The 55,820-nt window shown below is 61.8% G+C and carries 54 protein-coding genes and 1 pseudogene; 32 read left to right on the top strand and 23 right to left on the bottom strand.

The genetic code is table 11. The features are described 5' to 3' along the window. Nucleotides 1-276: 276 nt before the first annotated feature. On the top strand, nt 277-1,233 hold the full coding sequence (gene trxB, locus ACIOVD_RS23955) for a thioredoxin-disulfide reductase (protein ID WP_095169376.1): 957 nt from the start codon (nt 277-279) through the stop codon (nt 1,231-1,233). A gap of 234 nt (nt 1,234-1,467) precedes the next feature. Here trxB and ACIOVD_RS23950 read toward each other — a convergent pair whose 3' ends face one another. The 6 genes from ACIOVD_RS23950 to ACIOVD_RS23925 all read right to left on the bottom strand — a co-directional run bounded on the left by ACIOVD_RS23950 (nt 1,468) and on the right by ACIOVD_RS23925 (nt 4,490). Next, entirely contained in the window at nt 1,468-1,806 is a 339-nt protein-coding gene (locus tag ACIOVD_RS23950) for a HopJ type III effector protein (protein ID WP_401130585.1), read from the bottom strand. Continuing rightward, entirely contained in the window at nt 1,799-2,095 is a 297-nt protein-coding gene (locus ACIOVD_RS23945) for a DUF1244 domain-containing protein (protein WP_095169378.1), read from the bottom strand. The genes ACIOVD_RS23950 and ACIOVD_RS23945 overlap by 8 nt, the downstream gene beginning before the upstream one ends. Before the next feature lie 96 nt (nt 2,096-2,191). Continuing rightward, nucleotides 2,192-2,563, bottom strand: coding sequence for a dihydroneopterin triphosphate 2'-epimerase (gene folX / locus ACIOVD_RS23940; RefSeq protein ID WP_027618555.1), 372 nt, complete (start codon nt 2,561-2,563; stop codon nt 2,192-2,194). A 2-nt stretch (nt 2,564-2,565) separates the two neighbouring features. Next, nucleotides 2,566-3,126: a GTP cyclohydrolase I FolE gene (gene folE / locus ACIOVD_RS23935; RefSeq protein ID WP_159993800.1), complete on the bottom strand. Its 561-nt coding sequence runs from the start codon at nt 3,124-3,126 to the stop codon at nt 2,566-2,568. Between the two features lie 22 nt (nt 3,127-3,148). Next, complete coding sequence (gene folM, locus ACIOVD_RS23930) at nt 3,149-3,859, bottom strand: dihydromonapterin reductase (protein WP_401130582.1); 711 nt, start codon at nt 3,857-3,859, stop codon at nt 3,149-3,151. A gap of 61 nt (nt 3,860-3,920) precedes the next feature. After that, on the bottom strand, nt 3,921-4,490 hold the full coding sequence (locus ACIOVD_RS23925) for an antibiotic biosynthesis monooxygenase (RefSeq protein ID WP_401130580.1): 570 nt from the start codon (nt 4,488-4,490) through the stop codon (nt 3,921-3,923). A gap of 206 nt (nt 4,491-4,696) precedes the next feature. On the opposite strand from ACIOVD_RS23925, the gene ACIOVD_RS23920 reads away from it, so the two are divergent. Next, complete coding sequence (locus tag ACIOVD_RS23920) at nt 4,697-5,656, top strand: MerR family transcriptional regulator (protein ID WP_095169427.1); 960 nt, start codon at nt 4,697-4,699, stop codon at nt 5,654-5,656. A 3-nt stretch (nt 5,657-5,659) separates the two neighbouring features. On the opposite strand, the gene ACIOVD_RS23915 is transcribed toward ACIOVD_RS23920, so the two are convergent. After that, nucleotides 5,660-6,265, bottom strand: a complete 606-nt coding sequence (locus ACIOVD_RS23915; RefSeq protein WP_401130578.1) for a hypothetical protein — start codon at nt 6,263-6,265, stop codon at nt 5,660-5,662. 63 nt (nt 6,266-6,328) lie between these two features. Continuing rightward, nucleotides 6,329-6,793 (bottom strand): PAS domain-containing protein, encoded by a 465-nt coding sequence (locus ACIOVD_RS23910; protein ID WP_320333669.1) that lies wholly within the window; start codon nt 6,791-6,793, stop codon nt 6,329-6,331. Nucleotides 6,794-6,946: 153 nt separating this feature from the next. Between ACIOVD_RS23910 and ACIOVD_RS23905 the strand changes: the two genes are divergently transcribed. Then, complete coding sequence (locus ACIOVD_RS23905; protein ID WP_095169384.1) at nt 6,947-7,402, top strand: flavodoxin; 456 nt, start codon at nt 6,947-6,949, stop codon at nt 7,400-7,402. On the opposite strand, the gene ACIOVD_RS23900 is transcribed toward ACIOVD_RS23905, so the two are convergent. Then, a complete protein-coding gene (locus ACIOVD_RS23900) occupies nt 7,383-8,279 on the bottom strand; it encodes a LysR family transcriptional regulator (protein WP_095169385.1) in 897 nt (298 codons plus the stop codon). The two genes, ACIOVD_RS23905 and ACIOVD_RS23900, sit on opposite strands and share 20 nt — an antisense overlap. Before the next feature lie 95 nt (nt 8,280-8,374). Here ACIOVD_RS23900 and ACIOVD_RS23895 point away from each other — a divergent pair, with 95 nt between their 5' ends. From ACIOVD_RS23895 to ACIOVD_RS23875, 5 genes are all read left to right on the top strand, one after another. Beyond that, complete coding sequence (locus ACIOVD_RS23895) at nt 8,375-8,761, top strand: CidA/LrgA family protein (protein WP_401130576.1); 387 nt, start codon at nt 8,375-8,377, stop codon at nt 8,759-8,761. Continuing rightward, complete coding sequence (locus tag ACIOVD_RS23890; RefSeq protein ID WP_095169387.1) at nt 8,751-9,437, top strand: LrgB family protein; 687 nt, start codon at nt 8,751-8,753, stop codon at nt 9,435-9,437. The genes ACIOVD_RS23895 and ACIOVD_RS23890 overlap by 11 nt, the downstream gene beginning before the upstream one ends. 141 nt (nt 9,438-9,578) lie before the next feature. Further along, on the top strand, nt 9,579-10,361 hold the full coding sequence (locus tag ACIOVD_RS23885; RefSeq protein ID WP_095169388.1) for a class II aldolase/adducin family protein: 783 nt from the start codon (nt 9,579-9,581) through the stop codon (nt 10,359-10,361). Continuing rightward, complete coding sequence (locus ACIOVD_RS23880) at nt 10,361-11,263, top strand: alpha/beta fold hydrolase (protein ID WP_401130573.1); 903 nt, start codon at nt 10,361-10,363, stop codon at nt 11,261-11,263. Before ACIOVD_RS23885 ends, ACIOVD_RS23880 begins: the two co-directional genes overlap by 1 nt. A gap of 162 nt (nt 11,264-11,425) precedes the next feature. Further along, the gene (locus ACIOVD_RS23875) at nt 11,426-12,337 is read left to right on the top strand and encodes an SDR family oxidoreductase (protein WP_095169390.1); all 912 of its coding nucleotides are present in this window, start codon (nt 11,426-11,428) and stop codon (nt 12,335-12,337) included. A 63-nt stretch (nt 12,338-12,400) separates the two neighbouring features. Here the strand turns inward: ACIOVD_RS23875 and ACIOVD_RS23870 are convergent, their stop codons facing one another. Continuing rightward, entirely contained in the window at nt 12,401-13,162 is a 762-nt protein-coding gene (locus tag ACIOVD_RS23870; protein WP_401130571.1) for an N-acetylmuramoyl-L-alanine amidase, read from the bottom strand. 323 nt (nt 13,163-13,485) lie between these two features. Beyond that, on the bottom strand, nt 13,486-13,659 hold the full coding sequence (locus ACIOVD_RS23865) for a hypothetical protein (protein ID WP_401130569.1): 174 nt from the start codon (nt 13,657-13,659) through the stop codon (nt 13,486-13,488). Nucleotides 13,660-13,739: 80 nt separating this feature from the next. Here ACIOVD_RS23865 and ACIOVD_RS23860 point away from each other — a divergent pair, with 80 nt between their 5' ends. The 3 genes from ACIOVD_RS23860 to ACIOVD_RS23850 all read left to right on the top strand — a co-directional run bounded on the left by ACIOVD_RS23860 (nt 13,740) and on the right by ACIOVD_RS23850 (nt 19,681). Further along, on the top strand, nt 13,740-15,533 hold the full coding sequence (locus tag ACIOVD_RS23860; RefSeq protein WP_401130567.1) for a DUF1302 domain-containing protein: 1,794 nt from the start codon (nt 13,740-13,742) through the stop codon (nt 15,531-15,533). Between the two features lie 22 nt (nt 15,534-15,555). Further along, nucleotides 15,556-16,923: a DUF1329 domain-containing protein gene (locus ACIOVD_RS23855; RefSeq protein WP_095169393.1), complete on the top strand. Its 1,368-nt coding sequence runs from the start codon at nt 15,556-15,558 to the stop codon at nt 16,921-16,923. 202 nt (nt 16,924-17,125) lie between these two features. Then, entirely contained in the window at nt 17,126-19,681 is a 2,556-nt protein-coding gene (locus ACIOVD_RS23850) for a LuxR C-terminal-related transcriptional regulator (RefSeq protein WP_401130565.1), read from the top strand. A 2-nt stretch (nt 19,682-19,683) separates the two neighbouring features. Here ACIOVD_RS23850 and ACIOVD_RS23845 read toward each other — a convergent pair whose 3' ends face one another. Then, on the bottom strand, nt 19,684-20,490 hold the full coding sequence (locus ACIOVD_RS23845; protein WP_095169395.1) for an IclR family transcriptional regulator: 807 nt from the start codon (nt 20,488-20,490) through the stop codon (nt 19,684-19,686). Nucleotides 20,491-20,652: 162 nt separating this feature from the next. Here ACIOVD_RS23845 and hmgA point away from each other — a divergent pair, with 162 nt between their 5' ends. From hmgA to maiA, 3 genes are read left to right on the top strand one after another with little or no spacing between them, the layout of a single operon-like run. Then, a complete protein-coding gene (gene hmgA / locus ACIOVD_RS23840; RefSeq protein WP_159993826.1) occupies nt 20,653-21,957 on the top strand; it encodes a homogentisate 1,2-dioxygenase in 1,305 nt (434 codons plus the stop codon). A 3-nt stretch (nt 21,958-21,960) separates the two neighbouring features. Next, nucleotides 21,961-23,265, top strand: coding sequence for a fumarylacetoacetase (fahA, locus tag ACIOVD_RS23835; protein ID WP_401130563.1), 1,305 nt, complete (start codon nt 21,961-21,963; stop codon nt 23,263-23,265). Nucleotides 23,266-23,277: 12 nt separating this feature from the next. Continuing rightward, nucleotides 23,278-23,913 carry a maleylacetoacetate isomerase gene (maiA, locus tag ACIOVD_RS23830; RefSeq protein WP_401130561.1) on the top strand — a complete coding sequence of 212 codons (636 nt, stop codon included), beginning with the start codon at nt 23,278-23,280 and terminating at the stop codon, nt 23,911-23,913. 16 nt (nt 23,914-23,929) lie between these two features. Here maiA and ACIOVD_RS23825 read toward each other — a convergent pair whose 3' ends face one another. Next, complete coding sequence (locus ACIOVD_RS23825) at nt 23,930-24,760, bottom strand: class I SAM-dependent methyltransferase (protein WP_401130559.1); 831 nt, start codon at nt 24,758-24,760, stop codon at nt 23,930-23,932. A gap of 58 nt (nt 24,761-24,818) precedes the next feature. Further along, on the bottom strand, nt 24,819-25,622 hold the full coding sequence (locus ACIOVD_RS23820) for a SirB1 family protein (protein ID WP_095169399.1): 804 nt from the start codon (nt 25,620-25,622) through the stop codon (nt 24,819-24,821). Between the two features lie 184 nt (nt 25,623-25,806). On the opposite strand from ACIOVD_RS23820, the gene ACIOVD_RS23815 reads away from it, so the two are divergent. Together ACIOVD_RS23815 and ACIOVD_RS23810 are read left to right on the top strand one after the other, a co-directional pair. After that, a complete protein-coding gene (locus tag ACIOVD_RS23815; RefSeq protein WP_095169400.1) occupies nt 25,807-26,826 on the top strand; it encodes a Glu/Leu/Phe/Val dehydrogenase dimerization domain-containing protein in 1,020 nt (339 codons plus the stop codon). Between the two features lie 172 nt (nt 26,827-26,998). Beyond that, entirely contained in the window at nt 26,999-28,789 is a 1,791-nt protein-coding gene (locus ACIOVD_RS23810; protein WP_401130556.1) for an acyl-CoA dehydrogenase C-terminal domain-containing protein, read from the top strand. A 159-nt stretch (nt 28,790-28,948) separates the two neighbouring features. Here the strand turns inward: ACIOVD_RS23810 and ACIOVD_RS23805 are convergent. Beyond that, nucleotides 28,949-29,212: pseudogene (locus ACIOVD_RS23805) on the bottom strand (YebG family protein); the annotation flags it as partial. A gap of 292 nt (nt 29,213-29,504) precedes the next feature. Between ACIOVD_RS23805 and ACIOVD_RS23800 the strand changes: the two are divergent. Further along, the gene (locus tag ACIOVD_RS23800; protein ID WP_095169403.1) at nt 29,505-30,005 is read left to right on the top strand and encodes a phosphate-starvation-inducible protein PsiE; all 501 of its coding nucleotides are present in this window, start codon (nt 29,505-29,507) and stop codon (nt 30,003-30,005) included. Here the strand turns inward: ACIOVD_RS23800 and ACIOVD_RS23795 are convergent. From ACIOVD_RS23795 to ACIOVD_RS23785, 3 genes are all read right to left on the bottom strand, one after another. Next, nucleotides 30,002-30,319 (bottom strand): DUF3509 domain-containing protein, encoded by a 318-nt coding sequence (locus ACIOVD_RS23795; protein WP_401130554.1) that lies wholly within the window; start codon nt 30,317-30,319, stop codon nt 30,002-30,004. The two genes, ACIOVD_RS23800 and ACIOVD_RS23795, sit on opposite strands and share 4 nt — an antisense overlap. Nucleotides 30,320-30,645: 326 nt before the next feature. Next, nucleotides 30,646-31,947: a serine/threonine transporter gene (locus ACIOVD_RS23790; protein ID WP_095169429.1), complete on the bottom strand. Its 1,302-nt coding sequence runs from the start codon at nt 31,945-31,947 to the stop codon at nt 30,646-30,648. A gap of 62 nt (nt 31,948-32,009) precedes the next feature. Next, nucleotides 32,010-33,386, bottom strand: coding sequence for an L-serine ammonia-lyase (locus tag ACIOVD_RS23785; RefSeq protein WP_401130552.1), 1,377 nt, complete (start codon nt 33,384-33,386; stop codon nt 32,010-32,012). A 135-nt stretch (nt 33,387-33,521) separates the two neighbouring features. On the opposite strand from ACIOVD_RS23785, the gene ACIOVD_RS23780 reads away from it, so the two are divergent. Both ACIOVD_RS23780 and ACIOVD_RS23775 read left to right on the top strand, forming a co-directional pair. Beyond that, nucleotides 33,522-34,469 (top strand): LysR substrate-binding domain-containing protein, encoded by a 948-nt coding sequence (locus tag ACIOVD_RS23780; RefSeq protein WP_095169407.1) that lies wholly within the window; start codon nt 33,522-33,524, stop codon nt 34,467-34,469. A gap of 211 nt (nt 34,470-34,680) precedes the next feature. Next, nucleotides 34,681-35,091 carry an HPF/RaiA family ribosome-associated protein gene (locus ACIOVD_RS23775; RefSeq protein ID WP_027618585.1) on the top strand — a complete coding sequence of 137 codons (411 nt, stop codon included), beginning with the start codon at nt 34,681-34,683 and terminating at the stop codon, nt 35,089-35,091. Nucleotides 35,092-35,142: 51 nt separating this feature from the next. Here the strand turns inward: ACIOVD_RS23775 and ACIOVD_RS23770 are convergent, their stop codons facing one another. Continuing rightward, nucleotides 35,143-36,639, bottom strand: a complete 1,497-nt coding sequence (locus ACIOVD_RS23770) for an MFS transporter (RefSeq protein ID WP_401130549.1) — start codon at nt 36,637-36,639, stop codon at nt 35,143-35,145. A 106-nt stretch (nt 36,640-36,745) separates the two neighbouring features. Between ACIOVD_RS23770 and ACIOVD_RS23765 the strand changes: the two genes are divergently transcribed. From ACIOVD_RS23765 to dacB, 8 genes are all read left to right on the top strand, one after another. Further along, on the top strand, nt 36,746-37,618 hold the full coding sequence (locus ACIOVD_RS23765) for a LysR family transcriptional regulator (RefSeq protein WP_159993855.1): 873 nt from the start codon (nt 36,746-36,748) through the stop codon (nt 37,616-37,618). 144 nt (nt 37,619-37,762) lie between these two features. Beyond that, nucleotides 37,763-38,056 carry a DUF3649 domain-containing protein gene (locus tag ACIOVD_RS23760; RefSeq protein WP_095169412.1) on the top strand — a complete coding sequence of 98 codons (294 nt, stop codon included), beginning with the start codon at nt 37,763-37,765 and terminating at the stop codon, nt 38,054-38,056. After that, nucleotides 38,053-39,639 (top strand): PepSY domain-containing protein, encoded by a 1,587-nt coding sequence (locus tag ACIOVD_RS23755; RefSeq protein WP_401130546.1) that lies wholly within the window; start codon nt 38,053-38,055, stop codon nt 39,637-39,639. Before ACIOVD_RS23760 ends, ACIOVD_RS23755 begins: the two co-directional genes overlap by 4 nt. After that, nucleotides 39,640-39,966, top strand: coding sequence for a DUF3325 domain-containing protein (locus ACIOVD_RS23750; protein ID WP_095169414.1), 327 nt, complete (start codon nt 39,640-39,642; stop codon nt 39,964-39,966). 14 nt (nt 39,967-39,980) lie between these two features. Next, entirely contained in the window at nt 39,981-40,553 is a 573-nt protein-coding gene (locus tag ACIOVD_RS23745; protein ID WP_095169415.1) for an RNA polymerase sigma factor, read from the top strand. Beyond that, entirely contained in the window at nt 40,550-41,536 is a 987-nt protein-coding gene (locus tag ACIOVD_RS23740) for a FecR family protein (RefSeq protein ID WP_401130544.1), read from the top strand. Before ACIOVD_RS23745 ends, ACIOVD_RS23740 begins: the two co-directional genes overlap by 4 nt. Nucleotides 41,537-41,685: 149 nt before the next feature. Then, on the top strand, nt 41,686-44,115 hold the full coding sequence (locus ACIOVD_RS23735) for a TonB-dependent siderophore receptor (protein ID WP_401130542.1): 2,430 nt from the start codon (nt 41,686-41,688) through the stop codon (nt 44,113-44,115). A 160-nt stretch (nt 44,116-44,275) separates the two neighbouring features. Further along, the gene (gene dacB, locus ACIOVD_RS23730; protein ID WP_401130540.1) at nt 44,276-45,730 is read left to right on the top strand and encodes a D-alanyl-D-alanine carboxypeptidase/D-alanyl-D-alanine-endopeptidase; all 1,455 of its coding nucleotides are present in this window, start codon (nt 44,276-44,278) and stop codon (nt 45,728-45,730) included. Between the two features lie 2 nt (nt 45,731-45,732). Here dacB and ACIOVD_RS23725 read toward each other — a convergent pair whose 3' ends face one another. Further along, a complete protein-coding gene (locus ACIOVD_RS23725; RefSeq protein WP_095169419.1) occupies nt 45,733-46,611 on the bottom strand; it encodes an AraC family transcriptional regulator in 879 nt (292 codons plus the stop codon). Between the two features lie 137 nt (nt 46,612-46,748). Between ACIOVD_RS23725 and ACIOVD_RS23720 the strand changes: the two genes are divergently transcribed. After that, nucleotides 46,749-47,651: a DMT family transporter gene (locus ACIOVD_RS23720; protein WP_401130537.1), complete on the top strand. Its 903-nt coding sequence runs from the start codon at nt 46,749-46,751 to the stop codon at nt 47,649-47,651. Nucleotides 47,652-47,664: 13 nt separating this feature from the next. Here the strand turns inward: ACIOVD_RS23720 and ACIOVD_RS23715 are convergent, their stop codons facing one another. From ACIOVD_RS23715 to ACIOVD_RS23705, 3 genes are all read right to left on the bottom strand, one after another. Further along, nucleotides 47,665-48,174 (bottom strand): DUF2165 family protein, encoded by a 510-nt coding sequence (locus ACIOVD_RS23715; protein WP_401130535.1) that lies wholly within the window; start codon nt 48,172-48,174, stop codon nt 47,665-47,667. Between the two features lie 216 nt (nt 48,175-48,390). Further along, the gene (locus ACIOVD_RS23710; RefSeq protein WP_401130533.1) at nt 48,391-49,365 is read right to left on the bottom strand and encodes a 2-hydroxyacid dehydrogenase; all 975 of its coding nucleotides are present in this window, start codon (nt 49,363-49,365) and stop codon (nt 48,391-48,393) included. A gap of 277 nt (nt 49,366-49,642) precedes the next feature. Beyond that, nucleotides 49,643-50,611, bottom strand: coding sequence for a LysR family transcriptional regulator (locus tag ACIOVD_RS23705; RefSeq protein WP_095169423.1), 969 nt, complete (start codon nt 50,609-50,611; stop codon nt 49,643-49,645). A 180-nt stretch (nt 50,612-50,791) separates the two neighbouring features. Here ACIOVD_RS23705 and ACIOVD_RS23700 point away from each other — a divergent pair, with 180 nt between their 5' ends. From ACIOVD_RS23700 to ACIOVD_RS23685, 4 genes are read left to right on the top strand one after another with little or no spacing between them, the layout of a single operon-like run. Continuing rightward, nucleotides 50,792-52,303: an efflux transporter outer membrane subunit gene (locus ACIOVD_RS23700; RefSeq protein ID WP_401130531.1), complete on the top strand. Its 1,512-nt coding sequence runs from the start codon at nt 50,792-50,794 to the stop codon at nt 52,301-52,303. Between the two features lie 9 nt (nt 52,304-52,312). Beyond that, nucleotides 52,313-54,490 (top strand): FUSC family protein, encoded by a 2,178-nt coding sequence (locus tag ACIOVD_RS23695; protein WP_401130529.1) that lies wholly within the window; start codon nt 52,313-52,315, stop codon nt 54,488-54,490. Next, entirely contained in the window at nt 54,480-54,680 is a 201-nt protein-coding gene (locus tag ACIOVD_RS23690) for a DUF1656 domain-containing protein (protein WP_095077709.1), read from the top strand. The genes ACIOVD_RS23695 and ACIOVD_RS23690 overlap by 11 nt, the downstream gene beginning before the upstream one ends. Before the next feature lie 10 nt (nt 54,681-54,690). Beyond that, nucleotides 54,691-55,548, top strand: a complete 858-nt coding sequence (locus tag ACIOVD_RS23685; RefSeq protein WP_159993875.1) for an HlyD family secretion protein — start codon at nt 54,691-54,693, stop codon at nt 55,546-55,548. Nucleotides 55,549-55,820: the final 272 nt, after the last annotated feature.

The raw sequence follows: 55,820 nt of genomic DNA, 5'->3' as shown, positions 1-55,820 counted from the left end.
ACCGGCTTTGCCCCACAGGCGAAAGCATGGCAAGCGGATCGACATTAACTGTAACAAAGGCGCCGTTAAATCGGCCGCTTGGAGATAGAGACCGCCTATGAGCTGGATTGTTAAACGGTATTTCCTTAATCTTCGCCTCCTCGATACGCTGCACCCATTATTTTTCAGGACTGTCGCGCGATGCACTTCCCCAAGTGCTGTCACGGTCCTTTTTTATTCCAGCCGGCAATCCGGCACCCGCGCCAGGTAATACCGGCCGGTCGATAGGAGTGAGTCATGTCTGATGTACGTCATTCGCGAGTGATTATTCTCGGTTCCGGCCCTGCCGGTTACAGCGCCGCGGTCTATGCCGCCCGTGCGAACCTCAAGCCGCTGCTGATCACTGGCATGCAGGCTGGCGGTCAACTGACCACCACCACCGAAGTCGACAACTGGCCTGGCGACGTCCATGGCCTGACCGGCCCGGCGCTGATGGAGCGGATGAAAGAGCACGCCGAGCGCTTCGAGACCGAAATCGTGTTCGACCACATCAATGCCGTCGACTTCGCAGCCAAGCCTTACACCCTGACTGGCGACAGCGGCACTTACACCTGTGACGCGCTGATCATCGCCACCGGCGCCAGCGCACGTTACCTGGGCCTGCCGTCGGAAGAAGCGTTCATGGGCAAGGGCGTTTCGGCCTGCGCTACCTGCGATGGTTTCTTCTATCGCAACAAGCCGGTCGCTGTGGTTGGTGGCGGTAACACCGCCGTGGAAGAAGCCCTGTACCTGGCCAACATCGCCAGCACCGTGACCCTGGTGCACCGCCGCGAGACCTTCCGCGCCGAGAAGATCCTGATCGACAAGCTGAACGCCCGTGTGGCCGAAGGCAAGATCATCCTCAAGCTCAACTCCAACCTGGACGAAGTGCTGGGTGACAACATGGGCGTGACCGGTGCGCGCCTGAAGAACAACGACGGCAGCTTCGACGAGTTGAAAGTCGACGGCGTGTTCATCGCCATCGGCCACACCCCGAACACCTCGCTGTTCGAAGGCCAGTTGACCCTCAAGGACGGCTACATGGTTGTGCAGGGCGGCCGTGACGGCAACGCCACTGCCACCAGCATCGAAGGTATCTTTGCCGCCGGCGACGTGGCTGACCACGTCTACCGCCAGGCCATCACCTCCGCCGGTGCCGGCTGCATGGCCGCACTGGACGCAGAGCGTTACCTGGACAACCTGAAGAACGCTTGATTCTTTGGGCATGAAAAAACCGGCTTCGGCCTAATGCCGATCAGTTAAGCGACGCTGTCAATTGTAGGAGCGAGCTTGCTCGCGAAAAACGTCAACGATAACGCGTGTATTCAGTATAAACGCGGCGCCGTTGAGTTCTTCGCGAGCAAGCTCGCTCCTACAAAAGGGCTTAACTGATCGGCATTAGGCTTCGGCCGGTTTTTTTGTAGCGCTGAAAAAGCTCCAGCGGTGCAATCAGCGCCGTGCCAGCGGTTGTGCCGAGAGCTTGACCCCCGCCAACCCATGGACCATCAGCGCACGGATATTGCCGTGGTCACTGCCCTCTGGGGTGGCCAGCACAGCACGGTAGTGCTCACCGAATGCCAGCAGGGTTTCTTCATCGCTCAAGCCTTCCAGCACAGCCAGGCCCAGGGTCTTGCACGAACCTTCGTTCTGTCCGGCGGCGTTTTCCACGCCACCGTTATGGAAGGCTTGCGGCTGGTAGTCGTAGTTCGCGCCGATGAAGGCCAGGGTCTGGGCAAATGCATGTTCACCGGTCTTGAGGCTGGCGCGCAGGGTGTTCAGGTCAGTCATGGGTCTTTCCTTTGGCGAACGCGGCTTGCTGCTCGGCGCTGGCTTCTTGCTGGTATTGGGCTTTCCACTCGGCGTACGGCATGCCGTAGACCACTTCGCGGGCGTCATCGAGGCTGACGTCGATCTGGCGATCGTCGGCCGCAGCCTTGTACCACTTGGACAGGCAGTTGCGGCAGAAACCCGAGAGGTTCATCAGGTCGATGTTCTGCACGTCCTTGCGGCTGTCCAGGTGGGCAACCAGCCGGCGAAAGGCGGCGGCTTCGAGTTCCAGGCGTTGTTGTTCGGTCATGGCGGTCTCTGCGAGACAGCTTCAAGCGGCAAGCTTCAAGCTGCAAGTTGGATGGCGGTGGCGGCAAGTTTAGCGCTTGCAGCTTGCCGCTTGAAGCTAGCGGCTTGCTGCGAGGGTAATCGACACCGACTCGGCGAAACGCAGGGCGTGGGGTTTGTCGACTTCGACCTCGGCGTACAGCACGCTTTGGTTGGCCATCACCAGGTCCAGCAATTCCTGGGTCATGCGTTCGAGCAGGGCAAAACGATTGCCTTCCACGTGCGCGATGATCGCCTTGGTAATGGTGCGATAGTTGAGCGCGTGGTCGATGTCGTTATCGCGCACCGCTTCCTGTGCCGCATAGAGGATCGTCAGGTTGATCAGCACGTCCTGCTTGTTGAGGATCTCGTCTTCATTGATGCCGATGAAGGTCCGCAGGCACAGGTCCTTGACCCGGATGCGGGCCATTCCTGGTTGAAGTTGTGGCATTGCTACTTGCTCCGTCCAATCAATTGCAGGAACTCCTGGCGGGTGTTGCTCGAGTCGCGAAAGGCGCCGAGCATCACCGAGGTGTTCATGGTCGAATTCTGTTTTTCCACGCCGCGCATCATCATGCACATGTGCCGGGCCTCGATCACCACCGCAACGCCGGCGGCCCCCGTCACGCGCTGCACGGCGTCGGCAATCTGCCGGGTGAGGTTCTCCTGGATCTGCAGGCGCCGGGCAAACATGTCGACGATCCTGGCGATCTTCGACAGGCCCAGTACCTTGCCGGTAGGAATATAAGCCACATGGGCCTTGCCGATGAAGGGCAGCAAGTGATGTTCGCAGAGTGAGTACAACTCGATGTTGTCGACGATCACCATTTCATCGTTGTCAGAGGCAAACAAGGCACCGTTGACGATCTCATCGACGCTTTGCGCGTAACCATGACACAGATACTGCATGGCCTTGGCCGCGCGGGCCGGGGTATCGAGCAGGCCTTCGCGGTCTGGGTCTTCGCCAAGACCGATGAGGATCTCGCGGTAATTCTGGGGCAGGGACAATGGCATGGAACATCCTCGCGGGGGCGGCCTATTTGACGTGCCGTCCGCCGTTGACGGTCAGGGTCGTGCCGGTGACATAGGGGTTGTCCAGCAAATAGCGCAGGCTCTGGTAGACCACTTCGCTGCCGGGTTCGATGCCCAGCGCCGACTTGGCCAAGGCCTTGGCGCGGTACGCCGCGTCGTCGTCGGGGTTGAACAGTAGCAGGGCGGGAGCGATGCCGTTGACCTTGATGTGCGGCGCGTACTTGGCGGCGAACGACAGGGTCAGGCTATCGAGCCCGGCTTTGCTGGCGCAATAGGCGATGTGCTGGCTGCTGCCCTTGCGCGTGACGTCGTCGCTGATGTGCACGATATCGGCGGGGCTCGAGCGCCGCAGCATCTCGGCACACTGCAGGTTGATCAGATAAGGCGCAAGCATGTGCACATTGACCATCTGGGTGAAGGCCGTGACTTCGTTATCGGGCGCTTCCGCAGTCCATGCCGAGGCGTTGTGCACGATGGCCCGTAGTTGCTGGGTGTGAGCCTTGAGCTCGGCGATGAAGGCGAGGATTCCGGCTTGCGTGGAAAAGTCGCCAAACAGCGCGGTTGCCCCCAGGTCGCGCAGGGTCTGCACGCCCGGGCGTTCGCTGCGGTAGCTGATGATCACCGGCTGCCCGGCCTCCAGCAACCGCAGCGCGCAATGCAGGCCGACGCGCTGGCTGGCGCCGGTGATGAGGATCGGGGCGGGGGAGGAGGTCATGAATGGCTCGCATCGCGGGTATGGCAAAACTATACCAGCGACTGCACGAGCCATGCCCCTTTTAGCGGTTTTGCGCAGTCGCCTCGGCCGGCAACGACGGTGCGGGCGTGCTGCTCAGCCAACTGGCCAGCAGGCGAGTCGACAGCGGGATGAAGAAATAGACCATCAAGGGGGTCAGGGCCAGGGTGCTGATGAACACCCGGGGCAGCATGTCGAGGTCGCTGAGCAATGGGCTCAGGACAAAGTTGAACAGCAGCGAGACCGGAAAGAATGCCAGCCAGATGGCGACGGCCTGTTTCCAGCGCGGTGGACGCTGGCCGGCGGCGCCGAACCAGCCATCGATGCCGCTGACTCGATGTTCCGAAGGATGGGCAAACAGTTCGCTGCCACGCCCTAGCCAGGCCGTGCGCGAGGCGGAGTGCTCCCAGGCGTGCAGGGTCGGTTCGTCGGCGAAACGGAAAATGATCTGGAATTCGTCATCACCAGGCGGCGGAGCGAGTACGCCGGAGCCCAGGTAGCCGGGAAAGTCAGTGGCCAGTTGTTCGCCTTCGCGCAACCAGGCGATCAGTTCCTGATAGCGTCCGCTGGCAACGCGGCGCGCCACCATCAAGGTGACAGGTGAGGTAGACATTATGTATCTCCATAAAACGGGGGCGCGATTCCGGGTAGGAGGCACGCCAAACTCAGCCCGGGGTGGAGGGCTGGGTTACAACAAGCAAGGATTATTCCTGATTTTGCGAAATACGCCAGTGACCTTCGTCGATCAGGCAATACTTGAACATCGTCCATGCTTGCGCGATAAAATGGATCCAACTTGAAATGGATGTCTACGCACCGATGCCCGTCATCACTGAGTCTTCCGAGCCGTTGCAGGCTGTTGATGCCACCAGCCAAGCGCAAATGTTCCCCATTCGTGAAGTGGCACGCCTGACCGGCGTGAACCCAGTGACGTTGCGTGCCTGGGAGCGACGCTACGGTTTGATCCAGCCAGTGCGCACCGAAAGCGGGCATCGACTGTATTCCCTGACCGATATCGAGCAGATTCGCAGCATTCTGAGCTGGATCGCTCGGGGGGTGGCGGTCAGCAAGATCGGCCGGCTTCTGGCCAGGAGCCAGGCCGCGCAGGCGTTGTCGAGCATTGTTCCGGACCCGTTGGTCCAGGCTGACTATGTCCAGTGGCAGGTCCAGATTCGCACGGCATTGAGCAATTATGATGATCTGGAGCTGGCGCGGATCTACGGCCAAGTGTTCTCCACTTATTCATTGGATGTGGTGTTCCAGGACATTTTTATGCCGCTGTGGACTCAGGCGCTGCAACAAAAGGAGACCTTCGGGCAAACCAGTGAATGGGTGATGCTCGACGCCTTTCTGCGGTCACGGGTGCTGCAACGACTGATTATGTTGCGCGGCTCACAGCCGGTTCGGGCTGCGGTGGCGGCAATCGAAGGCCATTGCCATGAACTGGAGCTGCTGCTGGCGGCATTGTTCCTGAGCGGTGGCGCGGTGGGCGTCCGGGTACTGGCGCTGGGCAAGCCTTTCGAGGAGCTGTCCCTGGTCTGTGAGAAAATCCGGCCCGAGGTGCTGGTGCTGGTTTCCAATCGGGCGCCGGCCGCTGACTTTGCCCGGCGTCTGAATCGGCTGGCGATGAGCCTGCAGTGTCGTCTGTTGTTGTGCGGCGATGCGTCGGAGCTGGCGCAGGACAGCCTGGCCGGTTCGTCTATCGGTTGCCTGGGCAATGAAGGTGGCCTGATGCGCCAGCGCCTGCAGCATTTTCTTGGCGGAACGCTGGATACCTGAAATTCAGACGTGCATGGCGGGGTGGGTCAGGCGATGTTGCTGAAGGATGTACTGGCGTAGGCGCTCGGTTTCGACCGAGTTGCCTTGGTTGAGTTGGTAGGCGTAATAACCCTGCTCGGTCTGCCGCTCGAAAGTGCCGCGCAAGGCAATGCGCTCATAACCAGAAGGGCTGAACCACAGTGCGAAACTCTTCGGCGGTTTGGTCCGGTTGCGCACCTCGAGCAAGATGCCCTTGAACGACACTTCGTGGACCCACAGTGTACCCGGCTGGCCTTTGGCGTTTTCCAGGGCAACCGGCTCTTCCAGGGGCAGGCGCCAAGGTCGCACCTTCGGCCCGCTTTCATAAATGCTCGGTACGCCCAGGCGCAGATGCAGGGCATGGAACTCATCTTCCACCAGGTGCAGCGGGAAGGTCATCTGCTGGTTTTCGAACTGTGCCTGGATAGTGACCTGTTCGTTGGCCGCCAGGCGTGTCAGCAGGTCACGGATTTGCGAACCCCCATTAACCAGCAGGCTCGACGTCGCATCACGCACGTTGAGCTGCGGGTTATGTTGCATGGTCTGGATAAAATCCAGCTCATCCTGGGTGAGGAGGGCATCGTGCTGCATGGCTAGCTCGAAAGATATAGTTACAAAGTCACTGGTGATTGTAGTTAGTGACCGCTAATTCGCTTACAGGTTCTGACCGTTGGTCGTTTTCATTGCCTGCAACTCGGCCTGAGCGGCTGCCAACTGCGCCTCCAGTTGCGCCACGCGCTGCAACGCCTTGACCTGGGTGGTGACATCTTTTTGTACACCGACAAAATAGGTCTGCTTGTCATTCTCATTGTAGACCGTTGAAAGTGACAGTTCATTCCAGAACGGAGTGCCATCCTTACGATAGTTTCGCAGGATCTCTCGACAGGATCCGCCACTTTGAAGGGCTTCGCGAATCGGTGCCAAGCCGGCCTGGTCTCGATCGCCAGACTGGAGAAAACGACAGTCCTGATAGAGGATTTCGTCAGCGCTGTAGCCGGTGAGCTTTTCGAAGGCCGGGTTCACGTAAATCAGGATGTTATCTTCGCCTTCCTTTTCTGCGATCACGATGCCGTCGTTTGAAGCGTTGATCACCAGTTGCAGCAATTGCGCATTGATCATCGGGCGAGTCCTTTCTGTGTTGTGTAATGCGTTGCATTCTAAGACAGGCTGCTCGGCTGTCCACTTGCCCTCGGTGTCGATGAGAGTCAATCGCGGTTTTTTGTCGTCTGCTGTTAAGATCTCGGTCTTTGACTCAGGTGCAGGATCAGTTTGATGAAAGTCGCCATCATTTCCGGCTCGGTGTACGGCACGGCAGAAGAAGTTGCCCGGCACGCGTCGAAACTTCTCGACGCGGCAGGTTTTCAGACCTTGTATAACCCGCGTGCCACCCTCGACGAACTTCAGGCATTTGCCCCCGAAGCCTTTCTGGCGGTGACCTCCACCACTGGCATGGGCGAGTTGCCGGATAACCTGCAACCGCTGTATTCGATGATTCGTGATCAACTGCCAGGCGCCTGGCGTGGCTTGCCCGGGGCGGTGATCGGCTTGGGCGATGCCAGCTACGGCGATACTTTTTGTGGCGGCGGTGAACAACTGCGTGAATTGTTCGGCGAACTGGGCGTGCGCGAAGTGCTGCCAATGCTGCGCCTGGACGCCAGTGAAAGCGTGACCCCGGAAAGTGATGCCGAGCCTTGGCTGGAGCAGTTGATCACGGCTCTGCGCGGCTGACCGGAAACTCGCGCAACAACGCGAGCCAAGCCTGGGCGGCTTTCGACAGATAGGCGCCCTGACGCCAGATAAACGCGATATCCCAGCGCAGTTCACGGGGCGCCTGCAATCCCAGGCGCACCACGCCCGGGCGGACCAGCCCGCGGGCGACCACCCGAGGCAATAGCACCACGCCTTGTCCCGCGGCCACCAGGGCCACGAGAAAATCCGCCTGCCCGCTACGCCCGCCCTCCTTGGGGGTAAAGCCCACTTGCTGGCACGCCTGCAGCAAGCGTTCATTGAGTACAAAGCTGCGCTGGTACAGCAGGAACGGAGTGTCGGCCAGTTCTTCCAGGCGCAGGCTGGTCTTGCCGGCCAATGGATGGTCCGCCGCCAACAGCGCATCCAGGGGTTCGTCGCAGAACGGTTGCCAGGCGAACTGCGGGTCCTGGGGCAGCAGGCTGCCGCCCAGTTCCAGTTCACCGCTGAGCACTGCCTGCTCAATGTTCAGGCTGCCGCCTTCCAGCAACTGCACACTGATGTTCGGATAACGCCGCCGGTACTCGGCGAACAAACCAGCGAATAGCGCATCGCTGCCCAGCAGCGGCAGGCCCAGGCGCAGTTCGCCACGGCGCAGGTCGCTCAGGTCGTCGAGTTCGCTGAGCAGTTCATTGCGCAAGCGCAGCATACCCTCGGCGCGTTGCAGGACCACCGTGCCGGCCGCCGTCAACCGCACCTGTGACCCCAGTCGCTCCAGCAGCAGCGTGCCCAGGCTGTGCTCCAGCTGTGCCACTTGTTTGCTGACCGCCGATTGGCTGATGTGCAAGGTCTTGGCGGCCTGGGTGAAGCCGCCCTGATGAACGACTTCAATGAAGCTGCGCAGTTGTTTGAATTCCATGATCTGATTCCATTTTGGAATAGTCTTGAGTCTAACAATTCGCTTCGGTGATGACAGCCCGCTCTTTAAAATGGCTTCCTGTGAGGAGCCAACCGATGAACGTAACACGCGTTAAAAAACTCGCCCGCCTGCTCGCTGAACTGCTGGTGTTGTCGGCTATTTATCTGCTCGGATGCCAGTTGGCCATATGGTTTGCCTGGCCGATCCCGGGCGGGGTGATGGGCCTGGCATTGTTGCTGCTGGTATTTGCCCTGGGGTGGGTCAAGCCGGCGGCGTTGCAAATGGGGGCCGGGCTGTTGATGGCCGAGATGCTGCTGTTTTTCATTCCAGCCTTGATGAGCTTGCTCGACTATGGCGGCCTATTGCGCGATGAAGGTTGGCGGATCCTCGTGGTGATTGCGCTCAGTACCCTGCTGGTCATGCTGGTGACGGCATTCACGGTCGAATGGGTCTGCCGCTGGAGGCTGGCTCATGAGAAGTGAGTGGATGCCGCTGTTCTGGTTGGTCTTTACCCTGGCCGCCTATGTATTGAGTCGCTGGCTGTATCGACGCAGCGGACGTTACCTGGTGTCGCCGCTGATCCTGGTGCCCGTGCTGTTGCTGCTGGTGGCGGTACCGCTGCACACGGCCTATAGCGAGTATGCGCAAAATACCCATTGGTTGATGGCGTTGCTGGGGCCGGTCACCGTGGCGTTCGCGGTGCCGATCTGGCAGCAGCGTCAGTTGCTGGCGCGGCATTGGTCGGCGTTGCTGGTGGGGATGCTGGCCGGGAGCGCCGCGTCGATGGGTAGCTCGTTTGGCCTGGCTCGGCTCCTGGCGCTGGACAGTTCGGTGACCCTGTCGCTGCTGCCTCGTTCGATCACCACGCCATTCGCCATGCCGCTGGCCCACGACCTGGGGGGCGTACCGGAGCTGACGGCGGTGTTCGTCATGTTCACCGGAGTATTTGGCGCCATGCTCGGCGGGATCCTGCTCAAGTGGTTGCCACTGCGCAGCGCCTTGGCCCGCGGCGCGTTGTTCGGGGTCGGGGCCCATGGCGCCGGGGTCAGTCGCGCCCATGAGGTGGGCGGCGAAGAAGGTTCGGTGGCGGGGTTGGTGATGGTCCTGACGGGCTTGATGAACCTGTTCGCGGCGCCATTGTTGACGCACATACTGTGACTCACTGCACAGTGGATTTTGCTTGAAAGCCAACTGACTCGTTGGGTCAGTAAGCTGGCTGCCAATGCAACTACCCGAATCCCGGCAGCTGACTAGACTGCTTTGACACCCCCAAAAGAATAAAAACCAGAGGTCCTTGCCGTGAGCGTAGCCCCCGTCCAGTCAAGCCAGAGCGTGAAAGACCAGGTCAGTGCCACCGAATGGCAGGCCCGAGTGGACCTGGCCGCCTGTTATCGCCTGGTAGCCGCACATGGCTGGGATGATTTGATCTTCACGCATATCTCGGCCAAGGTCCCCGGCACCGAAGATTTCCTGATCAATCCGTTTGGCATGATGTTTCACGAAATCACCGCCTCGAGCCTGGTCAAGGTTGACCAGGCCGGCAACAAGCTGATGGACAGTCCCTACGAGATCAACCCCGCCGGCTACACCATTCACAGCGCCGTGCACGAAGTGCGTCACGATGTGGTCTGTGTCCTGCATACCCACACCGCAGCTGGCGTGGCCGTTTCGGCGCAAAAACAAGGCGTGCTGCCGATCAGCCAGCAATCCTTGTTTGTCCTTTCCAGCCTGGGTTATCACGCCTACGAAGGGGTGGCGCTCAATCACGAGGAAAAGGCGCGGTTGCAGGCCGACCTCGGTGACAAGAATTTCCTGATGCTGCACAACCATGGGTTGTTGACCTGTGGCGGCACCATCGCCGATACGTTTCTGATGATGTTTACCTTCCAGCGGGCCTGCGATATCCAGGTGCTGGCGCAGAACGGTGGCGCCGAGCTGATCAGCATCGAGCCGCAGATCCTCGCGGGGGCCAAGGCGATGATTGCCGGCGTGACCAAAAGTGCACAAGGAATGGGAGGCGCGCTGGCCTGGCCGGCGCTGCTGCGTAAACTCGATAAACAAGACCCGGGTTATAAACTCTAATGCCACTCGCCGAGATTCCACTGTGCGTCTGGCGCAAACGCGGCCAGAGCTTTGTATTCCGGGGTCAGACCATTCGTTACTGGGTGGCCGGACAGGGTGAGCCCTTACTGCTTATCCACGGTTTTCCTACCGCCAGTTGGGATTGGCACTACCTGTGGCAGCCCCTGGCCCAGCGTTATCGGGTGATTGCCTGCGACATGCTGGGCTTCGGCGATTCGGCCAAACCCGTGGGCCATGAATACTGCCTGCTGGAGCAGGCCGACTTACAGCAGGCGTTGCTGGCACACCTGGGCATCGAGCAGCCGGTGCACCTGCTGGCCCATGACTATGGCGACAGCGTCGCCCAGGAGTTGCTCGCCAGGCACCTTGAGGCGCGCAGCAACATCGCCAGTTGTGTGTTCCTCAATGGCGGCCTGTTTCCCGAGACGCACCGTCCGGTACTGATGCAGAAGCTGTTGCTCAGCCCCTTGGGCTGGATGATCGGTCGTGCCTTTACCCGCGATGCCCTGGTCAAGAGCTTCCGGCAGATCTTCGGCCCGCAGACTCGGCCCAGCGAAAGCGAGCTGGACGATTTCTGGAGCCTGATCGACAACAACCGCGGGACGCGGATCATGCACAAGCTGATCCAGTACGTGCCCCAGCGCCGCGTACAGCGCGATCGCTGGCTCAAAGCCATGCAATCGGGCGAAGTACCGTTGCGGGTGATCGACGGCGAAGTCGACCCGGTTTCCGGTGCCCACATGGTCGAGCGTTATCGGCAATTGATCGCAGATGCCGATACCGTGCTCTTGCCCGGGATTGGTCATTACCCACAGATCGAAGCCCCGGTGCAGGTGCTCAAGCACTACTTGGCGTTTCGTGACCAGCAGGACTCCCCGGCGTTGAAAATTGCCTGTTCCTGAGGTGACTTCCAGCTAACCAGGCCTTGCGGATCGATGAGCGCCTGCCGTGCAATCATCCCCGTGCCTTATCGCGCACCATTCAGCCCCAGCCCAGTTGATTGTGAGCCCTGGCCTCGTGCCTGACACTCGGCCTCACTGTCCTTGGCCTGCTGGAGTTGGGTAATGAATGAGTCTGTGCGCTTCGAAGATAAAGTCGTGATCGTCACTGGTGCGGGCGGCGGCCTGGGACGGGCCCATGCACTGTTGTTCGCCAGGCAGGGTGCCCGGGTGGTAGTCAACGACCTGGGTGGTTCCGCGCAGGGTGAAGGCGCCAACGCCTCGGCCGCCGACCGCGTGGTGGCCGAGATTCGTGAGGCCGGCGGCACTGCCGTGGCCAACCATGACTCGGTGACCGATGGCGAAAAAATCGTCCAGCACGCCCTCGATGCCTTTGGCCGGATCGATGTGGTGGTCAACAACGCCGGAATCCTGCGGGACAAGACCTTCCATAAAATGGACGACAGCGACTGGGACCTGGTGTACCGGGTGCATGTCGAGGGTGCCTACAAAGTCACCCGCGCCGCCTGGCCGCACATGCGCGAGCAAAACTACGGGCGGGTGATCTTCACCGCATCCACCTCGGGTATCTACGGCAACTTCGGCCAGTCCAACTACGGCATGGCCAAGCTCGGGCTTTATGGCCTGACCCGGACCCTGGCCATCGAAGGGCGCAAGAACAACATCCTGGTCAACGCCATCGCCCCCACCGGCGGCACGCGCATGACCGAAGGCCTGATCCCGCCGCAAGTGTTCGAGCAACTTAAGCCGGAGTTGGTCAGCCCGTTGGTGGTGTACCTGGCCAGCGAAAACTGCCAGGAAACCTCGGGATTGTTCGAAGTCGGTGGCGGCTGGATGGGCAAAGTGCGCTGGGAGCGCAGCCTGGGGGCGGGGTTTGATCCGCGGGAGGGTTTCTCGCCTGAGGATGTGGCGGCGCATTGGCAGCAGATTTGCGATTTCGAAGGGGCGGCGCACCCCAAAGACAACATTGAAGCGCTGAAGGAGATGATGGGGAATTTGCAGAAGTACTCGTTGTAAGTCCGCAGGTACAGAGCGCAAGGCTGGCGGCTTGCGCTCTGTCTTAACTACGGGAGGGATTGCTCAGGGCGCGTATTTACGCACCAGTGCCGCCAGATTCGCTGCGGTCTGTGCATCCATCACGCCGTCATACTTCTCGGCACGAAAGTGCAACTGAAACGCCCGCACCAGTTGCTGGAAACCCGACTCGTTAGTGGCTTGCGAAGTGTTGTAGCCATACTTCTTGAACTGGTCCAGCAACGCCGCACGGTTCGGCACTCCTGAATCCTTGTATTGGCGCAGGAAGGCGTCGCGCTGTCGCTCATCGAACCAGGCCCCCACACCTTTCAAGTACAACGCATGCCAGGGGAATGCCGCGCCGGGGTCGCTTTTGCGGCCGATGGAAATGTCGGAGTGGCCCACGACGTTACGCGGAGTGATGTCCGGGTAGCGCTTGAGGATGTCTTTTGCCAGTTGCTCGATGGCGGCTATTTGCTGGGGGTGATACGGCGGGAAGGTGAACTTGCCCTGGTTGTCGGTGGCCTGGTTGACCACTTCGATGCCGATGGCGGTGTCGTTCAGGTTACTGCGATCAGCCCACTGGCTGACCCCGGCATGCCAGGCCCGTTGGTTTTCATCGACCAGGCCGAAGATCTGCTGGTCGCTGAAGCCGGCCTTGATATAGGTAATGTCGCTGATATCCGGAACGAGGTAGTGGGCACTGACATTGGGCCCGGTCAGTGCGCCAATCGAACTGGCAAAGTTGGCGGCGGTGTAATGCAGGACCAAGAAGCGAATGCGGCTGTTATAAGCCTTTGCGCGATAGTTGTTGTTGGTTGGGAACATGATTTAACTACCTTGTTGTGTGAATCGTAATCGTCCATTCACAGCAAGGTAGCAGTGTCTTTCGGGGAATTTTGTAGTGGTTTTCTGGTTGTTTTGTGGGAAGGATCAACGATCAATCCGCTAAATTTTCCCAATAAAAAAGGCCGCTGCAAACGCAGCGGCCAAAGTAAGACGTTAGATCAAGGAGCTACAAATCAACGTCAGTGAACCCAGGGTGATGAACTGAATGATGGGCATTCGGTGCATCTGAACAGTTCGCCGCTCAAGTGGGCAATTCACACTCGGCTGGCGGGGCTTCGAGGCTTGTTGCCGTGGAAGCCCGATTAGAATAAGTCCTTCTTGGCAAAGGAAAAATAGCGTTTCAAGACATGCACTGTTACGCCATCGGCAACAGTTGCCCGGATCATCGGTTTGATTGATAACCCCTCATCCAGCCGGCCCATGCCCGGCGCAAAGCCTTGCCCCGTGCGGGCATTCATCCTTTGGAGCGACATCACGAATACCTCCTTGGTGCGCTTATCGCTCCCGGCGGGCAGCAGTAGGGTGGGGCCTTCAAGTCACTCACCGGGGAAGACGCATGACAAAAACAACAATGCGCGCCATCTTCACGCCGCAGACGCTGGCCGTCGCGGTTGCCTTGGGCTGCTGTGCCCAGGCGCAGGCAGTTGAATTCAACATTGGCGAAATCGAGGGGACATTCGATTCGTCGCTGTCGATTGGTGCGAGCTGGGGCATGCGCGATGCCGATGATGCGTTGGTGGGTACGGTCAACGGAGGCTCCGGACAGTCCTCCACCGGTGACGATGGTCGCTTGAACTTCAGCAAGGGTGAGACCTTTTCGAAGATCTTCAAGGGCATCCACGACCTGGAACTGAAGTATGGCGACACCGGGGTATTTGTCCGCGGCAAATACTGGTACGACTTCGAGCTCAAGGACGAAAGCCGGCCGTTCAAGGACATCAGCGACACCAATCGCAAGGAAGGCGCCAAATCCTCCGGTGGGCAGATCCTCGATGCCTTCGTCTACCACAACTATTCCATCGCCGATCTGCCAGGCACCGTGCGCGCCGGTAAACAGGTGGTCAGTTGGGGCGAAAGCACCTTCATTGGCAACTCGATCAACAGCATCAACCCGGTTGACGTCTCGGCATTCCGGCGCCCGGGTGCCGAAATCAAGGAGGGCTTGATCCCGGTCAACATGCTGTTTGCCACCCAGGGCCTGACCGACCAATTGACCGTCGAAGGTTTTTATCAACTGGAATGGGACCAGACGGTTGTGGATAACTGCGGGACCTTCTTCGGCAACGATGTGGTAGCCGATGGTTGCGTGAACAACTACACGGTGGCCAACCCGGCGATCGCTCCGTTGCAACCGGTTGCCGCGGCATTTGGCCAAGGCTTCGAAGTGACTCGCGAAGGGGTGGTGGTGCCACGGGGTGGCGACCGTGATGCGCGTGATTCCGGGCAATGGGGCACCGCATTGCGCTGGCTCGGCGACGACACCGAGTACGGCCTGTATTTCATGAACTACCACAGCCGCACGCCCACGGTCGGCACTGTCACGGCGGGCCTTTCGACCCTGTCGGCATTGCCGGGCATCGTCGGCACCGCCAATGCCATCGCGCCCGGCACCGGTTCGGGATTGGCGCAAAGCGTGATGCTCGGCCGCGGCCAGTACTATCTCGATTATCCGGAAGACATTCGCCTGTACGGCGCCAGCTTCTCCACCACCTTGCCCACCGGCACGGCCTGGACCGGGGAAATCAGCTATCGGCCCAACGCACCGGTCCAGGTCAGTACCAATGACCTGACCCTGGCCTTGCTCAACCCGATTGCCGGCGGCGCTGCGTCGCCGATCAGCACCACCCCGGGGGCCGACAACAAAGGCTATCGGCGCAAGGAAGTGACCCAGGTGCAAAGCACCCTGACCCACTTCTTTGACCAGGTCCTCGGCGCCCAACGCCTGACCCTGGTCGGTGAGGCGGCGGTCGTCCGGGTCGGTGGCCTGGAGTCGCGCAGCACCTTGCGTTATGGCCGGGACTCGGTCTACGGCCAGTACGGGTTTGGCGGCGATACCGGAGGTTTTGTCACCTCCACCTCCTGGGGATACCGCACACGGGCCATCCTCGATTACGCCAACGTCATCGGCGGGATCAACCTCAAGCCCAACCTGTCCTGGTCCCACGACGTTGCCGGTTATGGCCCCAACGGATTGTTCAACGAGGGCGCCAAGGCGATCAGCGTCGGGGTCGATGCCGACTATCGCAACACCTATACCGCGAGCCTGAGCTACACCGACTTTTTCGGGGGCGACTACAACACCCTCGAAGACCGCGACTTCCTGGCCCTGAGCTTCGGCGTGAACTTCTGATCTGGCTGAAAAGGATGACCTTATGCGCAAGATGATTCTGCAATGCGGTGCCCTGGCCCTGAGCCTGCTGGCGGCCAACGTGATGGCGGCAGTGTCGCCGGAAGAAGCCAACAAACTCGGCACCACCCTGACCCCGCTGGGCGCGGAGAAGGCCGGCAATGCCGACGGCTCGATCCCGGCCTGGACCGGCGGCATTCCCAAAAATGCCGGTGCGGTCGACAGCAAGGGTTTCCTGGCCGACCCGTTCGCCAGTGAAAAACCGCTGTTCACCATCACCGCGGCCAACGTCGACAAATACAAGGCCAAGCTCTCCGACGGCCAGGTGGCAATGTTCAAGCGCTACCCCGAGACCTACCGGATTCCCGTCTACCCGACCCACCGTACCGTGGCCGTGCCGCCCGAGATCTACGAGTCGGCCAAGCGCAGCGCGCTGAACGTGAACAGCATCAACGACGGCAATGGCCTGGCCAATTTCACCGGTAATCGCTACTACGCCTTCCCGATTCCGAAGAACGGGGTCGAGGTGCTGTGGAACCACATCACCCGCTACCACGGTGGCAACCTCAAGCGCATCATCACCCAGGTGACTCCGCAGACCAACGGTGCCTACACGCCGATTCGCTTTGAAGAAGAAATCGCCGTACCCCAGTTGATGAAGGACCTGGACCCGGAAAAAGCCGCCAACGTGTTGACCTTCTTCAAGCAGTCGGTGACCGCGCCGGCGCGCCTGGCGGGGAACGTGCTGCTGGTCCATGAGACCCTCGACCAGGTCAAGGAACCGCGCCTGGCCTGGATCTACAACGCCGGCCAGCGTCGCGTGCGTCGTGCGCCGCAAGTGGCCTACGACGGACCGGGCACGGCCGCTGATGGCCTGCGTACCTCGGACAACTTCGACATGTTCTCCGGTGCGCCGGATCGTTATGACTGGAAGCTGATCGGCAAGAAAGAAGTCTATATCCCCTACAACAGCTACAAGCTCGATTCGCCGAGCCTGAAATACGACGACGTGATCAAGGCCGGGCACATCAATCAGGACCTGACGCGTTATGAACTGCACCGGGTCTGGGAAGTGGTCGGTACGGTCAAGCCCAACGAACGGCATATCTACGCCAAGCGCCACATGTACATCGATGAAGACAGCTGGCAGGTGGCGCTGGTCGACCACTACGACGGTCGCGGCCAACTGTGGCGTGTGGCAGAAGGACATTCCCAGTACTACTACGATCACCAGGCCCAGGCGTACACCCTGGAAGCGCTGTACGACATCATCGCCGGCCGCTACATCGCCCTGGGCATGAAAAACGAAGAGAAGCACAGCTTCGTCTTCGGCTTCGATGCCAAGGCGGCGGACTACACACCAGCGGCATTGCGCGCTGAAGGCGTGCGTTAAGGCCACTGTGGCGAGGACGACCCACGGGTTGATGCCAGTCATTCAAGCGAGCTAGGCACCTGGTGCGAGCTGTCGCCCTGATTGATCGGCATTAACCTCTGGGTCGTTTTTTTATGGCTAGCAATCAGCCTTCTGAATGTTTCTCAACAAGGCCGCGAGAGAGGGCTAGGGTGGGTTCACAAATATAAAAAGGTCCGCTGCAATGACCGCCATGACGCACTGTCTGGACCGCCCGGGATTCCTGCCCCGCCTGTCTTCCCTGCACGTACGCCGCGAGCGTCTGGCGCAGCCGTTGCTGACCTCGCCCGCCCGGGTGAGGTTGCTCTGCGCGCCGGCAGGCAGCGGCAAGAGCGCGTTGTTCGCCGAGTGCCTGTTGCAGGCCCCGGCGACGTGTACGGTGCACTGGCTGGCGTTGAATGGGGTCGCCTCGAGTCCTGAGGAGTTTTCTCGGGCGGTGGCCCAGGCACTCGGGTTGGTGGTCGACAACGAGGCGCAGTTGCTGGCCTGCCTGGCTCGTTGGCAGACACCCACCTGGTTGTTTCTGGATGACTACTGCCGTGTGCCCGCCCCGCAGCTCGATGCCCTGCTCGATCGCCTGTTGACCCATAGCAGCCCGGCCCTGACCTGGTGGCTGGGTGGGCGTAGGCGGCCGCACTGCAACTGGCCACGCTTATTGCTCAACGATGACCTGTACGAGGGCGCCGGCCCCGAGCTGGCGTTCAGTCGTGGCGAAATCCAGCAATTGATCGTCCAGCTTCCCCATTCGTTGTGCGCCAATGCCAGCGAACGGATCTTCCAGCGCAGCGGTGGCTGGTGTGCCAGCGTGCGCGTGGCTTTGCAAGATGGTAACGGCCGCAGTGCCAGCGAGCTCAAGGAGGGGCGCTCGGCGATCATGCTTGATTACCTGCAGCATGAGCTGTTCAGCGGCTTGGCACCGGAGTGGGTCGAAGCCTGGCGAGTGCTGGCCCATCTGCCGCGATTTAACCTGGGGTTGTGCGAGCATTTGTTCGGCGCGGGCGAGGGTGGGCACTTGATGCGAACCCTGCAGGAGTTGGGGTGTTTCATCGAACCCTGGGAAGACTCCGCCGAGTGGCTGCAGGTCTTTGCACCGGTGGCGCAACTGGTGCGCGATGAGGCCTGGGAAGCCGGTCGCTCATGGCATCGGCGGGCCTGCCAGTGGTTCGTCGCTGGGCAAGACTGGCAGGCGGCGTTCGAACAGGCGTTGTTGGCCGACGAATACGAAATGGCTATCAGCCTGTTGCAGCACTTTGGCTTCGAACACTTGTTCCAGCAGCACAATGTGGTGTTATTGCTGCGTCTGTATGAGCAGCAAGGCGCCGACTTGCTGCTGTGCAGTGCGCAACTGGTCGGGTTGATCACGGCTGCCTTGCTGTTTGCCGGGCGCTTTGAAGAGGCCGGCCTGTGCATCGAGCACATGGCGCGTTTTGCGCCGCAACCGTCCGCCGCCCAGCAACGCGAATTGGTGGCGCGGTGGCAGGCGCAACAGGGTTGGCTGCTGCACCTGCAGGGGCGGATGGCGCCGGCCCGCGGGCATTTTCTCGAAGCCCTGGAGGACCTGCCGGTCAGCGCCTGGCCCGCTCGCTTGCTGTGTTTATCCGGCCTGACCCAACAGGCCTTGCTGCGTGGCGAGCTGGATGTCGCGCAGGCGCTCAATCGTGAGGCGCTGTGCCTGGCGCGAGCCCAGGGGGCGTTGCTGTTCGAGGGCCTGCTGGAGCTCGATCACGCGCAGTTGCTCGAGCAGCGCGGTGCGCCCCATCGTGCCGAAAGCCTATTGAGCGGCATTCACCAGTTGCTGTGCCAGCACGCCAGGTCCGCCACCCCGTTGCTGGGGCGAATTGCCCTGCGGCGCGGTCGGTTGGCGTTGTGCCAGGGGCAGGAGGCTCGGGCCATCGAGTTTTTCGAAAGCGGGCTCGAGGCTTGTTTGCGCAGTCACGACAAACGCGTGCTGTATGGGTACCTGGGCCTGGCGCAGGTGGCCGCCAACCAGGGGGATTTCGCCCAGGCTTTTATCCATTTGCGCGACGCCGAACGCATGATGCAGCGCCGGCATATTCCCGACACGGTGTATCGCGGGGTACTGCTGCAAGTCAGCAGTCACTTCTGGTTGCAACAGGGGCGCCCGGAACTGGCTCACGAAGCCCTGACCCGGGTGCTGCGCCATTACCACGGACCGCAGGCCCGACAGGCCCCGCCGGCGAGCCTGGAACTGATTCCGCGCCTGGAATACCTGTTGGTCGTCGCCCAGGTGTATCTGCACCAGGCCTCACAGCCGTTGGCGCAGCTCAATGCCCAACTGCTGCAGGCGCGTCAATGCGGGATGCTGGGGCTGGAAACCGTGCTGCAACTGAGCGTGGCGCAGGTGGCGTGGCTGTTGGGCCAGCCCGTCGAGGCCAGGGCGGCGCTGCAGGCTGCGCAGGTGCTGGTCGAACGCTGCAACCTGCATCAGGCACTGGCAGAGTTGCAACGCAGCCTGCCGTGCTTGTTTGTTGCGCCGCAGACCCAGGCGACAACACCGGAGCCGGCGCCGGCGTGCGTTCGCGACAATCCCCTGAGTCAGCGCGAAATAGAAGTGCTGAGCCTGATCGCCCAAGGCAACTCCAACCTGCAAATCGCCGAGCAGTTGTTCATTTCCCTGCACACGGTCAAGACCCACGCCCGGCGGATCAACGGCAAGTTGGCGGTCGAGCGGCGCACCCAGGCCGTGGCAAAGGCCAAGGCGCTGGGCTTTTTCGCCTGAGCTCAGGCCGGGTGGGTGCCGCCGTCATGCCCCATGCGCCAGCTTACGGCCCGAGTCGCGGCCAGCAGGCGCTGGGCGGCCGGGCCGTTTTCGTCGGCATGGAACAATGAGGTCGGCCCGACGATGGTCAGCACTGCGGCGACCTGCCCGACTGCGTTGAACACCGGTGCCGAAAGCGCATCCACCCCCGGCATCAGCAAACCGTGCACATGGTGCAGGCCGCGTCCGCGAATCTGTTCGCACAAACTGGCGTAGGCCAGTTCACTGGCCAGTGGATGGGACTGGGCTGCGCCGACTTCCTGCTCACGCAACTCGGCGGTTTCGCGGTGGGGCAGGTAGGCGCTGAATACCAGTCCTGTGGACGAACTCAGCAGCGGTAGGACCGAGCCGAGTTGGGTCACCACCGTGACTGCCCGCACCGCCGGCTCGATATGCACCACGGTCGCGCCCTGGTTGCCCCAGACCGCGAGGAAGCAGGTCTCGTTCAGTTCGTCGCGCAGCTCCGACAGGGGCAGGGCGGCGACTTTCAGCACGTCCATACTGTTCAGTGCGGCCAGGCCGACACGCAGGGCCTCGCGTCCCAGGCCGTAGTGATTGGTGGCGGCATTCTGCTCGGCAAAACCGCTGGCAATCAGCGCCTGCAGGTAGCGGTGCACCTTGCTCGCTGGCATCTGCACATGTTCGGCCAGGCGCGACAACGAGGTCGAGGGCGACAGCTCGGCGAGGGCCTTGAGGATGTCGGTGCCCACCTCGGCCGAGCGGACTTTCTGTTTTCCGTTGCTGTCGCTGGTGGCGCGCGGCTTTTCCATGGAGGGGTCGTATCTATAGATGAATGGGCGTCTTTATAGCTTGACGGTCAATACCAATCAAATTACGTTATGCGTAATCGAATTACGATAAAAATAACCTGGACGTGCCAAAACTCTGAAGCGGAGCCATGGCCACGGCCTACTCCCTGTTCAGGAGGCTCCATGAACCTCGATTCAACGGCGCCAGCGCTGGCTTACCAGTCAGGCTTTGGCAACGAATTTTCCAGCGAGGCCCTGCCCGGCGCCTTGCCCGTCGGCCAGAACTCGCCACAAAAAGCCCCGTACGGCCTCTACACCGAACTGTTCTCCGGCACCGCGTTCACCATGGTGCGCAGCGAAGCGCGGCGGACCTGGATGTACCGCATCCAGCCCTCGGCCAATCACCCGGCATTCGTCAAGCTGGAGCGGCAGTTGGCCGGTGGCCCGCTGGGCGAGGTCACGCCCAACCGCCTGCGTTGGAACCCCTTGGCCATTCCTGCCGAGCCGACCGACTTCATTGACGGCCTGGTGAGCATGGCGGCCAACTCGGGGTCGGAGAAACCGGCCGGCATCAGCATCTATCACTACGGCGCCAATCGCTCGATGGAGCGGGTGTTCTTCAACGCCGATGGCGAGTGGTTGCTGGTACCGCAGGCGGGGCGTTTGCGCATCGCCACCGAGCTCGGTGTGCTGGAGCTTGCGCCGCTGGAAATCGCCGTGCTGCCACGTGGCCTGAAATTTCGTATCGAGCTGCTCGATCCGCAGGCTCGTGGCTACCTGGCGGAGAACCATGGCGCGCCTCTGCGCCTGCCGGACCTGGGGCCGATTGGCAGCAATGGCCTGGCCAACCCGCGAGACTTCCTGACCCCGGTCGCGCACTACGAAGACCTCCAGCAACCGACCACCCTGGTGCAGAAATTCCTCGGTGAGTTGTGGGCCTGCGAGCTCGATCATTCGCCATTGAACGTGGTGGCCTGGCACGGCAATAACGTGCCGTACAAGTACGACCTGCGACGGTTCAACACCATCGGCACGGTGAGCTTCGATCACCCGGACCCGTCGATCTTCACCGTGTTGACCTCGCCGACCAGTGTCCACGGCCTGGCCAACCTCGACTTCGTGATCTTCCCTCCGCGCTGGATGGTGGCCGAGAACACCTTCCGTCCACCTTGGTTCCACCGCAACCTGATGAACGAGTTCATGGGCCTGATCCAGGGTGAATACGACGCCAAGGCCGAAGGCTTCCTGCCCGGCGGTGCGTCCTTGCACAGCTGCATGAGCGCCCATGGCCCGGACGGCGAAACCTGTACCAAGGCGATCAACGCCGAGCTGGCGCCGAGCAAGATCGACAACACCATGGCCTTTATGTTCGAGACCAGCCAGGTGCTGCGCCCAAGCCGCTTCGCCCTGGATTGCCCGCAACTGCAAAACACTTACGATGCTTGCTGGGCCTCGCTGCCCGCCACTTTCAACCCGAACCGGAGATAACCCATGACCCAGACCACCCCCACTCTTAGCTGGGTTGCCTGTGCCAACGGCCACGCGGATTTCCCATTGCAGAACCTGCCATTGGGCGTGTTCAGCACCCAGGGTTCGGCGCCGCGCAGCGGTGTGGCGATCGGCGAGCAGATTTTCGACCTCGAGGCAGCGCTCGACGCCGGCCTGTTTGACGGTGCGGCCCGCACGGCGGTGCAAGCCACCCGTGGCGGCCAGTTGAACGCCTTCTTCGAACTTGGTCGGGGCCCCCGTGTTGCCCTGCGCGAGCGCTTGCTCGAACTGTTGGCCGAAGGCAGCACCCTGCGCGGCAAGATCGAAGCCCAGGGCGCCAAGCTGCTGCACCTGGCCGCCGACTGCCAGATGCACCTGCCGGCCCGAATCAACGACTACACCGACTTCTACGTGGGCATCGAGCACGCGCAGAACGTCGGCAAACTGTTCCGTCCAGATAACCCGCTGCTGCCGAACTACAAGTACGTGCCTATTGGCTACCACGGCCGCGCGTCGACCATTCGCCCGTCCGGCACCGAGGTCCGTCGCCCGAAAGGCCAAACCCTGCCAGCCGGCCAGAGCGAGCCGACTTTCGGTCCGTGCGCGCGCCTGGACTATGAGCTGGAACTGGGGATCTGGATCGGCCAGGGCAATGCCATGGGCGACTCGATTGCCATCGGCGACGCCGCTGAGCACATCGCCGGTTTCTGCCTGCTCAACGATTGGTCGGCACGCGATATCCAGGCCTGGGAGTACCAGCCACTGGGGCCGTTCCTGTCGAAAAGCTTCATCACCAGCATCTCGCCCTGGGTCGTCACCGCCGAGGCCCTGGAGCCTTTCCGTCTTGCCCAGCCGGCGCGTCCGCAGGGCGATCCGCAACCGCTGCCGTATCTGCTCGACAACCGCGACCAGGCCGCAGGCGCCTTTGATATCGAACTGGAAGTGTTGTTGCTGACCGAAGCCATGCGCGAGCAGAATCTGCCGGCGCACCGTCTGACCCTGAGCAACACCCAGCACATGTACTGGACCGTGGCGCAGATGGTCGCGCACCACAGCGTCAACGGCTGTCAGTTGCAGGCCGGCGACCTGTTCGGTTCGGGCACCTTGTCGGGGCCTGAGAGCGGTCAGTTCGGCAGCCTGCTGGAAATCACCGAGGGCGGCAAAAAACCGATCGAGCTGGCATCCGGCGAAGTGCGCAAGTTCCTCGAGGACGGCGACGAAATCATCCTGCGCGCGCGTTGCAGCCGTGACGGTTTTGCGTCCATCGGCTTCGGCGAATGCCGGGGCAAGATCCTGCCAGCGCGCTGAGAGGATCGGCCAATGGAGCTCTTTACCTACTACCGCTCGACCTCGTCGTTCCGGGTGCGCATTGCCCTGGCACTCAAGGGCCTGGATTACCAGGCGCTGGCGGTCAACCTGATCGGCCCACAAGGTGGTGAACACCGTCAGCCGGCCTACTTGCAGATCAACCCGCAAGGCCGGGTGCCGGCCTTGCGCACCGATCAAGGCGAGCTGCTGATCCAGTCACCGGCGATCATTGAGTATCTGGAAGAAGCTTATCCACAGGTGCCGCTACTGTCCGGCAACCTCGTTCTGCGTGCGCACGAGCGTGCGGTGGCGGCGTTGATTGGCTGCGACATTCATCCACTGCACAACGTCAGCGTGCTCAACAAGCTGCGTCAGCTGGGCCACGACGAGCCGCAGGTGGTGGAGTGGATCGGCCACTGGATCAGCCAGGGGCTGGCGGCCGTCGAGCAGTTGATCGGCGACGCGGGCTACTGCTTTGGCAGCGCACCGGGGCTGGCGGATGTGTACCTGATCCCTCAGCTGTATGCAGCCGAGCGTTTCAACTTAAGCCTTGAAGCCTATCCACGGATTCGCCGGGTTGCCGCGCTGGCAGCCCTACACCCGGCGTTCATCCAGGCCCATCCGGCCAATCAGCCGGATACTCCGTAACGGCGGTTCCCAGCATTCAATACTGGCGGGGGTGTGCCTGGATCAGGCGCAACCCCCAGCCGGTCGCGAAGGTGCCGTCGGTGTGTGGCAGGTGATCGATTGCTGTTTTGAACCGCTCCTGCAATTGCACGCGGGCGGCGGGTGTCAGCCGATCGACGTCGTAGGTGGCGCTGAGTGATTGCCAGAGCTCGGCGAAGTCGGGCTGCCAAGCCACATCGATGTCTTGCACCGTCACCTGCTCGAAGTCGGCGCTGAACAGCGCTCGCCAACCCTCCTCGGTACGCATGCGCGGATCACCCATCGGTAAATGCGCCAAGGCGTCCTGCTGCGCCACTTGGCGAAACACCTGCAGATACGCTTCACCCACCGCACCCAACAGAAAACCCCGGCCAACGATCGTCGCAACCTTACCGTCCTTGCGCAGCACGCGGCGTATTTCGCTGAGCACTTGCTCGATGTCGTCCATCAACATCAGGGCCAGATGCGACACCACCACGTCGACACTCGCCGTGCCGAGCGACAGCGCCTGGGCCCGCTCCTTGAGCAGGCTGACACTGGCGGGCAAACGCGCGCGGGCTTCGTCCAATTCAGCCTGGCTGAGGTCGACGCCGGTCAACTGCAGTCGTTGCGGATAAAGTTGCTCGAGCAGTTCCAGCAGATAGCCGTTGCCGCACGCCAGGTCCAGTACGCTCAGGCTGGCGGACGAGCTCGGTAGGGTGGCTGCCAGCGCGGCGTAGGACGATGCATGCTGTTCGCTGCACAAGTGGGCAAACGCGACGCTGGTGGTGCCAGGTCGGCGCTGGTGGAAATCTTCCAGGAAACGTTCCGCAGGGGAAGGTAAGTGCATGACAGCCTCGTCCGTGGTGGCGCAAAAAATCCAGGGCGCCAGTGGACCATCCATCGCTTCAATGCACAATCGAGTTGGGTGGCAGATGCCCCAGGCGTTCAGTCAGGCGCAGGCGCTGGATCGGGTCGTCGCTGAGCAGCAGGGCGTGCTCCAGGTCGAAACGTTCGGCGTTGGGGCAGTCCAGGCGCTGGTAGAGGCTGGCGCGGGCCAGGTAGTCGCTGGCGTTGGCATTGCCCAGTTCCAGCACCCGCTCGGCATCTATCAGCGCGCCGATGCAGTCGTCGTTGGCCAGGTACAACTGGCGCAGGTTGCGTGACAGGCGCTGGAGCATCTGCAGCGGCTCGCTGGTCAGCAGGTGCTCGGCGTTGAGGGGCATGTTCGGGCCATATTGGCGCTGCAGCAGCTCCCGGCAATCGTTGGGATACAAGCGTCGACCGCCGCAGGGGTCGAGCAGATGATCGGCGCCGGGTACCCGTAGCAGGAAGTGTCCGGGGAAGTTGACCCCGACCATGGGGATCTCCAGGCGGCGAGCCAGTTCCAGGGCGATCAGGCCCAGCGCCAGCGGCTGCCCGCGGCGCCGCTCCAGGACCTTGTTGAGCAAGGCCGCCTGTGGACGCAACGGGGTGGCTTCGTCCTGCTGGTAACCCAGGTCGTTGAGCAGGCGCAGCAGCGGTTGCGCCAATTCGCTGACCGGCAACATCGGCAGGCCACTGCTGACCCGCTGCACCAGATCCTTGAACTGTTCCAGCAATACCGGCGGTTGCACCTGCGCATCGTGCTCGGCCGCGATCCACAGCGCTGCTTCAAAAAGCGCCGGGGGCGAGCGTTGCAGGCAGGCGAAAAAAGCGTGGCGCGGGTTCATTGAAATCTCCGGCGAATGCCCCGTTTTAGCCCCGTCGCAAGCATTCGTCCAGTGCCGCGCGCGAGGGCGTGCAAGTTATGCCGGAAAGCCTTGGCGTGGGGCTTTGCTTATTCCGGTGCGCTCCAGCAATTTTTGCCCGCGCGCCTATACTGGCGACTACTGGAAGTGATTCGGGAGCCCCACGATGTTCGCTCTCATGCAAAGCACTCGCCTTGAATCTCTACACCTGAGCGTCGACCCAGCCACCGGGTTGAAGGCCGTGATTGCCATTCATTGCAGCCGCCTGGGACCTGCCCTCGGTGGGTGCCGTTACCTTGCCTACCCCGACGATGAAAGCGCCGTGACGGATGCTGTGCGCCTGGCCCAGGGCATGAGCTATAAAGCGGCCCTGGCGGGCTTGCCCCAGGGTGGCGGAGTGGCGGTGATCATCCGCCCGCCGCATGTGGAAAACCGCGCGGCGCTGTTCGAGGCTTTCGGGCGCTGTGTCGAGCAACTCGATGGCCGCTACATCACCGCCATCGACAGCGGCACCTCGGTGGCTGACATGGACTGCATCGCCCAGCAAACCCAGCATGTCACCAGCACCACCGCCTCAGGCGACCCATCGCCACATGCAGCGATGGGGGTGTTCACCGGTATTCGAGCGACCGCCATGGCGCGCCTGGGCAGCGATAACCTGGAAGGCTTGCGCGTTGCGATCCAGGGCCTGGGCAATGTCGGTTTTGCCCTGGCTGAGCAACTGCATGCCGCGGGGGCCGAGTTGCTGGTCAGCGATATCGACCCGGGCAAGGTGCAACTGGCGATGGAGCAGTTGGGCGCCCATCCGATTGCCAACGAGGCACTGCTCAGCACCCCCTGCGACATCCTTGCGCCCTGCGGCCTGGGCGGGGTACTCAACAGCCACAGCGTGGCGCAGTTACGCTGTGCGGCGGTCGCCGGTTCGGCCAACAACCAGTTGACCAACCTCAGCGTCGCCGACCAACTGGAGGGGCGTGGCATCCTCTATGCGCCGGACTATGTGATCAACTCCGGTGGGCTGATCTACGTGGTGCTCAAGCACCGCGGCGATGAGTTGTCGAGCATCACCGGGCATCTGTCGCAAATCAGATCGCGCCTGACTGAAGTCTTCGCCCATGCCCAGGCGGAAAAACGCTCGCCAGCGCGGGTGGCGGACGAACTGGCGGAACGCCTGCTTTATCGCTGAGCTCCCATTCCCCAGGCCTGCCCGTGTTCAAGGCGGGCCAGTATTGTTCGCGCTATTTTCAGCAAGAGCCGCTCGGTGAGCATTTTTTGTCACGCCGGGCTTGCGGCCGTCCGCGGTTTTTTCGGCAAGGTAGAGGCTGGCTAAATTTTGCCGATGGACGGGAGGGTCGTAGATGAGCTTTCAAGCACCTTTGCGGGACATGCGCTTTGTCCTGCATGAACTATTCGATGTAAGTGCCCATTGTGAGTTGCTGGGTAACGGCCTTGATCGGCAACTGATCGATGGCGTGTTGGACGAAGCGGCGCGTTACACCGCGCAGGTGGTGGCGCCGCTCAACCGCAACAGCGACGAACAAGGCGCCACCCTGGCCAACGGTGAGGTCAGCACCCCCGACGGTTTTCCCCAGGCCTATCGACAGTACGTCGACAACGGCTGGGCCAGTATGACCGGGCCGAGCGAATACGGCGGCCAGGGTTTTGGGCAGATGGTGGCGGCGAGTTTTCATGAAATGCTGATGGCCGCCAGCCTGTCGTTTCGGGTGTACTCCGGGTTGACCGAAGGCGCGGTGCTGGCCCTGTACAAACACGGTGACCAGGCGCTGAAAAACCTCTACCTGGAAAAAATGGTCAGTGGCACCTGGACCGGCACCATGTGCCTGACCGAACCCCAGGCCGGGACCGACCTGTCACTGCTACGCACCCGCGCCGTACCCCAGGCGGACGGCAGTTACGCGGTGAGCGGCAGCAAGATCTTCATCAGTGGTGGCGAGCAGGATCTTTCCGAGAACATCGTGCACCTGGTGCTGGCCCGATTGCCGGATGCCCCGGCCGGGGTCAAGGGTATCAGCCTGCTGCTGGTGCCCAAGTTCATCGCCGGTGCCGACGGCGGCCTGGGGCGGCGCAACAACCTGAGTTGTGGGGCCATCGAGCACAAGATGGGGATCAAGGGCACCTCGACCTGCGTGATGAACTTTGACGGTGCCAGCGGCTGGATTATCGGCGCGGCCAACCAGGGACTGGCCTGTATGTTCACCATGATGAACGACGCGCGTTTCCAGGTTGGCCTGCAAGGCCTGGGCATTGCCGAGCGGGCGTTCCAGGGATCCTTGAGCTACGCCCGCGAACGCTTGCAGTCGCGAGCGCTGGAAGGCTCTGCCGCGCCGGACAAAGCCGCCGACCCGATCATTGTCCACCCTGACGTGCGGCGGATGCTGCTGACCCAGAAAACCCTGCTCGAAGGCTGCCGCATGGTGGCGGCCTACACCGCGCAGCAACTGGACCTGGAACATGCCCACCCGGATGCCCAGGCGCGCAAGCAAGCGAGCCAGCGCGCGGCGTTGCTAATCCCGATCGTCAAAGCGTTTTTCACCGACATGGGCCAGGAAGTCGCCAGCCTCGGAGTGCAGATTTACGGTGGCCACGGTTTTATCCGCGAGTGGGGCATGGAGCAGTTGATGCGCGACAGTCGCATCACCCAGATCTACGAAGGTACCAACGGCATCCAGGCGCTGGATTTCATCCGTCGAAAACTGCTCGCCGATGGCGGCCAACAGCTCACTGCGCTGCAGGACGAACTGCATCAATGGTGCGCCCGTCACGCCTTGTCGAGCGAGTTGAGCACGCTGGTCCTGGCGCTTGAGACGCGGGTGCTGGAATGGCGAACGCTGACGACTCACGTGATCGCCATCAGTGCGGTCAATGTGCAGGAGATTGGTGCCTGCTCCGTGGACTTCCTGCAGTACTCGGCCTATGTGCTGTTGGCCGGCTTCTGGTTGCAGGCGGCAGCCCGTGCCGAAGCGGCCCTGGCCGCCGGCACCGAGGAAGTCGAGTTCTACCGGGCCAAGTTGAACAGTGCGCGGTTCTACAGCGACCGGATTTTGCCTCGGGCCAGTGCCCATCGCGAGGCAGTCCTGGCGGGAGCGGAGTCGCTGATGGCGATGCCCGAAACCAGTTTCGCCTTCTAATCGCTACAGGCATGAAAAAGGCCCTGGATCAGTGATTCAGGGCCTGTTCAATTCTGCCGGTAATTACTTCGCGGCTTTGACCGCCTTGGCCGGTTTGGCAGCCTTGGCGGGTTCGCCTGGCTCGACGTCTGCGGCGGGTTCAGCAGGCTCGACCGCTGCTTCAGCCGGGGCAGGGCTGCTGAGCAGTTCGGTCAGGGCGTCCGGCTGGCTCTTGAATGCCTTGGCGAACACATCGCGATTCTTCGCCATGTAGATACCGGCTTCTTCCACTTGCTGTTCGGTCAGGGACGGAACGGCTTTTTGCAGCACTTGTGCCAGAAACTCGGCGAGTTCGAGCATTTTGTCATGACGGTCAGCTTCGGCTTTATCCATGAACAAGCGCTCCAGATCTCGGCTGCTGCGGTATACCACTTCGACGGCCATTTACCACCTCACATGCCTTCACATTAGTTGTCTATTGCGACTACTGTATTTATATACAGCGAAAGGATAAGCCAATCCCGGTCCTTTGGGTAGTCGCTTTTTAATCTAGACCGGTTTCACGGTTTGTCAGGTGGCGCTATGCCATGCTCCGCGCAGTGCTCAGACACACAAAGTGTCCAATCCCGGTCCACCGTCATCTCACATCACAGCCGCTGGCCTTTTTTCTGCATGCAGAACAACAGTCATATCGAACCCGCATCATCCGGTCGAACCGACCTAAGGAACAATTAACGTGAAAATCCATTGGGCGGAGCGAATTCGCCAGAACGTGCATGAGCTGGCGGAAACCCTGGGCAACCTGTTCGTCGAAACCTTCCATTACCTGGCCCTGTTCGCCATTGGCGCGGTCACGGCCTGGGCGGCGGTCATGGAATTTCTTGGCATGATCGAAGAGGGACACATCAAGATCGACGACATCTTGCTGTTGTTCATCTACCTGGAACTGGGGGCGATGGTCGGGATTTATTTCAAGACCAACCACATGCCCGTGCGGTTCCTGATCTACGTGGCGATCACCGCCTTGACCCGCCTGCTGATCTCCAACGTGTCGCACCACAACCCGCCGGACGTGGGTATCATCTACCTGTGCGGCGGGATTCTGCTGTTGGCGTTTGCCATCCTGGTGGTGCGTTATGCCTCTTCGCAGTTCCCCTCGGTGAAGATCGAGCACCCGCAACGCAAGGTGGGTGCCGGCTCCAGTGAGCACCCGGAAGTCGAGAAGGGCGAGCTTTAAGGGCGGGCTGACAGGGGCAGGGCGGCCTTGGCCATCGGCGGCGGCAACTTGAGGTTGTCGCTGTCGGTCATGGCTTCGAGAATAGCCATGGCGCTATGCCCTTGCTCGATGGCGATGCCGAACTGAATGCTTTGCACCAGCCGTTTCAAACGCTGCGGATCGTTGCGCTGGGCGACGCTGATCATCCGCTTGGCGACGATGCGCCCGGCGTTGGACAGGGTCAGCATGATGCCGCCGTCCAGCCCCTGAATGCTCAGGTTGATCTGATAATCGGCGGCAAAGGTGTCGGTAATCAGTTGGAAGGGGTTGTCCATAATGCGTCACCGCTTGATTGGATCGTGCAGTCATTGACCGACTGCGCCCGCAATTGTTCGCAGTTCCGGACCGTCGGCAGATAGCAGTGACGTAGCAAGGGGCATGCCCGCGGGGGTGATCACCTGAAGATCAGCGAGCCTGACCCCATCCTGTGGGAGCGGGCTCGCCCGCGATAGGGCCGGCACCACCAGCATCGGCGGCGCCTGACACTGCGCTATCGCTGGCAAGCCGCAAGCGGGCGCCGCAAGCGGACGCCGCAAGCGGGCACCAGCTCCCACATGGAGCAGATGAGCGGCATCAGCCGCTCAGCTTCCTGCGGTCCGTTTCAGGGCAGAACGGAGTAGATGATCGCAGACAGTGCAATCAGGCCGATCACAACCACGAACACGTTCGACACTTGGCCCGAATACTTGCGCAGAGATGGCACGCGACGAATCGCATACATTGGCATCAGGAACAGCAAGCATGCGATGACCGGCCCGCCGAGGGTTTCGATCATGCCCAGGATGCTTGGGTTGAAAGTCGCCACGGCCCAGCAGCTGAGGATCATGAACAGTGCGGTGGCACGGTTCAGCCAGTTGGCCGACATCACCCGGCCACGGCCGCGCAGGCTCTTGACGATCAGGCCCTGGAAACCTTCACTGGCGCCGATGTAGTGGCCCAGGAAGGATTTGGTGATCGCCACCAGCGCAATCAACGGTGCGGCGTAGGCGATGACCGGGGTCTGGAAGTGGTTGGCCAGGTACGACAGGATCGAGATGTTCTGCGCCTTGGCAGCCGCCAGGTCAGCGGGGGACAGGGCCAGCACGCAACTGAAGCAGAAGAACATCACCGTCAGCACCATCATGCTGTGGGCGACGGCGAGGATGCCGCTGCTTTTCGCTTCGGCCTGGGCACCGTAGCGGTGCTTCTGGTCGACGGCGAAAGCCGAGATGATTGGCGAGTGGTTGAACGAGAACACCATCACCGGGATCGCCAGCCACAGGGTCTTGAAGAACACCGGCAGCGGCATGCCCTCACTGGCGGAAGCGAAGAACGCGCCGTTCCAGTTCGGGATCAGGCTCAGGGCCAGCAACAGCAAGGCCGCGACAAATGGGTACACCAGCACGCTCATGGCCTTGACGATCACGCCCTGGCCGCAACGTACGATCGCCATCAGGCCGAGGATCAGCACCAGCGACAGCACCGCCCGCGGCGGCGGGGTGATGTGCAGCTGGTGTTCCATGAAGCTGCCCAGGGTGTTGGTCAACGCCACGCTGTAGACCAGCAGGATCGGGAAGATAGCGAAGAAGTACAGCAAGGTGATCAGCTTGCCGGCACCGACGCCGAAGTGTTCTTCCACCACCTCGGTGATATCGCCGGAGCGCCCCGACAAGACAAAACGGGTCAGGCCGCGGTGGGCGAAGAAGGTCATCGGGAAGGCCAGCACTGCCAGTACCAGCAACGGCCAGAAGCCGCCGACGCCGGCATTGATCGGCAGGAACAGGGTGCCCGCACCGATGGCCGTGCCGTAAAGGCCGAGCATCCAGGTGCTGTCGTGTTTGCTCCAGCCCTTGTGGGCTGTTTGCGTAGCGTGGGTCAGATCTACAGCGGGGTTTTCGGCAGCAGGTGTACGTACATCGGTCATCGTTTTGGCCTCGTTATTATTTTTGCTCAGGCTCACGTGTTACGGGCGGCAGGGAATGCTCCTCAGCATTCCACCCAGCTGACAGCCAGGCCGCCCCGTGAAGTCTCTTTGTATTTGTCATGCATGTCGGCGCCGGTATCGCGCATGGTGCGGATCACCCGGTCGAGGGAGATGAAATGCTTGCCGTCGCCGCGCAGGGCCATCTGGGTGGCGTTGATCGCCTTCACCGCAGCAATGGCGTTGCGCTCGATGCACGGCACCTGGACCAGGCCGCCGACCGGGTCGCAGGTCAGGCCCAGGTTATGTTCCAGGCCGATCTCGGCGGCGTTTTCCAGTTGCTCGGGCGTGGCGCCCAGCACATCGGCCAGGCCGGCCGCGGCCATGGCGCAGGCGGAGCCAACTTCACCCTGGCAGCCGACTTCGGCGCCGGAGATCGAGGCGTTCTTCTTGCACAGGATGCCTACGGACGCGGCGGCGAGGAAAAACGCCACCACATCGTCATCCGACGCCTCGGGGTTGAACTTCATGTAGTAATGCAGCACCGCCGGAATGATCCCGGCCGCGCCGTTGGTCGGTGCCGTGACCATGCGCCCGCCGGCGGCGTTCTCTTCGTTGACGGCGAGGGCAAACAGGTTCACCCATTCCATCGCCGAAAGGGTCGAACTGATGACGTTCGGCTTGCCGATTTCCAACAGGCTGCGGTGCAATTTCGCCGCGCGTCGTGGCACATCCAGGCCACCGGGCAGGATGCCTTCGTGGCGCAAACCCTGCTCGACACACTCACGCATCACCGACCAGATATGCAGCAGGCCCTGGCGGATTTCCGCGTCGCTGCGCCAGGCCCGTTCATTGGCCATCATCAATTCGGAAACCCGCAGGCCATGCTGGTTGCACAGCGACAGCAGTTCGGCGGCACTGGAAAAGTCGTACGGCAACTGCACGTCATCGCCTGCTGCTGTGCCGGACTCGACCTCGGCCGCCTCGACGATAAAACCACCGCCCACCGAGTAGTAGGTCTGCTCGAACAGCAGGCCATTTTCGCTAAAGGCGCTCAGCGCCATGGCGTTGGGATGGTAGGGCAGGCTCTCATCGAGCAGCAGCAGGTCGCGTTGCCAGTCGAAGGCAATGTTCAGGCGGCCGCCAAGTTGCAATTCGCCACTGTCGCGTAGCTGTTGGATACGTGGGCCGATGCTGTTGGGGTCGATGCTGTCCGGCCATTCGCCCATCAGGCCCATGACGCAGGCGCGGTCGGTGGCGTGGCCGACGCCGGTGGCAGACAGCGAGCCATACAGGCGGACTTCGACGCGCCAGACCTGGGCCAGCAGGCCTTGGTCGAACAGCGCCTGGGCGAAGGTGGCGGCGGCGCGCATCGGGCCGACTGTGTGGGAACTGGACGGGCCGATGCCGACCTTGAAGAGATCAAAAACACTGATAGCCATGCTAAAGCCTTACAAGCAATGGAGTAGGAATCGCTGCCATTTTTTGTAGGACGAGCGCAATGTCGGCGATACTGCCTACCTCGGTCCACGGTGACCAACGAAACTTCCTAAGACAGGCTTTAGCAGGACTAAACGATGAGTCGTCAATTTCACGCCCAGACTTACGTCTGGCTGCATGTGTTTTCCTGTGCGGCGCGGCACCTGTCGTTCACCCGTTGTGCCGAAGAGCTGCACATCACCCCCGGGGCGGTCAGCCAGCAGATCCGTCAGTTGGAAGAGCGCCTGGGTTTCCGCCTGTTCCATCGGCGCGCCCGTGGCGTCGAGTTGAGTGCCGAAGGCCAGCGCCTGGCGATCACCGTCGGCGAAGCCTATGGCAGCATCGACGCAGAGTTGCGCCGACTGGACGCCGGCATGATCAGCGGCATCCTGCGCCTGCGTTCGATCCCGTCCTTCCTCGGCAAATGGCTGACCCCGCGCCTGCCACGCTTGCAACAGCGCTACCCGGATATCCAGTTGCGCCTGGTGGCCGAGGACAGCAGCGTGGCCCTGCACGAGGGCGACTTCGACCTGGCCATCGACCTGAATGACGGCAGCTACCCGGGGCTGTTATCCACAGCCCTGCTCGATGAACAGATCTTTCCGGTCTGCGCCCCCAGCCTGCTGCGTGGGCGCCCCCCGCTGCACGGCCCGGCGGACCTGGTGCATTTTCCGTTGTTGCACGACATCACCGCCTGGCGGGGCAGCTACGAATACGCGGAATGGGAGTTCTATCTCAACGCCATCGGCTTCGACGGTGCAGATGTACGGCGTGGGCATACGTTCAATCGCAACCACCTGACCATCGAGGCGGCGATTGCTGGCATGGGCGTGGCCATTGCCCGGCGCACGCTGCTCAATGATGAACTGGAGCGCGGCACCCTGATCGTGCCCTTTGGTGTTGCGGTGCCCAACTACAAACGTTACGTGCTGCTGTATGCACCGGGTGCGCTGAGTCATCCGGGCGTACGCGCGGTGCACGACTGGCTGGTGGAAGAGGCGCAGATCTTTCGCGGAATGCACCCTTTGGGTGAGGGGCAGATGTGAGTAATTGTTGCAGTGTTACCAGGCGACCCAACTCCCGACCTTAACAGCGCTTTTGTCCGTTGTCCGACTTTTTCAGCAATGAAAATTTATCTTTTTTTAGGGGTTGAATTGTTTCACCGTCTGCCCAACTCTGTAAGTAAGAGGTCACGGTCACTGAAGATTCAACGCTACACCGGACCTCTCGCGAGCTAGCTGAAATAAGGGATGAACTATGCAAATCCAAGTCAACAGCGATAACCATATTGAAAGCAGCATCCGACTGGAGGAGTGGGTACGTACTACCATTGAGAGCACGCTCGAACGTTATGAAGAAGACCTGACCCGCGTTGAGGTCTACCTGCGGGATGAGAACGGCGACAAGCCCGGTCCCCACGATTTAAGTTGCCGCCTGGAAGCACGGCCAAAAGGCCATCAACCACTGTCGGTGTCCGCCAAGGGCGATACCCTGGAACAGGCGATCGACAGCGCAGCCACCAAACTGGAACACGCGCTGGAACATCTGTTTGGTCGACTGCAAGGCAAGCCACGCGCTGCCGGGAAAAACCAGCCAATCAACAAAGTGAATGAAGACGCACTGGAACAGGAATTCCTGGAAAACGAAAATGCTGTGATCAACGGCTGACCGGTTCTTCATCCTCTACAAGCGGGCCTGCATTTGCAGGCCCGATTTCATTTAGCTGCGTCGGAAAAAATACCGACTCAGCAGCGCCAGCCCACACGCCCCCAACCCTGCAAACAACATGGCCCAACCGGCGCCATGGCGCAGTGCTGCCTGGGCATTGTTGAGTGCCAGCCCCGGCGAATCCAACTTACCCGCTGCAATGTTTTGGCTGATGGCCGGCCAGTCCAGTGCAGTGCTCGCAGGCAACACCTCAGCCAGTTGATGGCTGATGCCCAGCAACAGCACCAGGCCCATCAGCGCGATGTTGATTGCCAAGGTAATTAATCGTGCGCTCAGATCGATGCCCGACGCCATGCCCGCGCGGTCGGCGGACACCGAGCCCGTGGTGGTGTTGGTAGTGGGCGAGTTGGTCAGCGCCAGGCCCACGCCCGTCAGCACGCAGCTAGCCAGTATCAGCCCGATATCCGGGTGTTCGGCCATGTTGATGGCGGCCATGGCCAGAAACCCTATAGCCATCAGTCCCAGGCCCAAGGGGATGACGCCTTCGGCGCCGTAGCGCAGGGCGAGGCGCTCGGCCAGCGGCGGAACCAGCAGGGTCGGCAAGGTGTAGGCGAGCAGGGCCGCACCAGTGGTCAGGGTGTCGTAACCCAGGCCGGCCTGGAAGTACAACGGAAGGTAGATCATGAAAGGCCAGAAGCTGAAGTTCATGCCGATCGAGCCCATCAACGCACCGTTGAAACGGTGGATGCGAAATACCGCGAAGTCGAACATCGGGTGCGCGCTGCGGCGCTCAATCACGATAAACAACAGCAACGCAGCCAGCGCCAGGCCCGCCCAGCCCGGTACAAAGCCATTTTCGCTGCCTTGGGTGATGAAGTAGACCAGGGCAAACACCGACAGCGTCAACGTCAGCATGCCGGCGATATCGAGGCGATGAGCGGCCGGGTCGCGGGATTCTTCCACGCTGACGCGCAGCAGTACCAAGGTGAACAATGTCAGTGGCACATGCACCAGGAACACCCAGCGCCAATCCGCCACGGCCAGGATCAATGCGCCGACCATCGGTCCGAAGCCGAGGCCCACGCCGGCAATCACGCCCCATATGGCAAATGCCCGCGCCCGCGCTGCCGGGTCGCGGAACAGGTGCGAGAGGATGGCGAACTGACAAATCATCATCGCCCCACCGCCAATGCCCTGGACAAACCGCGCGACAATCAGTGTGGAGGCGCTGCCGGCCAGCCCACACACCAGCGAAGCCACGGCAAATACCCACAGGCACAGCACCAGCATGCGTCGACGGCCAAAGCGGTCAGCCAATGTGCCTGCCGCCATCAGCACGCTGGTACAGGCCAGGGTGTAGGCGTTCATGATCCATTGGGCGTCCTGGAAACCGGTGCCCAGTTGCTGTTCCAAGGTGGGCAGGATGATCGGCACGCTGGAAATTTCCAGGCCGAACATCAGTGCCACCAGGCACACGGCGGTGAGGGCCAGGTTGTTTCTGGCGGTGCTGGTTGTATTGGCGGCCGATAAGCTGGCGGCGGGTGGCATGGGATTCTCCTGTGGATAAATGATGGGAGTTATTCTCGCGGGAACTTGGTTCTTTATTCGTGATAAATTTTCTTTGAATAGGGGATTCAAGGGCGACAATTGCACCATGGCCACACCACGTTTTGATGGCGTTGAACTCTTTCTGCAGATCGTCGAAAGCGGCAACCTGACCGAGGCCGCCGAACGGCTCAATCTCACGCGTTCGGCGGTGGGCAAGGGTTTGGCGCGGCTGGAGGCGCGGCTTGGCACGTGTCTGTTGCAGCGTTCGACCCGTCGCCAACGGCTCACCGAAGATGGCCAGGCCTACTACGAACATTGCCTGCGCGCACTGGCGGAACTGGAGGCAGCCGAATCGGTGTTGGAAAGTGGCCGCCAACAGCCACGCGGACGCTTGAGGGTGAGTTTGCCGCTGGCGTTCGGACATCACTACGCGGCGCCCGCACTGTGGGGCTTGATGGCGCGTTATGCAGAACTGGAAATCGAGATTTGCTTCGCCGACCGGCTGGTGGATCTGGCCCAGGAAGGCTTCGACGTGGCCGTGCGAATCGGCCCGCTGCCCGACACCGACCGCCTCAGCGCGCGCCGCCTGGGTGAACAGTCCGTGTGCCTGGCGGCTGCACCGGCTTACTTGCAGCGTGTGGGGCCAATTGAATCGATCGACGACCTCGCCGGCCACCGCGGCATCGCCTATCGCTGCAATACCCCACACCGTTCCCGGGTGGTTTCGCCGCTGCTGATGGACGACCTCCAGGCCGTGGCCGACGCCGCTGTCGCGGGCGTGGGCCTGGCCTGGTTGCCGAGTTGGCTGGTGGCGCACTATGTGCTGCGTGGACAACTGGAAGCCGTGTTGCCCAGCTACCGTGAGCAGCCTTCACCGATCCATGTGATCTGGCCCACGGCGGTTCATATGCCGGCCAAGACGCGCTGTGCCATCGACGCGTTGGTGGCCGGCACGCCGTCGTGCCTGGCGGGCAGTTGATCAGAACGCAGCGCTGACCAGCGGAGCCAGGCTTTTTCATCGGAGTCTTTTGCACATGAGAATATTTATCATTACTATTGGCCTCCGTTGACCCTGCGCTGGCATGGACCGCGCGCAGATTTCCTTTCGTTTCAAGGTCGAAACATGAAAAGCCTCCCCGTTTCCTATCGCCTGGCCGTCACCTCGCGGGTGCTGGCCGCGCTGTTTGGCGGTTACCTCCTCGCGGCACTGGCCAGTATCTGCATGAGCCTGTGGCTGCCCATGGCCCGCGCTGAAGCCGTGGTCAGCGGCATGATGACGTCCTTTCTGGTGTACCTGGTGGCCGTGCTCTGGTGTTTTGCCAGTCGCAGCGCCTGGCAGGCGTGGTTCGGTCTGTTGCTGCCCGGCGTGGTGCTGGCAGCGTTCGGTGGCCTGGGTTACTGGTTGGGGCAATCATGAAAGAGGGCTTCCGTCAGGCCATGGCCTGGTTGCACACCTGGACCGGATTGATCTTCGGCTGGATTCTGTTCGCGATCTTCCTCACCGGTACCTTGTCGTACTTCAACGACGAGATCAGCCACTGGATGCAGCCGGAAATCCCGGTGCGCCAGGTCAGCAGCGAAGCCAGCCTGACGCTGGCGCAGCACTACCTGCAGCAGCACGCCGGCGGTGCCGGGCGTTGGGTGATCAGCCTGCCGAGTGCGCGCGACCCGGGCCTGTCGGTGTCCTGGCAGATGCCGGGCAATGAGGGGCGACGCGGCCCTCGTGAGCAACGCCAACTCGACCCACTCAGTGGTGAGGTGCTGCAGGTGCGCGATACCCGCGGCGGCGACTTCTTCTATCGCTTCCACTACCAGTTGCAGATGCCCCACCCGTGGGGCCGCTGGTTATCCACCAGCGCGGCAATGCTGATGCTGGTGGCGTTGATCACCGGGATCATCACCCACAAGAAAATCTTCAAGGACTTCTTCACCTTCCGCCCGCGCAAGGGCCAGCGCTCCTGGCTCGACGGGCACAACGCGGTGGGGGTGCTGGTGCTGCCGTTTCACCTGATGATCACCTACAGCAGCCTGGTGATCTTCATGTACATGGTGATGCCGGCGAGCATCCTGGTGGCTTACCAGGGCGATACCGACAGCTTCTTCAGTGAGCTGTTCCCGGCGTCCGAGTCACCCAAGGCCCAGGGCCAGCCCGGGCAGTTGCTGGCGCTGGCGCCTTTTGTCGAGCGGGCGCGTGAACAGTGGGGCGGCGGCCAGGTGCGCCTGGTGACGGTGAGCCATCCAGGCGACGTCAAGGCCACGGTGAATGTCATGCGCAGCAGCGCCGACCGGGTGATGTATGAGTTCGGCAGTGCCGTGGCGTTCGACGGGGTCAGCGGCGCGTTTCTCACGGCTGATCCGGCACGTCCGGCGCCCATGGCCATTGCGGGCAGTTTCTACGGTTTGCACCTGGGGCATTTTGCCGGTCCGACCCTGCGCTGGCTGTACTTTATCTGTGGCTTGGCCGGCACCGCGATGATCGGCACCGGGCTGGTGATCTGGCTCGGCAAGCGCCAGTTGAAACATGCCAAGAGCGGCGTGATGCCGTTCGAGTTGCGGCTGGTGGAGGTGCTCAACATCGCCAGCATGTCGGGGCTGCTGATCGCAGTGGCGGTGTTCTTCTGCGCCAACCGCCTGTTGCCGGTGAACCTGGCCGAGCGTGGCGAGTGGGAGGTCAACAGCTTTTTCATCGCCTGGGGCTTGAGCCTGCTGCATGCCTTGGTGCGTCGTGGTCGCGTGGCCTGGGTCGAGCAACTGGCACTGGCCGCCGGGTTGTTCTGTGCGGTGCCGCTGTTGGACGCCTTGAGCAGCGAGCAGTCGTTGCGCATGTTGTTGGCGCAAGGCGACTGGGCCCGTCTGGGCTTTGACCTGACGTGCCTGGGCAGTGGTGTGTTTCTCGCCTGGGCGGCATGGAAGATGAGGCGTGCCGCGCAGCTCGGCGGCAAAGCCCCGGCGCGTGCGGTGCGTGCGCCGAGTGTCAGATCCAAAGTCGAGGTGAACTGAATGCTGCTGCCCGTGTTGCTGAGCTACAGCGGATTTACCGCGTTGTGCCTGTCGATGGACCGCCATCATCGCGACCTGCTCGCCCGTACGCCGACGACGCGTGTGCGGCGGCTGCTGCAGTTGTGTGGCTGGTCGCTGTTGGGCCTGTCTTTGGCGGCGGCCGTTCTGGCCACCGGCTGGAGCCTGGGCCTGGTCGAGTGGTGCGCGGCCCTGATGGCCAGCGCCATGCTGCTGGTGTGGTTGCTGCCATATCGGCCGCGCCTGGTGATGCTCATGGCGGCCCTCGGGCTGCTATTCAGCCCACTGGTCGCGTTGGCGCTGGGGTAGGCGAGGCGAGCCGAATGATCAGCATGCCCCCTGAACCGCAGAAGGCCGACGGTAGCGACAGCCCGAGCGGCCGTGCGCATTTTCTCCAGGTGTTTTTGTCCCAGCGCTCGCAGATGGAAGCCTTGGTCAGTCGGCGGGTGGGGTGTCGGGCGACGGCGGCCGACCTGGTGCAAGACCTGTTCCTGCGGTTCTGGCGGCGGCCGTTGGTGCAGGTCGAGGAACTCAGCACGTATTTGCTGCGTTGCGCCGGCAACATCGCCATCGATCACCTGCGCAGCGAAGGCGCCCGCGGCCGGTTGAGCGAAGGCTGGCTGCCGGAGCAGCAGGACAATCTTGGGGTGGAGCCGCAAGCGGCGCTCGAAGCCGGCAATGACTTGCGCCATGTCGAAGCCGCGCTGCGCAGTTTGCCCGAGCGCACCCGACAGATTTTTTTGCTCAACCGCATCCACGGCCGCAAGTACGCGCAGATTGCCAAGGTCATGGGCGTGTCCCAGAGTGCCGTGGAAAAACATATGATGCGCGCGCTCGAAGCCTGCAAGGCCAGTCTGCGGGACCCCGAATCACGTACGCCAGGGAAAGCCCCGTGAACCACGACACTCGCGTCCTGCCGACGCCCGCGCAGGAACAGGCCGCACTGGCCTGGCTGAGCCTGTTGCACGATCAGCCAAGCAGTGGCGATCAAGCGACCTTCAGTCATTGGCTGCAGGCCGATCCTGCCCACGCCGAGGCGTATGCCCAGGCCCAGGTGATCTGGGAACTCAGCGAAGTGCCCGCGCGTACCCTGGCCGATGAAGATGCCTTGGCCTTGCAGGGCTACCTGAATGCGATGAACCGCTCGCGGCGTTCGACTGTGCGGCGCTGGTCGGGTGGGCTGGCGTTGGCCGCCAGCCTGCTGCTGATGGTGTCGATGGGGGCGGGCTGGCAGCCGTCGCGCTGGTTCGATGACCTGGGCGCCGACTATGTCTCGGCGCCGGGGCAGGTGCGCAGCGTGACCCTGGCCGATCAGTCAGTGATCACCCTGGATGCCGACAGCGCCATTGCCGTGGATTTCAGCCGCGGTGAACGGCACGTCGAGGTGCGACGGGGGGCTGCGTTTTTCAGCGTCAGCCACACGGGTGAACCCTTTGTGGTCGATGCCAACCAAGGCGAGGCGCGAGTCCTCGGCACCCAGTTCGAAGTGCGCCTGCAACCCATGGGCGCGCAGGTCAGCGTGCTCTCGGGACGGGTCGGCGTCACCCCGGGCAAAGGTGCCGAGCAGCAGGTGCTGGGCGCCGACCAGCAAGTGGCCTACAGCGCCGGCCAGGCCCGTGCCCTGCAAGCTATCGATGCGCAGGCGCAACTGGCCTGGCGCCAGGGCTGGCTGAATTACTACAAGGCACCCCTGGCCGACGTGGTGCAGGACCTGCAGCGTTATTACCCGGGGCGAATTGTCCTGCTCAACGATGAACTGGGCACGCGCCGTATCAGCGGCAGCTTCCCCAGCCACGACCCGCAAGCAGTCCTGGCATCGTTGCAAGGGCTGCTGGGCTTCGAGCAGAACCACCTGGGCAGCCTGATCATCCTGCGCTAAAGGCCCCAGCAATACCCGCGTAGCAGCTACAGATCGCGGGTGTGCAATTATTTTTGCGGATCAGATGAGGTAAAACCGAGCGCCATCCGTGTAGTGGTGAAAGTGCGAATTGTTCGCATCGGTTGCGTTACTACACATGGGTCCAAGCAATGAAGTCCAGGGCAAGTTCGGTGGCAGGCGGTTCGGTCAAACAATGGTTCGGGGGCTCGGTCCTGGTGGTGGCGTTGTCAGCGCTGAACATGGCCCAGGCCGCGCAGCCCAGTGAGCAGCACAGCGCCCAATTTCGCTTCGATATCGCCGCCAAACCCTTGCCCCAGGCCCTGAGCGATTTCAGTCGGGTGACCGGGATCAGCGTGGTCTACACCGATGAAGCCCCGTATGGCGTGACAGCGCCAGCTATTAGTGGGCAGATGAGTGCCGAGCAAGCCATGCAGCGGCTGTTGAGCGGGTCGGCAATGACGTTCCGCCAGACCGACGGTCATACCCTGGTCCTGGAACCAGTGCCCAGCGCCGGCGTCCTGAACCTGGGGGCGACCACCATCACCTCAGTGCAGGACGCGTCGCTGAGCTACCAGCCGCCGGCAACCACCTCGATTGCGCGCTCCTCGGCCACGCTGCAGGAAATCCCCCAGACCATCAACGTGGTCGCCGCCCAGGTCTTGCGTGATCAGGCGCCGCGTAACCTCGACGATGCCCTGGCCAATGTCAGCGGCATCACCCAGGGCAATACGCTGGGCAGCACCCAGGACTCGGTGATGACTCGCGGTTTTGGTGACAACCGCAACGGTTCGATCATGCGCGACGGCATGCCGATCGTGCAGGGACGTGGACTGAATGCCTCGGTGGATCGGGTCGAGGTGCTGAAGGGGCCGGCCTCCCTGCTCTACGGGATCCAGGACCCGGGCGGGGTGGTGAACATGGTCAGCAAGAAACCCCAGATGCAGGCTTACAACGCCCTGACCGCACGCGGCTCGAGCTACGGCGACGGCAAGAACGGCAGCGGCGGCAGCCTGGACAGCACCGGCGCACTGGGGGAATCCGGACTGGCCTATCGGTTGGTGCTGGACCACGAAGACGAAGATTACTGGCGCAATTTCGGCACCCACCGCGAGAGCCTGGTCGCACCGTCGCTGGCCTGGTACGGCGACCGCACCACGCTGCAATTTGCCTACGAACATCGCGAATTCCTCTCGCCATTCGACCGTGGCACCGCCATCGATCCGCTGACCAATCACCCGTTGGACATTCCGGCGGAGCGACGTCTCGACGAGCCGTTCAATAATATGCAAGGTCGCTCGGACCTCTACCACTTCGAGGCCGACCACCAACTCAACGACAACTGGAGCGCGCACTTCGGCTACAGCTGGAACCGCGAAACCTACGACGCCAGCCAGGTCCGCATCACCGCGATCGACCCGGCGAAGGGCACGCTGACCCGCAACATGGACGGCACCCAGGGCGCCCTCAGCACCGACCGCTTCACCACCGTCAGCCTGCAGGGCCAGGTCGAGACGGCCGGCATCCAACACGACCTGGTGCTGGGGGTGGATGACGAGTACCGCAAGATCTACCGTGCCGACCTGATCCGCCAGAAAAGCCGGGCGCCGTTGTTCAGCTACCTCGATCCGGTCTATGGTCGAGAGGTGGCGGGCACCACCGTCAGCGCCGCGGACAGCGCGCAGACCGACCTGCTGCGCAGCGACTCGGTGTTCCTGCAGGACTCGATTCACCTGAACGAGCAGTGGATCCTCGTCGCCGGGGGGCGTTTCCAGGAGTACGACCAGTACGCCGGCAAGGGCCGTCCGTTCAAGGCCAACACCGACACCAACGGCCAGAAGTGGGTGCCCCGCGCCGGCCTGGTGTATCGCTACAGCGATGCGTTGTCGTTCTATGGCAGCTACACCGAATCCTTCAAGCCCAACTCCACCATTGCCCCGCTGAGCGGCAGCAGCACGGTGCTCGATGGTAGCGTCGCGCCGGAACAGGCCAAGTCCTGGGAGCTGGGAGCCAAGCTCGATCTGCCGGGGCGCATGACCGGCAATATCGCGCTGTTCGACATCAAGAAGCGCAACGTGCTGGTGGCCAACTCCGAGGGGCCGGTGACGATCTACAGTGCGGCGGGCGAGGTCCGCTCGCGGGGGTTGGAAATCGACCTGAGCGGGCAGTTGAGCGAGCGCTGGAGCATGATCGGCAGCTACGCCTACACCGACGCCGAGGTCACTGAAGACCCGACCTACCAGGGCAAGAAATTGCAAAACGTCGCCCGCAATAGTGGGTCACTGTCGGCGGTCTACGACTTCGGCAGCCTGATCGGTGGTGATCAACTGCGCGTCGGGGCTGGCGCGCGCTATGTCGGCGAACGGGCCGGTAACGCAGTCAACGACTTTGACCTGCCGGGCTACACCGTGGCGGATGCCTTCGCCACCTATGACACTCGGCTCGACGGGCAGAAGGTCAAGTTCCAGCTCAACGTGAAGAACCTCTTCGACCGCACCTACTACACCTCGGCCGCCAGCCGCTTTTTTGTCTCGATGGGCGATTCGCGGCAGGTGTCGTTGTCCAGTACCTTGGAGTTTTGAGAGCGGGTCGAGGGAACCCAAGCAACGAAATGCTTGCTAAAAAGTAGCGGGTTGACGGTGAGTGCCGGCTTAGCGTCTTGTCGGCACTGGAGCATGACTCATGATGAGTCACGCCAGTTGCCCGCCCGCTGAGTCGGGGGCTATGCATAAAAGGACTTTTATGATTACCCGAAAATGTTTTTACAGAGGGGGGCTAGCCATTGCCCTGGCCCTGTTACTGAGTGCTTGTGCCTCGGTACCCAGGAGCGAATCGGTCAATACCCTCGATCAACTGCTCAATGATCCAGTCCTGGAGGGCTCCCTGGTCTCTCTGACTGTTCGCGATGCCGATACAGGAACCTCGCTCTATCAGCGCAATGGCATGACGCGGTTGCTGCCAGCCTCCGGCCTGAAGCTCCTGACCACGGCAGCCGCCATGGAGGTGCTGGGAGCCGAATTTGGTTTTTCGACTCAGGTGTTGACTGCTGGACAGTTGAAAGGCGATCGACTGGACGGCGACCTGTACCTTCGAGGTAGCGGCGACCCGAGCATTCAGGCCGAGGATTACCAGCGGTTGGCCGCTGACCTGGCCGCACTTGGCATAAAGCGTGTCAGGGGTAATGTGCTCATCGACGACACCGCGTTCGATTCCGTCAGGCTGGGAGTCGATTGGGCCAATGATGATGAAAGTGCTGCCTATGCGGCGCAGATTTCAGCTCTGAGCCTGTCTCCCGACAGTGATTTTGATGCCGGCACGGTTATCGTCACCGCCCGCGCCACCGTTGAGGGCGACCCGGTCGTCGTCAATATCCACCCGGCAAACACGATTATGACGGTTACCAACAGTGTGACCATCGGTGCTGCCAATACCCTCAGGGTCAGTCGTGAACATGGCAGCAATCGACTGTTGGTCAGCGGGACATTGCCAGCCGGCACCGCTGCTCGCAAATGGGTCAGTGTCTGGGAACCGACCCGTCTGGTGGCGGATGTTTTCCATCGGGCCCTGATAGCCCAGGGTATAAAGGTCGATGGGCGCACGGTGATCGGAGTGACCACTCCCTCAGGAGCAAGGCCGTTGGCCGCTCATGACTCGTTGCCTTTGGCGCAGTTGCTGACACCCCTGCTCAAGCTATCGAACAACAACATGACAGAAGTTTTACTTAAAACGATGGGGCGTAGCACCGGCAATGTGGGTACTGCCGAGTCTGGCATCGCCGTGGTCAACAGCTTCTTGCAGCGGCACGGGCTTCAGGGCAGCGCGATTGTTCAGGTCGACGGATCGGGCTTGTCCCGACGCAACCTGATTTCGACGCAAAGCCTGACGGATCTGTTGTTACGTGTGCGTCATCAACCCTGGTTCGACTACTGGTATGCGGCACTGCCGATTGCAGGCAACCCTGAACGGATGCTCGGCGGTACCTTGCGTAATCGTCTGCGTGGAACCTTTGCGCAGGATAACTTGCACGCCAAGACCGGAACGATGACTGCGGTTTCGTCGTTATCCGGATACCTGCGCAGCGTAGAGGGACGTGCGCTGGTATTTGCCATGATTTCCAACAACTACCTGGCCGAAGGTGCTGCAGTTAAAAGTCTGGAAGACAAGGTCGCCGTGGCCCTGACCCAATGGAGTGACTGAGCTCAGATGCGCGACAACGCCTGGCGGTAGTCGCCGGGCGTGCCGTGCATGGCCTGGCGGAAGCGGTTGGTGAAGTGGCTGGCGCTGGCAAAACCGCAGGCCAGGGCAATCTCGCCCAAGGGTTGCCGGGTGCTGCGCAGCAGGTACCGGGCCTGGGCCAGGCGGCGGGCCAGCAGGTATTGATGGGGCGGCAGGCCGAAGCTTTCACGGAACATCCGCGCAAAGTGGTACTCCGACAGCGCGCACAGGGCCGCGAGTTGGCCAAGGCTGATGGACTGCTCCAGATGACTGTCGATGTACTCCACCAGCAGCCGTCGTTGATGGGCGGCCAGGCCACCCTTGAGTCGCAGCCCCTGACGCAGGCCAACCTGGTTGAGCAGGGTGTGGCTGAGCATTTCGTGGGCCAGGCTGCTGGTCAGCAGGCGCTCGCCGGGTTCATCCCAGTCCAGGGCGATCAGTTGGTGAAAGCGTCGGGCCTGCAACGGGTCGTCAAGAAAGGTGCCTTCGCGCAGGTGCAGCGCACGGGGTTCGCGATCGAGCAGGGTGACGCAGCCGAGGGCGAACTGTTCCTGGCTGAAGTACAGGTGGGCCAGGCGGATTTCACCGTTGATCACCCAGGCCGACTGATGTTCGGCGGGTAACACGCAGAGCTTGTTCGGGCCGCCCGTGGTACCAGGCTGTTCGCGGCGGAAGGTCCCGGTGCCACCGGCCAGGTAGCAGGACAGGGTGTGATGCCCCGGGGCTTGGTAATCCTGGGCGTCGTGATAGTTGCTCCACAGGGCTGCAGCCATGCCGTCACCGAGCTCGGCGCTGTGCTCGAGACGAGCATGGGGCGAGCGGTTGAGGGCTTGAAACACTTGCAGGGTTTCCAGTGCGGGCATGATCGTTTCTCCAACGTCTTGCATCCTACTCCGTCGGCCTTTCGGTGCCAGCCCGGCAACGGATAAAAGCGCAAGTTTATGCAAGCGCGCCACACGCCTGCGGCACAGACTGAAGGCCATCTTCAGGAGTTGCCGCCATGAACCTCTCGTTATACCTGCTGACTGTGCTGATCTGGGGCACCACCTGGATCGCCTTGAAACTGCAATTGGGGGTCGTGGCCATACCGGTGTCGATTGTCTATCGCTTTGGCCTGGCCGCCCTGGTGTTGTTCGTGATCCTTCTGCTCAGTCGCAAGCTACAGGTAATGAACCGTCGTGGGCACCTGATCTGCGTGGCCCAGGGGCTGTGCCTGTTCTGCATCAATTTCATGTGTTTCCTCTATGCCAGCCAGTGGATCCCCAGCGGCCTGGTCGCCGTGGTGTTCTCCACCGCGACGCTATGGAATGCGTTGAATGCGCGGGTGTTCTTCGGCCAGAAAATCGCCCGTAACGTGCTGATGGGCGGGGCACTGGGCCTGGGCGGGTTGGGGTTGTTGTTCTGGCCGGAGCTGGCGGGGCACACTGCCAGCCCGCAGACGCTGTTGGGCTTGGGCCTGGCGTTGCTCGGTACGCTATGTTTTTCGGCGGGCAACATGCTCTCCAGCCTGCAACAGAAAGCCGGTCTCAAGCCCCTGACCACCAACGCCTGGGGCATGGCCTATGGGGCGGCGATGCTGTCGCTGTACTGCCTGGTCAAGGGCATTCCCTTCGACATGGAATGGAACAGCCGTTACATCGGTTCGCTGTTGTACCTGGTGATTCCGGGGTCGGTAATCGGTTTTACCGCTTACCTGACGCTAGTTGGGCGCATGGGCCCGGAGCGTGCGGCCTATTGCACGGTGCTGTTTCCGGTGGTGGCGTTGAATGTCTCGGCGTTCGTCGAGGGCTATCAATGGACTGCGCCGGCACTGGCCGGCCTGGTGCTGGTGATGCTGGGCAACCTGCTGGTGTTTCGCAAACCCGCTGTGCGGATCAACTCGGTCAAAGCCGGTCTGGCATGAGCGGGGCCGTGTGTTAGTTGTCGTTATCCAGCGACAGATAGATTAACGCGGGAAACATATATTCGAGATTACTGCGGGCCCAATCGAAGGCGTTGCGGTTAGTCGAGTATTCCATGTCAAACCATTCGTTGAGAATGATGATGTACATGACGTAGTAAACAGTGATGGCAGTGGTCAAACCGACGATTGCCATTTTTTTTGCGCTGCGAAACTCCTTATGGCTGGCATTGATGTTTCGATAAAGCTGATAGGTGCCAATCAGGCAGCATAACGTAAAGATGGTTTCCAGGGTGATGATCGTCCAGTAGAAACGATGATGGAACAACTTCGATGTTACGGCCCTGTAGCGTCGTGAGTCGTTGCCTTCGGTGCTCGTCATGCTGAGGATGTCACCGACATATTCGTAGTAGGCCGTATAGTCGGTGTAGTTGTTGATAAGGGTAAATATTCCGAACACGCCGGCCATTAATACAACTAGTATTTTGCTGCGCCGTATTGCGCAAATAGTGGTGAATTTTGTCATGCGCGTTATCTCCGATTGTTAGCCGCATTTAATGCGCTTTTTTGTGCTAGTCGAAGTTATAACGCGCGTGCGAAAGTTTGTCGCGAGGCGAGTGGCGACTTTTGTCGCTTGATGTTGTGCGGTCGTTAGTTGGTTAGTTGTTGTGGCAGGTCGAAGTAGTCTGCGTAGTGGCGCATGAAGTTGGCGGCACGTATGCAACAACGTGCCGCCGGCCCCTCATCCTTGCCACACCTGCGGGTTGACCAGGTCTTGCGGCCGTTCGCCCAGTAAGGCGCTGCGCAAATTGGCCAGGGCGCGGTTCGCCATGGCGTCGCGGGTTTCGTGAGTGGCGGAGCCGATGTGCGGCAAGGTCACGGCGTTTTTCAGGGCAAACAGCGGCGACTGTGCCAGCGGTTCCTTTTCATAGACGTCCAGCCCCGCACCGCGGATCCGGTTGTCTTGCAGGGCCTGGATCAATGCCGCTTCATCGACCACCGGGCCACGGGAAATATTCACCAGAATTGCGCTGGATTTCATCAGGCCCAGTTCACGATGACTGATCAAATGGCGAGTCTTGTCGCTGAGCGGCACCACCAGGCAGACGAAGTCGGCTTCGGCCAGCAATTGCTCGAGGCTACGAAATTGCGCGCCCAGTTCCTGTTCCAGTGCGCTCTTGCGGCTGTTGCCGCTGTACAGGATCGGCATGTTGAAGCCCAGGCGACCACGTCGGGCAATGGCCGCGCCGATATTGCCCATGCCGACAATGCCCAGGGTCTTGCCGTGCACATCACAACCGAACAACGGCGCGCCGACACTGGCTTGCCATTGCCCGGCCTTGGTCCAGGCGTCCAGTTCGGCGACTCGCCGAGCGCTGCTCATCAGCAGGGCGAAGGCCAGGTCGGCGGTGCTTTCGGTCAGCACGTCCGGGGTGTTGGTGAGCATGATCCCGCGTTCGTTGAAGTAGTCCAGGTCATAGTTGTCGTAGCCCACCGACACACTGGAGACCACTTGCAGTTGCCCGGCGTTTTCCAGTTGCGCCCGGCCCAGCTTGCGTCCGACGCCGATCAGGCCGTGGACGTGGGGCAGGGCTTCGTTGAACTGGGCGTTGATATCACCCTGCTTGGGGTTGGGCACGATCACGTTGAAGTCTTGTTGCAGGGACTCGACCATGGCAGGCGAGACACGGCTGAAGGCAAGGACAGTCTTTTTCATCGCAGGAAGGCTCGTCAGGCGGGGGAGAATGCCAAGCAAGCTATCATTCTTGCTGGGGTTTGCGCGAGTCCCGGGATGATTTGGATAGCCTCGGTAGACGTGGCTTAGGGTTGCGCCCTTTTTCTCTAATGTGGGAGCGGGCTTGCCCGCGATGGCGATCTCTGCCGGCAATCCCCCCAATCCCCCGTAGCAGCTGTCGAGCCCGCGAGGCTGCGTTCGAGGACGCACTCCTCGCCGCGTTTCATTTACCGACGGTGCAGGTGAATCAAGCGCGCAATCAGTTGCTGAGCCGCGCCCCACTCAAACTGCCACTGAGCTCATACGCCGTCAGTTCCGCCTGATGGGCTGCGAGGATTTCCGGAAGCGAGCCCCGCAGGTATTCCACCCAGGTCTTGATCTTGGCATCCAGGTACTGGCGCGACGGGTAGATGGCGTACAGGTTCAGCTCCTGGGAGCGGTAGTTGGGCATCACCCGTACCAGCGTGCCGTTGCGCAACCCTTCAATCGCCGCGTACACCGGTAGCACGCCTACCCCCATGCCGCTGGTGATCGCGGTTTTCATCGCATCGGCGGAGTTCACCAGGAACGGCGAGCTGTTGATGGTGACCATTTCCTGGCCTTCGGGGCCGTCGAACAGCCATTTTTCCAGGGGGATCACCGGGCTCACCAGGCGCAGGCAGGCGTGGTTCAGCAAGTCGCTGGGCTTGTGTGCGCAGCCATTGGCTTTGACGTAGGCCGGTGAGGCACAGACGATGCTGTAGGTGATGCCCAGGCGCTGGGAGACGAAGCCTGAGTCCGGCAGTTCGCTGGCGAGCACGATGGACACGTCGTAGCCCTCGTCCAGCAGGTCCGGCACGCGGTTGGCCAGGGTCAGGTCGAAGGTCACGTCGGGGTGGGTCTTGCGGTAGCGCGCAATTGCGTCGATCACGAAGTGCTGGCCGATCCCGGTCATGGTGTGCACTTTCAACTGCCCGGCCGGACGCGCATGGGCGTCGCTGGCTTCGGCCTCGGCTTCTTCGACATAGGCCAGGATCTGTTCGCAGCGCAGCAAATAGCGTTTGCCGGCTTCGGTCAGGGCAATGCGCCGGGTGGTGCGGTTGAGCAGGCGGGTTTGCAGATGGGCCTCAAGGTTGGAGACCGCGCGCGAGACATTGGCTGTAGTGGTATCAAGCTGCACGGCGGCGGCGGTAAAACTGCCGGCCTCGGCGACACAGCTGAAGGCGCGCATGTTTTGCAAAGTGTCCATGGGGAGCTCTCAAGGGAGATGGCAAATTGTGACACGAAGTTACAAGGTTCAGGCATTCAACCAAGGGATTATCTCGCTAACGGTAACAAAGATTCACAAGATTCCCAGCTTATCGCCGCGCAGGCCCAGCCCTAGAATCGTGCCGATTGGAAATCTCCCCCTCCTCAGGAATTTGCAGCAGTGCCGCGTCGCATCAACAGAGAGTTGAAGACTCTCAGTGTCTGGGCTTTATCGTTAGCAATCAGCGGCTGCATCGGAACCGGAGGTATTGCCCCACAAGGCAAGGCACTCGATGCCAATACATTGGCCACAGATGTCGCCATCCAGAGCGCGATCCAGGATGCTCACTGGCCCAGCGCCCAGTGGTGGCAGGCCTATGGCGATCCGCAGCTCAATGCCTGGGTCGACCTGGCTTTGCAGGGTAGCCCAAGCATGGCCATGGCCGCGGCGCGAGTGCGCCAGGCCCGGGCCATGGCCGGGGTGGTGGAATCCGCCGAGTCGTTGCAGGTCAACGCCGACAGCACCCTCAAGCGCCACAACTGGCCCACCGATCAGTTCTACGGCCCGGGCGAGTTGGCCAACTCCACCACCTGGGATAACAACGCCGCACTGGGTTTCAGCTACGCGCTGGATCTCTGGGGGCGCGAAAGCAATGCCAGCGAGCGAGCCGTCGACCTGGCCCACATGAGCGCCGCCGAAGCGCGCATGGCCCAGCTCGAACTGCAGAACAACGTGGTGCGGGCCTACATCCAGCTTTCCCTGCATTACGCCCAGCGCGACATCATCGCGGCGACCCTGGCCCAGCAACAACAGATTCTCGATCTGGCGCAAAAGCGCCTGGACGGCGGCATCGGCACCCATTTTGAAGTCAGCCAGGCGCAGACCCCGTTGCCGGAAACCCATCGCCAACTGGACGCGCTGGACGAAAGCATCGCCCTGAGTCGCAACCAGCTCGCTGCCTTGGCCGGCAAGGGCCCGGGGGAGGGCGCGCGTTTGCAGCGTCCGACCCTGGCCCTGGGGGCGCCATTGAAGCTGCCGTCGGCGCTACCGGCGCAATTGCTCGGGCAACGTCCAGACGTGGTTGCCAGCCGCTGGCAGGTAGCGGCCCAGGCGCGCGGTATCGAGGTGGCGCACGCCGGCTTCTACCCCAATGTCGACCTGGTCGGCAGCCTCGGCTACATGGCCACCGGCGGTGGGGCGCTGGAGTTCCTGACCGGCAAGAAACTCAACTACAGCGTGGGCCCGGCGATCTCCCTGCCGATCTTCGACGGTGGGCGCCTGCGTGCGGAACTGGGTGAGGCCGCGGGCGGTTATGACCTGGCCGTGGCCAAGTACAACCAGACCCTGGTCAATGCCCTCAAGGGCATCTCCGATCAGTTGATCCGCCGTGAGTCGATGGACAAGCAGCGAGATTTCGCCGCCGAGTCGGTGGCTGCCGCGCAGAAAACCTATGACATCGCGATGATCGCCTACCAGCGCGGCCTGACCGACTACCTCAATGTGCTCAACGCGCAAACCCTGCTGTTGCGCCAGCAACAGGTGCAGCAGCAGGTCCAGGCCGCACGCTTGAGTGCCCACGCCGAACTGGTCACAGCCCTGGGTGGTGGCCTCGGAACCGGCGCCGATGCGCCCGCCGAGGGCCAACTGCAGGCGCCGCCCACCCCAGCCATTCTTTCTGCCCTCGACCACTGACAGGACACCATGACTCCCTTGCCTGCACCACTGCGCTGGCTGTACGCCCTTGACTGGCGCCGTGGTTTTTTCGACTGGGCACGCAGCGACGGCGTGACCTGGGTCTACATCTTCAAGGTGCTGATAGCCGCATTCTTGACCCTGTGGCTGGCCATGCGCCTGGAGTTGCCGCAACCGCGTACGGCGATGATCACGGTGTTCATTGTCATGCAACCGCAGAGCGGCCAAGTGTTTGCCAAGAGTTTTTACCGCTTCCTCGGGACCCTGGCGGGTTCGGCGGTAATGGTCGGGTTGATCGCCTTGTTCGCGCAGAACACCGAGCTGTTCCTTGGCACCCTGGCGATCTGGGTCGGGATCTGTTCGGCGGGTGCGGCGCGTTATCGCAACTTCCGCGCCTACGGTTTTGTGCTCGCCGGCTACACCGCCGCGATGGTCGGCCTGCCGGCCCTGGCGCACCCGGAAGGGGCGTTCATGGCGGCGGTATGGCGGGTACTGGAAATCTCCCTGGGGATCCTCTGCGCGACCCTGGTCAGCGCCGCGATCCTGCCGCAAACCGCCAGCGCTGCGATGCGCAATGCCTTGTACCAACGCTTCGGGGTGTTCGCCCTGTTCGTCACCGACGGCCTGCGCGGGCGCAGTCAGGCCGACAGCTTTGAACGGCGCAACGTCGGTTTCATCGCCGAAGCCGTGGGCCTGGAAGGGCTGCGCAGCGTCACGGTGTTCGAAGACCCGCACATGCGGCGGCGCAACGGTCGGCTCAGTCGCCTGAACAGCGAGTTCATGGGCATCACCACCCGTTTCAATGCCTTGCACCAGTTGCTTGAGCGCCTGCGTGGCAGCGGCGCCGACCAGGTGATCGCGGCGATCAAGCCAGGCTTGCAGGACCTTGCCGAATTGCTCGACGGCTTTTCTGGCCGGGCCCTGACCCATGCCGATGCGGCGCGCCTGGCGATGCAACTGGCTGACTACAAGGATGGGCTGAGGGCGCGAGTGCGTAGCCTGCGCGCGAGCTTCCAGGAGAGCGCGCCAAGCGACGCCGATCAACTGGATTTTCATACCGCCTATGAGCTGCTCTATCGGTTTGTCGACGAGCTGCACAGCTATGCCCAGACCCACGCCTCGCTGGCCGAGCACAGCCACGAACGCGAGCAGTGGGATGAGCCCTACACCCCGAAAACCAACTGGCTGGCCTCGGCCGCCTCGGGGATTCGGGCCGCGTTCATTCTGTTGGTGCTGGGCAGCTACTGGGTCGCCACGGCCTGGCCGAGCGGCGCCACCATGACCTTGATCGCGGCGGCCACGGTGGGTCTTTCCGCCGCCACGCCGAACCCCAAGCGCATGGCCTTCCAGATGGCCTGCGGCACATTGCTGGGCGCGTTGATCGGCTTCGTCGAGATGTTTTTCATCTTCCCCTGGATCGATGGTTTCCCGCTGCTGTGCGTGATGCTGGCGCCGGTGGTCGTGCTCGGCTCGTTCCTCTCGTCACGGCCGCAATATGCCGGGGTTGGCCTGGGCTTGCTGATCTTCTTCAGCACCGGTTCGGTGCCGGACAACCTGACGATCTACAACCCCTACACCTTCATCAACGACTACATCGCCATGGTCATGGGCATGCTGGTGTGCGCGGCAGCCGGGGCAATCATTCTGCCGCCCAACAGCCGCTGGTTGTGGCGCCGCCTGGAGCAGGACCTGCGCGGGCAAGTGGTGTATGCCATCAGCGGCAAGCTCAAAGGCCTGGCATCGAGTTTCGAAAGCAGCACCCGCGATTTGCTGCACCAGGCCTATGGCCTGGCGGTCGGGCAGCCCCAGGTGCAACGGGATCTGCTGCGCTGGATGTTCGTGGTGCTGGAAGTCGGCCACGCGATCATCGAGTTGCGCAAGGAGCAGGCGATCCTGCCGGTGCATCCGGCCTATGCCGAATCGCAACCCTGGCGGCAGGCGATCCGGGTCATGGGCCGCGCCTTGGTGCGGCTATTCCTGCAACCGGGGCAGAGCAACCTGGAGCGCGCACTGGTAGCCGTCGATCATGCCATCAGCCGAGTCCAGGCCGCCGACGAACCCTTCGCCCCGCACTTCGACACCTCGCCGCTGCGCCGGGTGAAGAGCTACCTGCATTTCATCCGCACTTCGCTGCTCGACCCGCAATCGCCGCTGGCCGCCCTGCAAGGACCTGACCATGCCTCGTGAAATTGCTTTCCATGGCGTCTACATGCCGACCATGACCCTGATGTTTTTCATCGCCGCGGCACTGGCCTGGGCGCTGGATCGGTTCTTGTCCGGGTTCGACCTGTACCGTTTTTTCTGGCACCCGGCGCTGTTGCGCCTGAGCCTGTTCATTTGCTTGTTCGGCGCCTTGGCGCTGACTGTCTACCAGTGAGACCGCTTCGATGAAAAAGCTTTTCAGCCTGCTCGCTACCCTGTTGGTGCTGGCCCTTGCGATGTGGATCGGCCGGACCCTCTGGGTGCATTACATGAACACCCCCTGGACCCGCGATGGCCGGGTACGTGCCGACATCATCAATGTCGCCGCCGACGTCAGCGGTGAAGTGGTGGACGTACCGGTGCGCGATAACCAGTTGGTGAAACGCGGTGAGCTGCTGATGCAGATCGACCCCGAGCACTACCTGATCGCGGTCAAGCAGGCGCAGTCGCTGGTGGCCTCGCGCAAGGCCACCTGGGAGATGCGCAAGGTCAACGCCCACCGGCGCGCCGACCTCGACAACCTGGTGATCTCGCGCGAGAACCGTGACGACGCCAGCAACATCGCCGACTCGGCGCTGGCGGACTACCAGCACGCCCAGGCGCAGCTGGAAGCAGCGCAACTGAACCTCAAGCGCACCAAGGTGCTGGCTGCGGTGGACGGCTATGTCACCAACCTCAACGTGCATCGCGGCGACTACGCGCGCATCGGCGAGCCGAAAATGGCGGTGGTCGACATGAACTCGTTCTGGGTCTACGGCTTCTTCGAAGAAACCAAACTGCCCCGGGTGCGCGTCGGCGATCAGGCCGACATGCAGTTGATGAGCGGAGAGGTCCTCAAGGGCCATGTGGAAAGCATTTCCCGCGGCATCTACGACCGCGACAACCCCGAAAGCCGCGAACTGATCGCCGACGTCAACCCGACCTTCAACTGGGTGCGCCTGGCGCAACGGGTGCCGGTACGGATCCACATCGACGAGGTCCCGGAGGGGGTGCTGCTGGCAGCGGGGATTACCTGCACCGTGGTGGTCAAGCAGACGCCGTGAGGTTTCTGGCTTGCGATATCGCGGCGTAGGTATCTACACAACTGTGGTGCGACGTTGCACCTGTGGGCCTCTGGGGTGTTGGATTAGGCGGAGTACATATCCATTTCTTCGGTAACGGCCACTTATGGTTCCGCTCTGACAGTGGCTCACTTTTGAGAGCGCAAAAGTAAGCAAAAGGCTCTTGCCCCACCACTCGGTGCCTCGCTTAGGCTCGGCATGCCCGTACTCCGACATTGATTTGGGGGGCCGCCGCAATGGGCCCTCCCTGGCCC

The sequence above is a fragment of the Pseudomonas sp. NPDC087626 genome, from assembly GCF_044743405.1.
GTDB lineage: Bacteria > Pseudomonadota > Gammaproteobacteria > Pseudomonadales > Pseudomonadaceae > Aquipseudomonas.
The sequence above is the reverse complement of the archived record's forward strand: the minus strand, read 5'-3'. Positions and strand labels throughout refer to the sequence as shown.

Coding starts and splice junctions, on each gene's coding strand:
- ACIOVD_RS23750 (WP_095169414.1), top strand. CDS start 39,640: ATGCTGCTGCCCGTGTTGCTGAGCTACAGCGGATTTACCGCGTTGTGC.
- ACIOVD_RS23920 (WP_095169427.1), top strand. CDS start 4,697: ATGCCCGTCATCACTGAGTCTTCCGAGCCGTTGCAGGCTGTTGATGCC.
- ACIOVD_RS23895 (WP_401130576.1), top strand. CDS start 8,375: ATGAACGTAACACGCGTTAAAAAACTCGCCCGCCTGCTCGCTGAACTG.
- ACIOVD_RS23925 (WP_401130580.1), bottom strand. CDS start 4,490: ATGTCTACCTCACCTGTCACCTTGATGGTGGCGCGCCGCGTTGCCAGC.
- dacB (WP_401130540.1), top strand. CDS start 44,276: ATGATTACCCGAAAATGTTTTTACAGAGGGGGGCTAGCCATTGCCCTG.
- ACIOVD_RS23810 (WP_401130556.1), top strand. CDS start 26,999: ATGAGCTTTCAAGCACCTTTGCGGGACATGCGCTTTGTCCTGCATGAA.
- ACIOVD_RS23745 (WP_095169415.1), top strand. CDS start 39,981: ATGATCAGCATGCCCCCTGAACCGCAGAAGGCCGACGGTAGCGACAGC.
- ACIOVD_RS23860 (WP_401130567.1), top strand. CDS start 13,740: ATGACAAAAACAACAATGCGCGCCATCTTCACGCCGCAGACGCTGGCC.
- ACIOVD_RS23905 (WP_095169384.1), top strand. CDS start 6,947: ATGAAAGTCGCCATCATTTCCGGCTCGGTGTACGGCACGGCAGAAGAA.
- ACIOVD_RS23710 (WP_401130533.1), bottom strand. CDS start 49,365: ATGAAAAAGACTGTCCTTGCCTTCAGCCGTGTCTCGCCTGCCATGGTC.
- ACIOVD_RS23910 (WP_320333669.1), bottom strand. CDS start 6,793: ATGATCAATGCGCAATTGCTGCAACTGGTGATCAACGCTTCAAACGAC.
- ACIOVD_RS23795 (WP_401130554.1), bottom strand. CDS start 30,319: ATGGACAACCCCTTCCAACTGATTACCGACACCTTTGCCGCCGATTAT.
- folM (WP_401130582.1), bottom strand. CDS start 3,859: ATGACCTCCTCCCCCGCCCCGATCCTCATCACCGGCGCCAGCCAGCGC.
- ACIOVD_RS23685 (WP_159993875.1), top strand. CDS start 54,691: ATGAAAAAGCTTTTCAGCCTGCTCGCTACCCTGTTGGTGCTGGCCCTT.
- ACIOVD_RS23695 (WP_401130529.1), top strand. CDS start 52,313: ATGACTCCCTTGCCTGCACCACTGCGCTGGCTGTACGCCCTTGACTGG.
- ACIOVD_RS23725 (WP_095169419.1), bottom strand. CDS start 46,611: ATGCCCGCACTGGAAACCCTGCAAGTGTTTCAAGCCCTCAACCGCTCG.
- ACIOVD_RS23845 (WP_095169395.1), bottom strand. CDS start 20,490: ATGGAAAAGCCGCGCGCCACCAGCGACAGCAACGGAAAACAGAAAGTC.
- folE (WP_159993800.1), bottom strand. CDS start 3,126: ATGCCATTGTCCCTGCCCCAGAATTACCGCGAGATCCTCATCGGTCTT.
- ACIOVD_RS23755 (WP_401130546.1), top strand. CDS start 38,053: ATGAAAGAGGGCTTCCGTCAGGCCATGGCCTGGTTGCACACCTGGACC.
- ACIOVD_RS23950 (WP_401130585.1), bottom strand. CDS start 1,806: ATGACTGACCTGAACACCCTGCGCGCCAGCCTCAAGACCGGTGAACAT.
- folX (WP_027618555.1), bottom strand. CDS start 2,563: ATGCCACAACTTCAACCAGGAATGGCCCGCATCCGGGTCAAGGACCTG.
- ACIOVD_RS23890 (WP_095169387.1), top strand. CDS start 8,751: ATGAGAAGTGAGTGGATGCCGCTGTTCTGGTTGGTCTTTACCCTGGCC.
- fahA (WP_401130563.1), top strand. CDS start 21,961: ATGACCCAGACCACCCCCACTCTTAGCTGGGTTGCCTGTGCCAACGGC.
- ACIOVD_RS23785 (WP_401130552.1), bottom strand. CDS start 33,386: ATGGCTATCAGTGTTTTTGATCTCTTCAAGGTCGGCATCGGCCCGTCC.
- ACIOVD_RS23705 (WP_095169423.1), bottom strand. CDS start 50,611: ATGGACACTTTGCAAAACATGCGCGCCTTCAGCTGTGTCGCCGAGGCC.
- ACIOVD_RS23775 (WP_027618585.1), top strand. CDS start 34,681: ATGCAAATCCAAGTCAACAGCGATAACCATATTGAAAGCAGCATCCGA.
- ACIOVD_RS23850 (WP_401130565.1), top strand. CDS start 17,126: ATGACCGCCATGACGCACTGTCTGGACCGCCCGGGATTCCTGCCCCGC.
- ACIOVD_RS23760 (WP_095169412.1), top strand. CDS start 37,763: ATGAAAAGCCTCCCCGTTTCCTATCGCCTGGCCGTCACCTCGCGGGTG.
- maiA (WP_401130561.1), top strand. CDS start 23,278: ATGGAGCTCTTTACCTACTACCGCTCGACCTCGTCGTTCCGGGTGCGC.
- ACIOVD_RS23720 (WP_401130537.1), top strand. CDS start 46,749: ATGAACCTCTCGTTATACCTGCTGACTGTGCTGATCTGGGGCACCACC.
- ACIOVD_RS23815 (WP_095169400.1), top strand. CDS start 25,807: ATGTTCGCTCTCATGCAAAGCACTCGCCTTGAATCTCTACACCTGAGC.
- ACIOVD_RS23690 (WP_095077709.1), top strand. CDS start 54,480: ATGCCTCGTGAAATTGCTTTCCATGGCGTCTACATGCCGACCATGACC.
- ACIOVD_RS23875 (WP_095169390.1), top strand. CDS start 11,426: ATGAATGAGTCTGTGCGCTTCGAAGATAAAGTCGTGATCGTCACTGGT.
- hmgA (WP_159993826.1), top strand. CDS start 20,653: ATGAACCTCGATTCAACGGCGCCAGCGCTGGCTTACCAGTCAGGCTTT.
- ACIOVD_RS23715 (WP_401130535.1), bottom strand. CDS start 48,174: ATGACAAAATTCACCACTATTTGCGCAATACGGCGCAGCAAAATACTA.
- trxB (WP_095169376.1), top strand. CDS start 277: ATGTCTGATGTACGTCATTCGCGAGTGATTATTCTCGGTTCCGGCCCT.
- ACIOVD_RS23880 (WP_401130573.1), top strand. CDS start 10,361: ATGCCACTCGCCGAGATTCCACTGTGCGTCTGGCGCAAACGCGGCCAG.
- ACIOVD_RS23780 (WP_095169407.1), top strand. CDS start 33,522: ATGAGTCGTCAATTTCACGCCCAGACTTACGTCTGGCTGCATGTGTTT.
- ACIOVD_RS23855 (WP_095169393.1), top strand. CDS start 15,556: ATGCGCAAGATGATTCTGCAATGCGGTGCCCTGGCCCTGAGCCTGCTG.
- ACIOVD_RS23735 (WP_401130542.1), top strand. CDS start 41,686: ATGAAGTCCAGGGCAAGTTCGGTGGCAGGCGGTTCGGTCAAACAATGG.
- ACIOVD_RS23870 (WP_401130571.1), bottom strand. CDS start 13,162: ATGTTCCCAACCAACAACAACTATCGCGCAAAGGCTTATAACAGCCGC.
- ACIOVD_RS23825 (WP_401130559.1), bottom strand. CDS start 24,760: ATGCACTTACCTTCCCCTGCGGAACGTTTCCTGGAAGATTTCCACCAG.
- ACIOVD_RS23915 (WP_401130578.1), bottom strand. CDS start 6,265: ATGCAGCACGATGCCCTCCTCACCCAGGATGAGCTGGATTTTATCCAG.
- ACIOVD_RS23790 (WP_095169429.1), bottom strand. CDS start 31,947: ATGACCGATGTACGTACACCTGCTGCCGAAAACCCCGCTGTAGATCTG.
- ACIOVD_RS23765 (WP_159993855.1), top strand. CDS start 36,746: ATGGCCACACCACGTTTTGATGGCGTTGAACTCTTTCTGCAGATCGTC.
- ACIOVD_RS23945 (WP_095169378.1), bottom strand. CDS start 2,095: ATGACCGAACAACAACGCCTGGAACTCGAAGCCGCCGCCTTTCGCCGG.
- ACIOVD_RS23820 (WP_095169399.1), bottom strand. CDS start 25,622: ATGAACCCGCGCCACGCTTTTTTCGCCTGCCTGCAACGCTCGCCCCCG.
- ACIOVD_RS23770 (WP_401130549.1), bottom strand. CDS start 36,639: ATGCCACCCGCCGCCAGCTTATCGGCCGCCAATACAACCAGCACCGCC.
- ACIOVD_RS23900 (WP_095169385.1), bottom strand. CDS start 8,279: ATGGAATTCAAACAACTGCGCAGCTTCATTGAAGTCGTTCATCAGGGC.